General features: G+C 69.7%; 56 protein-coding genes and 1 pseudogene (1 of these 57 cut by a window edge). 39 read left to right on the top strand and 18 right to left on the bottom strand.

From position 1 onward, the window contains the following. The 20 genes from rho to P2Q00_RS48730 all read left to right on the top strand — a co-directional run. A protein-coding gene (gene rho, locus P2Q00_RS48825; protein ID WP_275781462.1) for a transcription termination factor Rho crosses the window boundary here: on the top strand, positions 1-1,672 show its 3' portion. The gene continues 326 nt to the left of window position 1, outside the view; 1,672 of the gene's 1,998 nt are visible here — the last part of the coding sequence; the start codon falls outside the window, past its left edge; it ends in the stop codon at positions 1,670-1,672. A 182-nt stretch (positions 1,673-1,854) separates the two neighbouring features. Next, positions 1,855-3,690 carry a trypsin-like serine protease gene (locus P2Q00_RS48820; RefSeq protein ID WP_275781461.1) on the top strand — a complete coding sequence of 612 codons (1,836 nt, stop codon included), beginning with the start codon at positions 1,855-1,857 and terminating at the stop codon, positions 3,688-3,690. 208 nt (positions 3,691-3,898) lie between these two features. Then, positions 3,899-5,038, top strand: coding sequence for an LCP family protein (locus tag P2Q00_RS48815; RefSeq protein WP_275781460.1), 1,140 nt, complete (start codon positions 3,899-3,901; stop codon positions 5,036-5,038). A gap of 174 nt (positions 5,039-5,212) precedes the next feature. Next, complete coding sequence (gene rpmE, locus P2Q00_RS48810) at positions 5,213-5,437, top strand: 50S ribosomal protein L31 (RefSeq protein WP_019753312.1); 225 nt, start codon at positions 5,213-5,215, stop codon at positions 5,435-5,437. A 107-nt stretch (positions 5,438-5,544) separates the two neighbouring features. After that, positions 5,545-6,621 (top strand): peptide chain release factor 1, encoded by a 1,077-nt coding sequence (gene prfA, locus P2Q00_RS48805; RefSeq protein ID WP_275781458.1) that lies wholly within the window; start codon positions 5,545-5,547, stop codon positions 6,619-6,621. A 39-nt stretch (positions 6,622-6,660) separates the two neighbouring features. Then, a complete protein-coding gene (gene prmC, locus P2Q00_RS48800) occupies positions 6,661-7,506 on the top strand; it encodes a peptide chain release factor N(5)-glutamine methyltransferase (RefSeq protein ID WP_275781457.1) in 846 nt (281 codons plus the stop codon). Between the two features lie 61 nt (positions 7,507-7,567). Further along, entirely contained in the window at positions 7,568-8,215 is a 648-nt protein-coding gene (locus P2Q00_RS48795; RefSeq protein WP_275781456.1) for an L-threonylcarbamoyladenylate synthase, read from the top strand. Further along, a complete protein-coding gene (locus P2Q00_RS48790) occupies positions 8,212-8,880 on the top strand; it encodes an arsenate reductase/protein-tyrosine-phosphatase family protein (protein ID WP_275781455.1) in 669 nt (222 codons plus the stop codon). The genes P2Q00_RS48795 and P2Q00_RS48790 overlap by 4 nt, the downstream gene beginning before the upstream one ends. Positions 8,881-9,050: 170 nt before the next feature. Next, on the top strand, positions 9,051-10,289 hold the full coding sequence (gene glyA, locus P2Q00_RS48785; protein ID WP_275781453.1) for a serine hydroxymethyltransferase: 1,239 nt from the start codon (positions 9,051-9,053) through the stop codon (positions 10,287-10,289). A gap of 150 nt (positions 10,290-10,439) precedes the next feature. Beyond that, positions 10,440-11,765: an MraY family glycosyltransferase gene (locus P2Q00_RS48780; protein WP_275781452.1), complete on the top strand. Its 1,326-nt coding sequence runs from the start codon at positions 10,440-10,442 to the stop codon at positions 11,763-11,765. A 301-nt stretch (positions 11,766-12,066) separates the two neighbouring features. Then, positions 12,067-12,504 carry a Cg1360 family ATP-synthase-associated protein gene (locus tag P2Q00_RS48775; RefSeq protein WP_275781450.1) on the top strand — a complete coding sequence of 146 codons (438 nt, stop codon included), beginning with the start codon at positions 12,067-12,069 and terminating at the stop codon, positions 12,502-12,504. Between the two features lie 225 nt (positions 12,505-12,729). Next, entirely contained in the window at positions 12,730-13,548 is an 819-nt protein-coding gene (gene atpB, locus P2Q00_RS48770) for a F0F1 ATP synthase subunit A (protein WP_275781449.1), read from the top strand. A 74-nt stretch (positions 13,549-13,622) separates the two neighbouring features. Further along, a complete protein-coding gene (atpE, locus tag P2Q00_RS48765) occupies positions 13,623-13,862 on the top strand; it encodes an ATP synthase F0 subunit C (protein ID WP_266521606.1) in 240 nt (79 codons plus the stop codon). 51 nt (positions 13,863-13,913) lie between these two features. Continuing rightward, positions 13,914-14,462, top strand: a complete 549-nt coding sequence (locus P2Q00_RS48760) for a F0F1 ATP synthase subunit B (RefSeq protein WP_275781470.1) — start codon at positions 13,914-13,916, stop codon at positions 14,460-14,462. Beyond that, on the top strand, positions 14,459-15,274 hold the full coding sequence (locus tag P2Q00_RS48755) for a F0F1 ATP synthase subunit delta (protein ID WP_275781448.1): 816 nt from the start codon (positions 14,459-14,461) through the stop codon (positions 15,272-15,274). The genes P2Q00_RS48760 and P2Q00_RS48755 overlap by 4 nt, the downstream gene beginning before the upstream one ends. Before the next feature lie 138 nt (positions 15,275-15,412). Next, a complete protein-coding gene (atpA, locus tag P2Q00_RS48750) occupies positions 15,413-17,005 on the top strand; it encodes a F0F1 ATP synthase subunit alpha (protein ID WP_275781447.1) in 1,593 nt (530 codons plus the stop codon). 20 nt (positions 17,006-17,025) lie between these two features. After that, entirely contained in the window at positions 17,026-17,943 is a 918-nt protein-coding gene (locus tag P2Q00_RS48745; protein WP_275781446.1) for a F0F1 ATP synthase subunit gamma, read from the top strand. Further along, the gene (gene atpD, locus P2Q00_RS48740; protein ID WP_275781445.1) at positions 17,943-19,379 is read left to right on the top strand and encodes a F0F1 ATP synthase subunit beta; all 1,437 of its coding nucleotides are present in this window, start codon (positions 17,943-17,945) and stop codon (positions 19,377-19,379) included. The genes P2Q00_RS48745 and atpD overlap by 1 nt, the downstream gene beginning before the upstream one ends. A 111-nt stretch (positions 19,380-19,490) precedes the next feature. Further along, positions 19,491-19,868: a F0F1 ATP synthase subunit epsilon gene (locus P2Q00_RS48735; protein WP_275781444.1), complete on the top strand. Its 378-nt coding sequence runs from the start codon at positions 19,491-19,493 to the stop codon at positions 19,866-19,868. A gap of 143 nt (positions 19,869-20,011) precedes the next feature. Then, a complete protein-coding gene (locus tag P2Q00_RS48730; protein WP_275781443.1) occupies positions 20,012-20,458 on the top strand; it encodes a DUF2550 domain-containing protein in 447 nt (148 codons plus the stop codon). On the opposite strand, the gene P2Q00_RS48725 is transcribed toward P2Q00_RS48730, so the two are convergent. Together P2Q00_RS48725 and P2Q00_RS48720 are read right to left on the bottom strand one after the other, a co-directional pair. Continuing rightward, on the bottom strand, positions 20,437-20,562 hold the full coding sequence (locus P2Q00_RS48725; protein ID WP_275781442.1) for a hypothetical protein: 126 nt from the start codon (positions 20,560-20,562) through the stop codon (positions 20,437-20,439). The two genes, P2Q00_RS48730 and P2Q00_RS48725, sit on opposite strands and share 22 nt — an antisense overlap. Before the next feature lie 268 nt (positions 20,563-20,830). Then, positions 20,831-22,654, bottom strand: coding sequence for a glycoside hydrolase family 18 chitinase (locus P2Q00_RS48720; protein WP_275781440.1), 1,824 nt, complete (start codon positions 22,652-22,654; stop codon positions 20,831-20,833). A gap of 214 nt (positions 22,655-22,868) precedes the next feature. Between P2Q00_RS48720 and P2Q00_RS48715 the strand changes: the two genes are divergently transcribed. From P2Q00_RS48715 to P2Q00_RS48700, 4 genes are read left to right on the top strand one after another with little or no spacing between them, the layout of a single operon-like run. Next, positions 22,869-23,561 carry a response regulator transcription factor gene (locus tag P2Q00_RS48715; protein WP_275781439.1) on the top strand — a complete coding sequence of 231 codons (693 nt, stop codon included), beginning with the start codon at positions 22,869-22,871 and terminating at the stop codon, positions 23,559-23,561. Continuing rightward, positions 23,558-25,021 (top strand): sensor histidine kinase, encoded by a 1,464-nt coding sequence (locus tag P2Q00_RS48710; RefSeq protein WP_275781438.1) that lies wholly within the window; start codon positions 23,558-23,560, stop codon positions 25,019-25,021. Before P2Q00_RS48715 ends, P2Q00_RS48710 begins: the two co-directional genes overlap by 4 nt. Before the next feature lie 54 nt (positions 25,022-25,075). Then, positions 25,076-25,483: a hypothetical protein gene (locus P2Q00_RS48705; RefSeq protein ID WP_275781436.1), complete on the top strand. Its 408-nt coding sequence runs from the start codon at positions 25,076-25,078 to the stop codon at positions 25,481-25,483. Further along, the gene (locus P2Q00_RS48700; protein WP_275781435.1) at positions 25,483-25,668 is read left to right on the top strand and encodes a hypothetical protein; all 186 of its coding nucleotides are present in this window, start codon (positions 25,483-25,485) and stop codon (positions 25,666-25,668) included. The genes P2Q00_RS48705 and P2Q00_RS48700 overlap by 1 nt, the downstream gene beginning before the upstream one ends. Before the next feature lie 122 nt (positions 25,669-25,790). Here P2Q00_RS48700 and P2Q00_RS48695 read toward each other — a convergent pair whose 3' ends face one another. From P2Q00_RS48695 to P2Q00_RS48685, 3 genes are read right to left on the bottom strand one after another with little or no spacing between them, the layout of a single operon-like run. Beyond that, positions 25,791-26,363 (bottom strand): cob(I)yrinic acid a,c-diamide adenosyltransferase, encoded by a 573-nt coding sequence (locus tag P2Q00_RS48695; RefSeq protein WP_275781433.1) that lies wholly within the window; start codon positions 26,361-26,363, stop codon positions 25,791-25,793. Between the two features lie 13 nt (positions 26,364-26,376). Beyond that, positions 26,377-27,126, bottom strand: coding sequence for an ABC transporter permease (locus tag P2Q00_RS48690; RefSeq protein WP_275781432.1), 750 nt, complete (start codon positions 27,124-27,126; stop codon positions 26,377-26,379). 25 nt (positions 27,127-27,151) lie between these two features. After that, positions 27,152-27,937, bottom strand: a complete 786-nt coding sequence (locus P2Q00_RS48685) for an ABC transporter ATP-binding protein (RefSeq protein ID WP_275781430.1) — start codon at positions 27,935-27,937, stop codon at positions 27,152-27,154. A gap of 80 nt (positions 27,938-28,017) precedes the next feature. On the opposite strand from P2Q00_RS48685, the gene P2Q00_RS48680 reads away from it, so the two are divergent. The 4 genes from P2Q00_RS48680 (at position 28,018) to P2Q00_RS48665 (ending at position 32,933) form a co-directional block, all read left to right on the top strand. After that, positions 28,018-28,659: a TetR/AcrR family transcriptional regulator gene (locus tag P2Q00_RS48680; protein ID WP_275781429.1), complete on the top strand. Its 642-nt coding sequence runs from the start codon at positions 28,018-28,020 to the stop codon at positions 28,657-28,659. Between the two features lie 137 nt (positions 28,660-28,796). Next, complete coding sequence (locus P2Q00_RS48675; protein ID WP_275781427.1) at positions 28,797-29,645, top strand: 3-hydroxyacyl-CoA dehydrogenase family protein; 849 nt, start codon at positions 28,797-28,799, stop codon at positions 29,643-29,645. A 169-nt stretch (positions 29,646-29,814) separates the two neighbouring features. Then, the gene (locus P2Q00_RS48670) at positions 29,815-30,138 is read left to right on the top strand and encodes an STAS domain-containing protein (RefSeq protein ID WP_016438220.1); all 324 of its coding nucleotides are present in this window, start codon (positions 29,815-29,817) and stop codon (positions 30,136-30,138) included. Positions 30,139-30,404: 266 nt separating this feature from the next. Further along, positions 30,405-32,933: an ATP-binding protein gene (locus P2Q00_RS48665; protein WP_275781426.1), complete on the top strand. Its 2,529-nt coding sequence runs from the start codon at positions 30,405-30,407 to the stop codon at positions 32,931-32,933. 75 nt (positions 32,934-33,008) lie between these two features. On the opposite strand, the gene nucS is transcribed toward P2Q00_RS48665, so the two are convergent. Beyond that, positions 33,009-33,680, bottom strand: coding sequence for an endonuclease NucS (gene nucS, locus P2Q00_RS48660; protein WP_275781425.1), 672 nt, complete (start codon positions 33,678-33,680; stop codon positions 33,009-33,011). 256 nt (positions 33,681-33,936) lie between these two features. Between nucS and P2Q00_RS48655 the strand changes: the two genes are divergently transcribed. Next, positions 33,937-34,329: an SCO5389 family protein gene (locus tag P2Q00_RS48655; RefSeq protein WP_097269047.1), complete on the top strand. Its 393-nt coding sequence runs from the start codon at positions 33,937-33,939 to the stop codon at positions 34,327-34,329. Between the two features lie 90 nt (positions 34,330-34,419). Here the strand turns inward: P2Q00_RS48655 and P2Q00_RS48650 are convergent, their stop codons facing one another. Continuing rightward, positions 34,420-35,448, bottom strand: coding sequence for an LLM class flavin-dependent oxidoreductase (locus P2Q00_RS48650; protein ID WP_275781423.1), 1,029 nt, complete (start codon positions 35,446-35,448; stop codon positions 34,420-34,422). Positions 35,449-35,669: 221 nt separating this feature from the next. On the opposite strand from P2Q00_RS48650, the gene P2Q00_RS48645 reads away from it, so the two are divergent. Beyond that, the gene (locus P2Q00_RS48645) at positions 35,670-36,011 is read left to right on the top strand and encodes an Rv1322 family protein (protein WP_275781422.1); all 342 of its coding nucleotides are present in this window, start codon (positions 35,670-35,672) and stop codon (positions 36,009-36,011) included. Between the two features lie 7 nt (positions 36,012-36,018). Here the strand turns inward: P2Q00_RS48645 and P2Q00_RS48640 are convergent, their stop codons facing one another. The 7 genes from P2Q00_RS48640 to mce form a co-directional block, all read right to left on the bottom strand. Beyond that, positions 36,019-36,894 carry an ABC-2 transporter permease family protein gene (locus tag P2Q00_RS48640; protein WP_275781420.1) on the bottom strand — a complete coding sequence of 292 codons (876 nt, stop codon included), beginning with the start codon at positions 36,892-36,894 and terminating at the stop codon, positions 36,019-36,021. Beyond that, positions 36,891-38,105: an ABC transporter ATP-binding protein gene (locus tag P2Q00_RS48635; RefSeq protein WP_275781418.1), complete on the bottom strand. Its 1,215-nt coding sequence runs from the start codon at positions 38,103-38,105 to the stop codon at positions 36,891-36,893. Before P2Q00_RS48635 ends, P2Q00_RS48640 begins: the two co-directional genes overlap by 4 nt. A gap of 113 nt (positions 38,106-38,218) precedes the next feature. Further along, a complete protein-coding gene (locus P2Q00_RS48630) occupies positions 38,219-38,989 on the bottom strand; it encodes an ABC transporter permease (RefSeq protein WP_275781417.1) in 771 nt (256 codons plus the stop codon). 2 nt (positions 38,990-38,991) lie between these two features. Continuing rightward, entirely contained in the window at positions 38,992-39,969 is a 978-nt protein-coding gene (locus P2Q00_RS48625) for an ABC transporter ATP-binding protein (protein WP_275781416.1), read from the bottom strand. Positions 39,970-40,082: 113 nt separating this feature from the next. Continuing rightward, the gene (locus P2Q00_RS48620; RefSeq protein WP_275781415.1) at positions 40,083-41,018 is read right to left on the bottom strand and encodes a coiled-coil domain-containing protein; all 936 of its coding nucleotides are present in this window, start codon (positions 41,016-41,018) and stop codon (positions 40,083-40,085) included. Positions 41,019-41,213: 195 nt separating this feature from the next. Then, positions 41,214-45,092 (bottom strand): polarized growth protein Scy, encoded by a 3,879-nt coding sequence (gene scy / locus P2Q00_RS48615; protein ID WP_275781414.1) that lies wholly within the window; start codon positions 45,090-45,092, stop codon positions 41,214-41,216. Between the two features lie 210 nt (positions 45,093-45,302). Further along, the gene (mce, locus tag P2Q00_RS48610; protein WP_275781413.1) at positions 45,303-45,743 is read right to left on the bottom strand and encodes a methylmalonyl-CoA epimerase; all 441 of its coding nucleotides are present in this window, start codon (positions 45,741-45,743) and stop codon (positions 45,303-45,305) included. 148 nt (positions 45,744-45,891) lie between these two features. Here mce and P2Q00_RS48605 point away from each other — a divergent pair, with 148 nt between their 5' ends. The 4 genes and pseudogenes from P2Q00_RS48605 to P2Q00_RS48590 form a co-directional block, all read left to right on the top strand. Next, positions 45,892-47,094 (top strand): acetyl-CoA C-acetyltransferase, encoded by a 1,203-nt coding sequence (locus P2Q00_RS48605; RefSeq protein WP_275781412.1) that lies wholly within the window; start codon positions 45,892-45,894, stop codon positions 47,092-47,094. A gap of 39 nt (positions 47,095-47,133) precedes the next feature. Further along, positions 47,134-48,090, top strand: coding sequence for a methylmalonyl Co-A mutase-associated GTPase MeaB (gene meaB / locus P2Q00_RS48600; protein ID WP_275781411.1), 957 nt, complete (start codon positions 47,134-47,136; stop codon positions 48,088-48,090). A gap of 186 nt (positions 48,091-48,276) precedes the next feature. Then, positions 48,277-49,557 carry an MFS transporter gene (locus P2Q00_RS48595; RefSeq protein ID WP_275781410.1) on the top strand — a complete coding sequence of 427 codons (1,281 nt, stop codon included), beginning with the start codon at positions 48,277-48,279 and terminating at the stop codon, positions 49,555-49,557. Between the two features lie 202 nt (positions 49,558-49,759). Continuing rightward, positions 49,760-50,053 (top strand): annotated as a pseudogene (locus P2Q00_RS48590) (ATP-binding protein); the annotation flags it as partial. A gap of 17 nt (positions 50,054-50,070) precedes the next feature. On the opposite strand, the gene P2Q00_RS48585 reads toward P2Q00_RS48590, so the two are convergent. The 4 genes from P2Q00_RS48585 to P2Q00_RS48570 form a co-directional block, all read right to left on the bottom strand. Beyond that, positions 50,071-50,547 (bottom strand): MarR family winged helix-turn-helix transcriptional regulator, encoded by a 477-nt coding sequence (locus tag P2Q00_RS48585; protein WP_275781409.1) that lies wholly within the window; start codon positions 50,545-50,547, stop codon positions 50,071-50,073. Between the two features lie 95 nt (positions 50,548-50,642). Continuing rightward, positions 50,643-51,443 carry an AIM24 family protein gene (locus P2Q00_RS48580; RefSeq protein ID WP_275781407.1) on the bottom strand — a complete coding sequence of 267 codons (801 nt, stop codon included), beginning with the start codon at positions 51,441-51,443 and terminating at the stop codon, positions 50,643-50,645. Then, the gene (locus P2Q00_RS48575; protein WP_275781406.1) at positions 51,440-52,090 is read right to left on the bottom strand and encodes an AIM24 family protein; all 651 of its coding nucleotides are present in this window, start codon (positions 52,088-52,090) and stop codon (positions 51,440-51,442) included. Before P2Q00_RS48575 ends, P2Q00_RS48580 begins: the two co-directional genes overlap by 4 nt. Position 52,091: 1 nt before the next feature. Beyond that, entirely contained in the window at positions 52,092-52,724 is a 633-nt protein-coding gene (locus P2Q00_RS48570; RefSeq protein ID WP_275781469.1) for an AIM24 family protein, read from the bottom strand. A gap of 159 nt (positions 52,725-52,883) precedes the next feature. Here P2Q00_RS48570 and P2Q00_RS48565 point away from each other — a divergent pair, with 159 nt between their 5' ends. The 5 genes from P2Q00_RS48565 to P2Q00_RS48545 all read left to right on the top strand — a co-directional run bounded on the left by P2Q00_RS48565 (position 52,884) and on the right by P2Q00_RS48545 (position 55,762). Next, positions 52,884-53,228 (top strand): DUF3817 domain-containing protein, encoded by a 345-nt coding sequence (locus tag P2Q00_RS48565; RefSeq protein WP_275781405.1) that lies wholly within the window; start codon positions 52,884-52,886, stop codon positions 53,226-53,228. Continuing rightward, entirely contained in the window at positions 53,225-53,518 is a 294-nt protein-coding gene (locus tag P2Q00_RS48560; protein ID WP_275781404.1) for an MTH1187 family thiamine-binding protein, read from the top strand. The genes P2Q00_RS48565 and P2Q00_RS48560 overlap by 4 nt, the downstream gene beginning before the upstream one ends. A 143-nt stretch (positions 53,519-53,661) precedes the next feature. After that, entirely contained in the window at positions 53,662-54,423 is a 762-nt protein-coding gene (locus tag P2Q00_RS48555; RefSeq protein WP_275781403.1) for a hypothetical protein, read from the top strand. Next, a complete protein-coding gene (locus P2Q00_RS48550; protein ID WP_275781402.1) occupies positions 54,420-55,115 on the top strand; it encodes a DUF4166 domain-containing protein in 696 nt (231 codons plus the stop codon). Before P2Q00_RS48555 ends, P2Q00_RS48550 begins: the two co-directional genes overlap by 4 nt. After that, positions 55,112-55,762: a TetR/AcrR family transcriptional regulator gene (locus P2Q00_RS48545; protein WP_275781401.1), complete on the top strand. Its 651-nt coding sequence runs from the start codon at positions 55,112-55,114 to the stop codon at positions 55,760-55,762. Before P2Q00_RS48550 ends, P2Q00_RS48545 begins: the two co-directional genes overlap by 4 nt. The last annotated feature ends 105 nt before the right edge of the window (positions 55,763-55,867 follow it).

Raw genomic sequence — 55,867 nt, 5'->3', positions numbered from 1 at the left:
TCCCGCCGCCGAGAAGAAGGCGGCCGCCCCGGCCGAGAAGGCCGTGGCCCAGCAGCAGATCGAGATCCCCGGCCAGCCGGCCAGCGAGGACGCTCCCGCCGAGCGTCGGCGCCGTCGCGCCACTGCCGAGGCGGGCAGCCCCGAGACGGTTGCCGCCGAGGCGAAGAGCGAGCCGAAGGCCGAGACGCCCGCCCCGCAGGCGCAGGGCGACGCCGGTGACGGTGAGGGCCGCCAGGGCCGCCAGGGCCGCCGGGACCGCGACCGCGGAGGCCGTGACCGCGACCGCCGTGGCAACAAGGGCGACGAGCAGCAGGGCGGCCAGGGCGGTGGCCAGCAGCGCCAGGACCGTCAGGACCGGCAGCAGGGCGGCGCCCGCCAGGACCGCCAGGACCGGCAGCAGCGCGACAACGGCCCGCAGGACGACGACGACTTCGACGGTGGCCGCCGCGGCCGCCGGGGCCGTTACCGGGACCGTCGTGGCCGTCGTGGCCGTGACGAGATGGGCGGCGCCGAGCCGCAGTTCGCCGAGGACGACGTCCTGATCCCCGTCGCGGGCATCCTGGACATCCTCGACAACTACGCCTTCATCCGTACGTCGGGCTACCTGCCGGGTCCCAACGACGTGTACGTCTCCCTCGCCCAGGTCCGCAAGAACGGCCTGCGCAAGGGCGACCACGTCACCGGTGCGGTCCGGCAGCCGAAGGAGGGCGAGCGCCGCGAGAAGTTCAACGCGCTGGTCCGCCTCGACTCGGCGAACGGGATGGCGGCCGAATCCGGGCGCGGACGGCCGGAGTTCAACAAGCTGACGCCGCTCTACCCGCAGGACCGGCTCCGTCTGGAGACCGACCCGGGCGTGCTGACCACCCGCATCATCGACCTCGTCGCGCCGATCGGTAAGGGCCAGCGCGGTCTGATCGTGGCCCCGCCGAAGACCGGCAAGACCATGATCATGCAGGCGATCGCCAACGCGATCACGCACAACAACCCCGAGTGCCACCTGATGGTCGTCCTCGTCGACGAGCGTCCCGAAGAGGTCACCGACATGCAGCGGTCGGTCAAGGGCGAGGTCATCTCCTCGACCTTCGACCGTCCGGCCGAGGACCACACCACGGTCGCCGAGCTCGCCATCGAGCGTGCGAAGCGTCTGGTGGAGCTCGGGCATGACGTGGTGGTGCTTCTCGACTCCATCACGCGTCTGGGTCGTGCCTACAACCTGGCCGCGCCCGCCTCCGGCCGCATCCTGTCCGGTGGTGTCGACTCGACCGCGCTCTACCCGCCGAAGCGCTTCTTCGGTGCGGCGCGGAACATCGAGGACGGCGGCTCGCTCACCATCCTGGCGACTGCTCTGGTCGACACCGGGTCCCGTATGGACGAGGTGATCTTCGAGGAGTTCAAGGGCACGGGCAACGCCGAGCTGAAGCTCGACCGGAAGCTTGCGGACAAGCGGATCTTCCCGGCGGTGGACGTGGATGCGTCCGGTACGCGTAAGGAAGAGATTCTGCTCGGCAGTGACGAGCTGGCCATCGTGTGGAAGCTGCGGCGGGTGCTGCATGCGCTGGATCAGCAGCAGGCGATCGAGCTGCTGTTGGACAAGATGAAGCAGACGAAGTCGAATGCGGAGTTCTTGCTGCAGATTCAGAAGACGACGCCTATGCCGGGTAACGGTGACTAGTCGCCATTGAGGTGGGGCTTGTTCGTCGGCTGCAGGTTGTTTGTGGCTGATCGCGCAGTTCCCCGCGCCCCTTAAGAGCCTGCCCTCCGTCACTTGCGTGACGGAGGGCAGGCTTTTGGCGCTGATAGGTACGGGTGCACTCTTGCGCCTCTCCTATCACTTGTGTCCCGGGGGGAATCTCCTTGTCCACACCCCTGTCCGGCAGCGGTCGTCACAGACGCCGGATACGCCTTGCTCTGCCCGTCGCCGCCGCCGGGGTCGCCGCGGCCGTCGCCGCAGCGCTTCTGTCGTCGTCGGCCAATGCAGCCGGCTCCGTCCCGACGCCGACCACCAAGCCCGCCACCAGCTCCGTCTCGACGGCCGAGCTGAAGAAGCGGATCGCCGGTGCCCTCGCCACCGACGGCACCGCGGGGGAGACGCCTCAGAAGTCGTCCCTCAGTGCCAGCACCACCGGCACCGGCGCCACCGCGACCCCGTACGTCATCGGCGGCACCGACACCGCCATCGCCTCGGCGCCCTGGATGGCGCAGCTCTGGTACTACGACGACAAGGGCACCACCGACACGAGCGACGACATCGGCTTCTTCTGCGGTGGCACCGTCGTCTCGCCGACGAAGATCCTCACCGCCGCGCACTGCGTCAAGGACGAGAGCGGCAAGAGCTACAACTGGAAGGCGTACGGCGCCGTCCTGACCGGCACCTCGCAGACGCCGACCACCGACAGCTCGGGCAACACCGACCTGCACGGCGGCACCGTCTCGCTGCCGCTGCGGCAGTGGAACCACCCGTCGTACAGCCCGACGACGATCAACAACGACATCGCCGTCCTCACCCTGGCCACGCCGGTCACAGCGACGCCGATCCGCATGACGACGTCCGGCGACACCGCCTCGTACGCGGGCGGCACCAGCGCCAAGCTCTACGGCTGGGGGCGTACCAGCTCCACCAGCCAGGACATCTCCGACACGCTGAAGTCGGCCACGCTGACCATTCACACCGACAGCACCTGCTCCGGTGTGTACGGCTCCGAGTACATCGCGGGCCACATGGTCTGCGCCGGCACGCAGAGCGGCAGCGACAGCGGTACGAAGGCCGCCTGCAACGGTGACTCCGGCGGGCCGCTGATCGTCAACAACCGCATCGTGGGCGTCGTTTCGTGGGGTGTGGCGGATTGCGTGGAGAAGGGCTACTACAGCGTCTTCTCGAAGGTCAGCACGTACATCGGTGCCGCCTACGCGAACGTCGACGACACCAACCTCAGCTACACCGACGGCAAGGCCGACCTGTTCGTGCGCAACTCCTCCACCAAGGAGGCGTTCGAGCTGGACTCCAAGGGCACGTCGTTCGCCGCGCGCGTCTCCCTGGGGTCGTACGACGGCCTGAACGTCGTCCTGCAGACCGACCTGAACCGGGACGGCTACCAGGACCTCGTGGTGCGCAAGAGCTCCACCGGTGACGTGTACTGGCTGCACTACGTGCCGTCCAGCGGCTCCTGGTCCCAGACGAAGATCTTCAGCGGCTGGACGACCCGGACCCGCATCGTGGTCCCGGGCGATGTCACCGGCGACTACCTGCCCGACCTGCTGTCCGTCGACTCCGGCGGCACGCTGTGGATCTACCCGGGCAAGGGCAACGGCACCTTCGGCTCGCGGGTGAGCGTCGGCACCGGCTGGAACCAGTACAACATGCTGCGCGGACACGGCGACTTCAACGGCGACGGCAAGGCCGACCTGCTCGCCCGCAAGAGCAGCACCGGCGACCTGTACCTGTACAAGGGCACCGGAAAGTCGGGCACGGGCGCCTTCTCGACCCGTATCAAGGTCCGCAGCGCGTGGACCGGCTACAACGCCTTCGACGCCGTCGGGGACGTCAACGGCGACGGCAAGGCCGACTTCCTGGCCCGTACGTCCGGCGGCACCCTGTACCTGTACAAGGGCACCGGTAAGGCCACGACCGAGATCTTTGCCACAAGAATCTCGGTCGGTACCGGTTTCCAGCAGTACGACCTCTTCGGCTGAAACCGCAGGTGAGCGGGTTACGCCCGTAAAATTTCGTGACGCTCTGTGCCCAGCCTTCCACGGGTTGGGCACAGAGCGTCGTGCAACCCTTTCTCGAGTTTCGCCGTCTGACCCGACGGAGTGACGATGGTGCGGTACGACCCGTATCCGGCCCACAGGCCTGTCCCTGAACGCAGGGGGTAACCGACCGGACGAGAACGAGGAGCACATGTCCGCCGAGAGCACGCCGGAACCCGGCATACCCGGGGAGCCCGGCACCAACGGCTCGCGCCACAGCGCAAAGGGCCGTCGCCGCAAGCCCCGCAGCAAGCGCCGCAAAGGCCTGCTGATCACGGCCTGGACGGCCGCGGGCATCGTCGTGCTCGGCGGCACCGGAGCCGGATACCTGTACTTCAAGCTCAACGGCAACATCAAGAGCGTCGACATCGACTCGGCCCTCGGCACGAACCGGCCGACGAAGGTCGACAACGGCTCCGAGAACATCCTGGTCCTCGGCTCGGACAGCCGCTCCGGCAGCAACAAGAAGCTCGGCGGCGGCGCCGACGACGGCAGCGCCCGCTCCGACACCGCGATGATCGTGCACGTCTACAAGGGCCACAAGAAGGCCGGCGTGGTGTCCATGCCGCGCGACACCCTCATCGACCGCCCCGAGTGCACCGACACCGCCGGCAAGACGTATCCCGCCGCGTCGGGCGTCATGTTCAACACCGCGTACTCCACCGGCGGCGCGGCCTGCGCCGTGAAGACCGTGGAGTCGATCACCGGGCTGCGCATGGACCACTACCTCGAGGTCGACTTCAGCGGCTTCCAGAAGCTCATCGACGAGCTCGGCGGCGTCCAGGTCACCACGACCAAGAACATCAACGACTCCCAGAGCCATCTGAACCTCAAGGCCGGCACGCACAAGCTCGACGGCGAGCAGGCCCTCGGCCTGGTCCGCACCCGGCACGGCGTCGGCGACGGCTCCGACCTCGGCCGCATCCAGCTCCAGCAGGCCTTCATCAAGGCCCTGGTCAACCAGGTCAAGCACATCGGCGTCTTCACCAGCCCGAAGAGGCTCTACGACCTGGCCAACACCGCCACCAAGGCCGTGACGACCGACTCCGACCTCGGCTCGGTCAACTCACTCATGGGCTTCGCGAACGGCCTCAAGAGCATCAGCTCCAGCCAGATGCACATGGTCACGATGCCGGTCCAGTACGACCCGGCCAACCCCAACCGCGTGATCGTGGAGAAGACCAAGGCCCAGCAGGTCTGGACGGCCCTGAGGAACGACCAGCAGATCCCGAAGTCGGCAACAAAAGGCACGGCTACAGGCGAAGCCAAGGGCGTGGTCACCGCCGGTTGATAGGGGCGCGGGGAACTGCGCGACAAGCCCCCACCGGCCCGCATGGGAATAGACAACCTCAACCCCCGGTTTTGGGGGATGGCCCCAGTCCTGGCAGACTGGTACGTCGGCCCCGGTTCACGCTGAAGCAATCCGCCGCAGCGACCCGGAGCCCTCCCGAAACTAGGAGACACCTTGAAGCGCGACATCCACCCCGAGTACGTCGAGACGCAGGTCAGCTGCACCTGTGGCGCGTCGTTCACCACCCGTAGCACGATCTCCAGCGGCACCATCCGCGCCGAGGTCTGCTCCGAGTGCCACCCGTTCTACACGGGCAAGCAGAAGATCCTCGACACCGGTGGCCGTGTGGCCCGCTTCGAGGCCCGCTTCGGCAAGGCTGCTGCCGGCTCCAAGAAGTAGCGAGCTCCAATCCGCCGGTCCACGGCCGCGCCCTGAAACAGGCGCGCCGGGACCGGCGTTTTTGGTCGCCCGCCTTCCCCCTTTTCCCAGCCGTACAGGAGCCCAAGATGTTCGAGGCCGTCGAGGAACTCGTCGGTGAGCACGCCGACCTGGAGAAGAAGCTCGCGGACCCGTCGGTCCACGCCGACCAGGCCAACGCGCGCAAGCTGAACAAGCGCTACGCCGAGCTCACCCCGATCGTCGCCACGTACCGCTCCTGGAAGCAGACCGGCGACGACATCGACACCGCGCGCGAACTCTCCGCCGACGACCCGGACTTCGCCGCCGAGGTCAAGGAGCTGGAGAAGCAGCGCGAGGAGCTCACCGAGAAGCTGCGCCTGCTGCTCGTGCCCCGGGACCCGTCCGACGACAAGGACGTGATCCTCGAGATCAAGGCGGGCGCCGGCGGCGACGAGTCCGCGCTCTTCGCCGGGGACCTGCTGCGCATGTATCTCCGGTACGCCGAGCGCATCGGCTGGAAGACCGAGATCATCGACGCCACCGAGTCCGAGCTGGGCGGCTACAAGGACGTCCAGGTCGCCGTGAAGACCAAGGGCGGCCAGGGGGCCACGGAGCCCGGGCAGGGTGTCTGGGCGCGGCTGAAGTACGAGGGCGGTGTGCACCGCGTGCAGCGGGTGCCGGCGACCGAGTCCCAGGGCCGTATCCACACCTCCGCGGCCGGCGTTCTCGTGACTCCCGAGGCGGAGGAGGTCGACGTCGAGGTCAACCCGAACGACCTCCGCATCGACGTCTACCGCTCCTCCGGTCCCGGCGGCCAGTCCGTCAACACCACCGACTCCGCGGTGCGCATCACGCACATTCCCACCGGAGTCGTCGCCTCCTGCCAGAACGAGAAGAGCCAGCTGCAGAACAAGGAGCAGGCACTGCGTATCCTGCGCTCCAGGCTGCTCGCAGCGGCGCAGGAGGAGGCGGAGCGGGAAGCCGCCGACGCCCGCCGCAGCCAGGTCCGCACCGTCGACCGCTCCGAGAAGATCCGCACGTACAACTTCCCGGAGAATCGCCTCTCGGACCACCGTGTCGGCTTCAAGGCCTACAACCTGGACCAGGTCCTGGACGGCGACCTCGACGCGGTGATCCAGGCCTGCGTCGACGCGGACTCGGCGGCGAAGCTGGCGGCTGCATAAAGGCACATACGCACGACCCAGTACGACACGGAGGAATGCGTGAACCTGCTGCTCGCAGAGGTGGCACAGGCCACCCAGCGGCTGGCCGACGCCGGCGTGCCCTCGCCGCGCAACGACGCGGAGGAGCTCGCCGCGTTCGTGCACGGCGTGAAGAGGGGCGCGCTGCACTCCGTGAAGGACCCGGACTTCGACGCTCGGTACTGGGAGGTCATCGCCCGGCGCGAGCAGCGCGAGCCGCTGCAGCACATCACCGGGCGGGCCTACTTCCGCTACCTCGAACTCCAGGTGGGGCCGGGCGTGTTCGTGCCGCGCCCGGAGACCGAGTCCGTGGTCGGGTGGGCCATAGACGCCGTGCGCGCCATGGATGTCGTGGAACCCTGCATCGTCGACCTGTGCACCGGCTCCGGCGCCATCGCGCTCGCCCTCGCCCAGGAGGTCCCGCGCTCACGCGTGCACGCCGTGGAGCTGTCCGAGGAAGCGCTGCAGTGGACCCGTAAGAACGTCGAGGGCTCCAGGGTCGATCTGCGGCAGGGCAACGCCCTGGACGCCTTTCCCGACCTCGACGGCCATGTCGACCTGGTCATCTCCAACCCGCCCTACATCCCGCTGACCGAATGGGAGTACGTCGCTCCCGAGGCGCGGGACTACGATCCCGAACTCGCCCTGTTCTCAGGGGAGGACGGCCTCGATCTCATCCGCGGTCTGGAACGGACCGCACACCGGCTCCTGCGCCCCGGCGGCGTCGTCGTCATCGAGCACGCCGACACCCAGGGCGGCCAGGTGCCGTGGATCTTCACCGAGGAGCGGGGCTGGGCCGACGCGGCCGACCACCCCGACCTCAACAACCGCCCCCGGTTCGCGACGGCCCGCAAGGCACTGCCGTGACCACCGCCCCGGCAGTCATTCCAGTAGTCCCGCATTACGTGTACGAGGAGGCCCGCTAGATATGGCACGGCGATACGACACCAACGACGCGACGGACCGCACGACCGGTCTGCGCGAAGCCGCGTCCGCCGTCCGCCGTGGCGAACTCGTGGTCCTTCCGACCGACACGGTGTACGGCATCGGCGCCGACGCGTTCTCCTCGGAGGCGGTCGCCGACCTGCTGGACGCCAAGGGCCGGGGCCGCAACATGCCCACGCCTGTGCTGATCGGCTCCCCGAACACGCTCCACGGTCTCGTCACCGACTTCTCGGAGCTGGCCTGGGAGCTCGTCGACGCGTTCTGGCCGGGCGCGCTCACGCTCGTCGCCAAGCACCAGCCGTCCCTGCAGTGGGACCTGGGGGACACCCGGGGCACGGTCGCCATCCGGATGCCGCTGCACCCGGTCGCCATCGAGCTGCTGACCGAGGTCGGCCCCATGGCGGTCTCCTCCGCCAACCTCACCGGCCACCCCGCCCCCGAGGACTGTGACGCCGCGCAGGAGATGCTCGGCGACTCCGTCTCCGTCTACCTGGACGGCGGCCCGACCCCCGGCAACGTCCCGTCGTCGATCGTCGACGTCACCGGCCGGGTGCCGGTCCTGCTGCGCGAGGGAGCGCTCTCGCCGGACGAGCTGCGGAAGGTCGTACCCGACCTCGAGGTGGCGAATTGACGGCCCCTGACGCGGGGCGTGGCATAGGCAACGGGGAAGAGACGGGGACCTTCGGGCTTCCCATGACCAACTTCCGCATCCTCCACGTCAGCACCGGCAACGTGTGCCGCTCGCCGATCACCGAGCGGCTGACCCGCCATGCCCTGGCGGACCGGCTCGGCGACCCCTCCTGGGGCGGGCTGATCGTGGAGAGCGCGGGCACCTGGGGCCACGAGGGTGCGCCCATGGAGGCCAATGCGGAGGCGGTCCTCGCCGACTTCGGGGCGGACGCCTCCGGCTTCATGGGCCGGGAGCTGCTCGACGAGCACGTCATCATGGCCGACCTCGTCCTGACGGCGACCCGCGACCACCGCTCCCAGGTCATCTCCATGGGCCACTCGGCGGGCCTGCGCACCTTCACCCTGAAGGAGTTCACCCGCCTGGTGCTGGCGATCGACCCGGCGACCCTGCCCCCGCTGGAGGACGGCGTGGTCGCCCGCGCCCGCGCCCTGGTCCGCGCGGCCGCGGCGCTACGCGGGTGGCTGCTGGCCCCGACCGCCGAGGCGGACGAGGTGTACGACCCGTACGGCGCCCCCCTGACCTTCTTCCGGTCCATCGGGGACGAGATACACCAGGCGCTGGATCCGGTGGTGACGGCGCTGACGGGAGTGCCTGCGCGCGCTTGATGCGGCGCCGCCGGCCGTCGGCGGCCTGCTGCGGAGCGACACGCCGGGGGACGGGCTCCGCTCGTCACAGCGGCCGCCAGGTGTACCTGCGAGGGCGTAACAACCGAGCACCCCACCGGTCCCGGGCCTACATTGGTCGTACGTCACCGTCGACGCCCCCGGAGCCCATCATGCCGGTCACCCACACCCTCGAGGCCGATGTCCTGCGCCGGCAGGACCCCGAGCTGGCCGAGATCCTGCTCGGTGAGCTCGACCGGCAGTCGACGACGCTGCAGCTCATCGCCGCCGAGAACTTCACCTCGCCGGCCGTGCTGTCCGCGCTCGGCTCACCCCTGGCCAACAAGTACGCCGAGGGGTACCCGGGCGCCCGCCACCACGGCGGCTGCGAGATCGTCGATGTCGCCGAACGCCTCGCCGTGGACCGCGCGAAGGCCCTGTTCGGCGCCGAGCACGCCAATGTGCAGTCGCACTCCGGGTCCTCCGCCGTCCTCGCCGCGTACGCGGCACTGCTGCGCCCCGGCGACACCGTCCTCGCCCTCGGCCTCCCGTACGGCGGCCACCTCACGCACGGCTCGCCCGCCAACTTCTCCGGCCGCTGGTTCGACTTCGTCGGGTACGGGGTCGACGCCGAGACCGGGCTCATCGACTACGACCAGGTGCGGACCCTGGCCCGTACCCACCGCCCCAAGGCCATCGTGTGCGGGTCGATCGCCTATCCCCGGCACATCGACTACGCCCTCTTCCGCGAGGTCGCCGACGAGGTCGGTGCCTATCTCATCGCCGACGCCGCCCATCCCATCGGGCTCGTAGCCGGGGGAGCGGCGCCCAGCCCGGTGCCGTACGCCGATGTCGTCTGCGCGACCACGCACAAGGTGCTGCGCGGGCCGCGCGGCGGGATGATCCTGTGCGGCGCCGAGCTCGCCGAGCGGGTCGACCGGGCCGTCTTCCCCTTCACCCAGGGCGGCGCGCAGATGAACACCATCGCCGCCAAGGCCGTCGCATTCGGCGAGGCGGCAACACCGGCCTTCACCTCATACGCCCATCAGGTGGTAGCAAACGCGAGGGTGCTCGCGGCCGGGCTGGCCGCGGAAGGGCTGGTCGTCACGACCGGCGGTACGGACACCCATCTGATCACCGCCGACCCGGCACCCCTCGGCGTCGACGGACGCACCGCGCGCGGCCGCCTCGCCGCGGCCGGAATGGTGCTGGACTGCTGCGCGCTGCCGCACGGGGACGCCCGTGGCCTGCGGCTCGGCACGGCGGCCGTCACCACACAGGGGATGGGAGAGGAGGAAATGGCGGGAATCGCCGCGCTGCTCGCGGGCGTGCTGCGGGGCGAGACGGAGAGCCAGAAGGCGCGTGATCAGGTGCGTGAGCTCACCGGTAGATTTCAGCCGTACACCGGCTGAGCGGGGGTAGTCGCACCTGCGTACCACTGGGTGCAGCCTGCGTGCACAGGCACGCGTGCAACCATCGTCGCTACCCGGCAGTCCCCATTCATATGCGTGCGTCGCTAGGGTGTGGGGCTGAGATGGCCAGCGAGACCTGTGGGGAAGCCTGTGCGTGAATACCTGCTGACGCTCTGCATCACGGCCGCGGTGACGTATCTGCTGACAGGGCCGGTACGGAAGTTCGCGATCGTGGCCGGAGCCATGCCGGAGATCAGGGCCCGTGACGTGCACCGGGAGCCCACTCCGCGCCTCGGCGGGATCGCCATGTTCTTCGGCCTGTGCGCGGGCCTGCTGGTCGCGGACCATCTGACCAACCTCAGCGAGGTCTTCACCAAGTCGAACGAGCCGCGGGCACTGCTCTCCGGAGCGGCGCTGATCTGGCTGATCGGTGTCCTGGACGACAAGTTCGAGATCGACGCGCTGATCAAGCTGGGCGGCCAGATGATCGCCGCGGGCGTCATGGTCATGCAGGGCCTGACCATCCTGTGGCTGCCGATCCCGAAGTTCGGCACGGTGGCGCTGACCCAGTGGCAGGGCACGCTGCTGACGGTGGCGCTGGTCGTGATCACGATCAACGCGGTGAACTTCGTGGACGGCCTCGACGGCCTCGCCTCCGGCATGGTGTGCATCGCTGCCGCGGCGTTCTTCATGTACGCCTACCGCATCTGGTACTCGTACGGCATCGAGGCCGCCGCCCCCGCCACGCTGTTCTCGGTCATCCTGATGGGCATGTGCCTGGGTTTCCTGCCGCACAACATGCATCCCGCGCGTATCTTCATGGGCGACTCGGGCTCGATGCTGATCGGGCTGGTGCTGGCCGCCGGCGCGATCTCCATCACGGGGCAGGTCGACCCGGACAGCCTGTTCGGCGGGTCCGAGCGCCAGACGGTGCATCAGATGGTGCCGGTCTACATCCCGCTGCTGCTGCCGCTGACGATCATCGCGATCCCCGCCGCCGACCTGGTCCTCGCGATCGTGCGCCGCACCTGGCGCGGCCAGTCGCCGTTCGCCGCGGACCGTGGCCATCTGCACCACCGCCTGCTGGAGATCGGCCACTCGCACAGCCGGGCGGTGCTGATCATGTACTTCTGGTCGGCGCTGATCGCCTTCGGCGCCCTCGCCTACTCGGTCAACTCGGCGTCCATGTGGATCGTCCTGGGCATCGTGATCCTCAGCGCCATCGGCCTCCTGCTGCTCCTGCTGCCGCGCTTCACGCCGCGCGCCCCGCGCTGGGCCGAGCACTTCGTGCCGCCGCGCTACCGCCGCCGCAGGGCTGCCGTCGCCGAGTCCGCGTCGACCCCGGCGCAGCCGGCCGCAGTTGAAGAGGAGCAGCGCGCTCCGGCCGTCGCGGGTGTGGCGGGAGTCAACGGAGCGACCGCCCTGGGCGCCCGCTCGCGCTTCCTGGACCGCCGGAAGGCCGGTACCTCGCGCTGACCTCGGCAAGGTAAGAATCTGACTAGAGCATTGCCAACTCGTGGGGTAGCAAAGCATCCCAATACCAGACATGTCGGCCGGGTTTCTGCACAGACGCGCACTGTCACTCTCATGTGTGACAGCGAGCACACCGACTAGGTAAAGACCGCATCAAATAGTTTGTGATACGGTTCACGAGAACCCCGGAGAGAGCTGAAGGGCCGCAGTGCGACGGTCCATTGGCCGTGAGTTCCCCTCTCGATCCGGGACTACGCTCGTCCATGACGACACCCTGCCCCCCTGCGAAAGCGGAGTTGCCGCCATGCCGTCCAATGACGCCCGGAACCTTCTGCCGATTGCCGTGCCTACGGTGGCCGTCGGTGTGGTCGCCGTTGCTGTCAGTGCTGCGGTTGCGGGCGGCAAGGGAGCAGTCGGGGCGGCGGTCGGTGTGCTGCTGTCCATGCTCTTCATGGGTCTCGGTCTTTACGTCCTTCAGTGGACGGCAAAAACGCTCCCGCAGCTGTTCCAGGCCATGGCGATGATGCTCTACGTCGCCCAGCTCCTGCTGCTCATGATCTTCGTGGCCCTCTTCAGGGGCACCTCTCTCTTCAGTGCCAGGGCGTTCGCGATCTCGCTCGTCGTCGCGACCGTCGTGTGGATGGCCGCACAGGCCCGCGCGCACATGAAGTCCAAGATCTTCTATGTCGATCCGGACTCCGAGAAGAGCGAGAAGCCCGAGAAGACAGGGCACACGTCGTGAGAGCCAGGGGCGGGACAAGGACAGTCGGGATCTCCTGCTATCGTCCGGTGCCAACTGCGGCATCGCGGGCGCGGGCATTCGAGCTGACGCCTGCTCAATTGCGAGGCTCGAAGCCCCCCAGCCGCCCTCACATCCGTAACACCAGTCCGGTGCCGACCCGCGGCAGCATGCCGCGCCGACACAACGAGGTTGCCGTACCCATGCGTCACGCCGAAGGAGCCCGCGGTGAGTGCTGACCAGACCACGCTCGCCTTTGACTGGAGTTGCCGCGTCTTCGCTGACAACGGCTGCGGATTTCCGTCGCCGGGCCTCAACTCCTTCATCTTCAAGCCGATGTTCACGGTCGGTGGCATCGAGTTCGACAAGCCGATGCTTCTCGCCCTGGTGACCACTGTCGTGGTGATCGGCATCTTCTGGGCGGCGTTCGGCAAGGCCAAGGTGATCCCGGGCAAGCTCCAGATGGTCGGCGAGGCCGGCTACGACTTCGTACGCCGCGGCATTGTGTACGAGACGCTGGGCAAGCGCGAGGGCGAGAAGTACGTCCCGCTCATGGTCTCGCTGTTCTTCTTCATCTGGATCATGAACCTGTGGTCGATCATCCCGGTCGCCCAGTTCCCGGTGACGTCGATCATCGCCTACCCCGCCGCCATGGCCGGGATCGTCTATGTGACCTGGATGATCCTGACCTTCCGCAAGCACGGCTTCGTCGGTGGGTTCAAGAACCTGACCGGCTACGACAAGTCGCTCGGCGCGGTGCTCCCGCTTGTCGTGATCATCGAGTTCTTCTCGAACGTCCTGGTCCGGCCGTTCACCCACGCCGTCCGACTGTTCGCCAACATGTTCGCCGGTCACCTGCTGCTCGTGATGTTCACGGTCGCCAGCTGGTACCTGATGAACAGCTGGCTCGTCGCGGCCGGCGCGGTCTCGTTCGCCATGTCCATGGTCATGATCCTCTTCGAGCTCTTCGTCCAGGCCGTCCAGGCGTACGTCTTCGTCCTCCTGGCCTGCTCCTACGTTCAGGGCGCTCTCGCCGAGCACCACTGAGCCTCCGTACCGCCCCCTCACCAGACGTCCGGTGGCCAACCCCCACCGGTCCTTGAAAGAGAAGGAAAATCAGCATGGCTGCCACTGAGACCCTCGCCGCCGTCACCGGCTCCGTCGCCTCCGTCGGCTACGGCCTCGCCGCCATCGGCCCCGGCATCGGCATCGGCATCATCTTCGGCAACGGCACCCAGGCCCTCGCCCGCCAGCCCGAGGCGGCCGGCCTGATCCGCGCCAACCAGATCCTGGGCTTCGCCTTCTGTGAGGCGCTCGCCCTCATCGGCATCGTCATGCCGTTCGTGTTCGGCTACAAGTAAGCCGCTGGCGAGCGACTCCACCTTTAAGGGAAAGGCACTGATGACATGCAGCTGACACAACAGCTGGTGCAGCTGGCGGCGGAGGAGGAGCAGAATCCCCTCATCCCGCCGGGCCCCGAGCTGGTCATCGGCCTCATTACTTTCGCCATCGTCTTCTTCTTCCTCGCCAAGAAGCTGCTCCCGAACATCAACAACGTTCTGGAGCAGCGTCGCGAGGCGATCGAAGGCGGTATCGAGAAGGCCGAGGCGGCTCAGGTCGAGGCGCAGAGCGTTCTCGAGCAGTACAAGGCCCAGCTCGCCGAGGCCCGGCACGAGGCCGCGCGTCTGCGCCAGGAGGCGCAGGAGCAGGGCGCCGCGCTCATCACCGAGATGCGCGCCGAGGGCCAGCGGCAGCGTGAGGAGATCGTCGCCGCCGGTCACGCGCAGATCGAGGCCGACCGCAAGGCCGCCGCGCAGGCGCTTCGGCAGGACGTCGGTCACCTCGCCACGGAGCTGGCCGGCAAGCTCGTCGGTGAGTCCCTCGAGGACCACGCCCGGCAGAGCCGCGTCATCGACCGCTTCCTCGACGAGCTCGAGGAGAAGGCCGAGGCCACCCGATGAACGGAGCGAGCCGCGAGGCACTGGCCGCCGCACGCGAGCGTCTCGACGCGCTGACGGACTCCACGTCCGCCGACGCGGCGAAGCTCGCCGACGAGCTGGCCGCCGTCACCGCGCTGCTCGACCGCGAGGTGTCGCTGCGTCGGGTCCTCACCGACCCGGCGCAGGCCGGTGAGGCCAAGGCCGAGCTGGCCCAGCGTCTGCTCGGCTCGCAGGTCGGCGGGGCGACCGCCGACCTGGTGTCCGGCATGGTGCGCTCCCGTTGGTCGCAGTCCCGCGACCTGGTGGACGCGCTGGAGCAGCTGGCGGACACCGCCGAGCTGACGGCCGCGCAGAAGAGGGGTGCGCTCGACGACGTGGAGGACGAGCTGTTCCGCTTCGGGCGGATCGTCTCCTCGAACACCGAGCTGCGCGCCGCGCTGACCGACCGCGCCGCGTCCACCGCGGCCAAGATCGAGCTGCTGCACCGGCTGCTCGGCGGCCGGGCCGTCCCGTCGACCGAGCGTCTGGTGACGCGCCTTGTGACCGCGCCGCGGGGACGTAGCCTGGAGTCGGGACTGGAGTCCCTGTCCAAGCTCGCCGCCGAGCGCCGGGACCGGCTGGTCGCCGTCGTCACCTCGGCGGTGCCGCTGAGCGACTCGCAGAAGCAGCGCCTGGGTGCCGCTCTGGCGAAGCTCTACGGCCACAAGATGCACCTCAACATCGACGTGGACCCCGAGGTCCTCGGCGGGATCCGGGTGCAGGTCGGCGACGAGGTCATCAACGGCTCGATCGCGGACCGCATCGAGGACGCCGGCCGCCGCCTGGCGGGCTGAGCAGCAACTTCATAAGCAGAACAGCAGTACAGCAGTACGTACCTACGGCCCGGTTGGGTCGTGCAGAGGATTCCTGGGGGTCGCCCCCAGACCCCCAAGTTGAAACTTCGGGCCCAACAAGGAGAGCAGGGAACCCAGATGGCGGAGCTCACGATCCGGCCGGAGGAGATCCGGGACGCGCTGGAGAACTTCGTCCAGTCGTACAAGCCGGACGCGGCCTCGCGCGAGGAGGTCGGTACGGTCACCCTTGCCGGCGACGGCATCGCGAAGGTCGAGGGCCTGCCCTCGGCCATGGCCAACGAACTGCTGAAGTTCGAGGACGGCACCCTCGGCCTCGCGCTCAACCTGGAAGAGCGCGAGATCGGCGCCATCGTCCTCGGTGAGTTCAGCGGCATCGAGGAGGGGCAGCCGGTGCAGCGCACCGGTGAGGTCCTCTCCGTCGCGGTGGGCGAGGGCTATCTCGGCCGCGTCGTCGACCCGCTCGGCAACCCGATCGACGGCCTCGGCGAGATCGAGACCAGCGGTCGTCGCGCCCTTGAGCTGCAGGCTCCGGGCGTCATGGCCCGTAAGTCGGTGCACGAGCCGATGGAGACCGGCTACAAGGCCGTCGACGCGATGACCCCGATCGGCCGTGGCCAGCGTCAGCTGATCATCGGTGACCGTCAGACCGGCAAGACCGCCCTGGCCGTCGACACGATCATCAACCAGCGTGACAACTGGCGCTCCGGCGACCCGAAGAAGCAGGTCCGCTGCGTCTACGTCGCCATCGGCCAGAAGGGCTCGACCATCGCCTCCGTGCGTGGCGCCCTCGACGAGGCCGGCGCGCTGGAGTACACGACCATCGTCGCCGCCCCGGCGTCCGACCCGGCCGGCTTCAAGTACCTTGCGCCGTACACCGGTTCGGCCATCGGCCAGCAGTGGATGTACGAGGGCAAGCACGTCCTCATCATCTTCGACGACCTCTCGAAGCAGGCCGACGCCTACCGCGCCGTGTCCCTGCTGCTGCGCCGCCCGCCGGGCCGTGAGGCCTACCCGGGTGACGTCTTCTACCTGCACTCCCGTCTGCTGGAGCGCTGCGCGAAGCTCTCCGACGACCTGGGCGCCGGTTCGATGACGGGTCTGCCGATCGTCGAGACCAAGGCGAACGACGTGTCGGCGTTCATCCCGACCAACGTCATCTCCATCACCGACGGCCAGTGCTTCCTGGAGTCGGACCTCTTCAACGCCGGTCAGCGCCCCGCGCTGAACGTCGGTATCTCCGTCTCCCGAGTCGGTGGTTCCGCGCAGCACAAGGCGATGAAGCAGGTTTCGGGTCGTCTCCGTCTCGACCTCGCCCAGTACCGCGAGCTGGAGGCGTTCGCCGCCTTCGGTTCCGACCTGGACGCCGCGTCGAAGGCGCAGCTGGAGCGCGGTCAGCGCCTGGTCGAGCTGCTGAAGCAGGCTCAGTACCAGCCGATGCCGACCGAGGACCAGGTCGTCTCCGTGTGGGCCGGTACCACCGGCAAGATGGACGACGTCCCGGTCTCCGACATCCGCCGCTTCGAGAAGGAGCTGCTGGAGTACCTGCACCGCAAGGAGCAGGGCCTCATGACCTCCATCAAGGAGGGCGGCAAGATGTCGGACGACACCCTCACCGCCATCGCCGACGGCATCGCGGACTTCAAGAAGCAGTTCGAGACCTCGGACGGCAAGCTTCTCGGCGAAGACACGCCGGCCGCCGCGGCCAAGTGACGACGGAAGGGACCTGACTCATGGGAGCCCAGCTCCGGGTCTACAAGCGTCGCATCCGATCCGTCACCGCGACCAAGAAGATCACGAAGGCGATGGAGATGATCGCCGCCTCGCGTGTCGTCAAGGCGCAGCGCAAGGTGGTGGCCTCCACGCCGTACGCGACCGAGCTCACCCGCGCGGTCACGGCGGTCGGTACCGGCTCGAACACGAAGCACCCGCTGACCACGCAGGCCGAGACGGTCGTGCGGTCCGCGGTGCTGCTCCTGACGAGCGACCGTGGTCTGGCCGGCGCCTTCAACTCCAACGCCATCAAGGTCGCGGAGCAGCTGACCGAGCGTCTTGAGGCCGAGGGCAAGGAGGTCGACACGTACATCGTCGGCCGCCGCGGTCTGGCCCACTACAACTTCCGCGAGCGCAAGGTCGTGGAGTCGTGGTCGGGCTTCACCGACGAGCCCACCTACGCGGACGCGAAGAAGGTCGCGGGTCCGCTGATCGAGGCCATCGAGAAGGACACGGCCGAGGGCGGCGTGGATGAACTCCACATCGTCTTCACCGAGTTCGTCTCGATGATGACGCAGACGGCGCTCGACGACCGTCTGCTGCCGCTCAGCCTCGAAGAGGTGGCGAAGGAAGCCACGCCCAAGGGCGAGATCCTTCCGCTCTACGACTTCGAGCCCTCGGCGGAGGACGTCCTCGACGCCCTGCTGCCGCGCTACGTGGAGAGCCGTATCTACAACGCGCTTCTCCAGTCGGCCGCCTCCAAGCACGCCGCCACGCGGCGCGCGATGAAGTCGGCCACCGACAACGCGGGAGAGCTCATCACCACGCTCTCCCGACTTGCCAACGCGGCCCGCCAGGCCGAAATCACCCAGGAAATCAGCGAGATCGTCGGTGGCTCCGCAGCCCTGGCCGACGCGACCGCGGGGAGTGACAGGTAATGACGACGACAGTTGAGACGGCCGTTGCCACGGGCCGCGTCGCCCGGGTCATCGGCCCGGTCGTCGACGTGGAGTTCCCCGTCGACGCGATGCCGGAGATCTACAACGCTCTGCACGTCGAGGTGGCCGACCCGGCCCTCGACGGTGCGAAGAAGACGCTGACCCTGGAGGTCGCCCAGCACCTGGGTGACGGCCTGGTCCGCACCATCTCCATGCAGCCCACCGACGGTCTGGTCCGCCAGGCCGCGGTCACCGACACCGGTGCCTCCATCACGGTGCCGGTCGGCGACTTCACCAAGGGCAAGGTGTTCAACACCCTAGGTGAGGTGCTGAACGTCGACGAGAAGTACGACGGCGAGCGCTGGGGCATCCACCGCAAGGCCCCGAACTTCGACGAGCTCGAGTCGAAGACCGAGATGTTCGAGACCGGCGTCAAGGTCATCGACCTCCTCACCCCGTACGTCAAGGGTGGAAAGATCGGTCTGTTCGGCGGTGCCGGCGTCGGCAAGACGGTGCTCATCCAGGAGATGATCTACCGCGTCGCCAACAACCACGACGGTGTCTCCGTGTTCGCCGGTGTCGGCGAGCGCACCCGTGAGGGCAACGACCTCATCGAGGAGATGGCGGACTCGGGCGTCATCGACAAGACCGCGCTGGTCTTCGGTCAGATGGACGAGCCCCCGGGCACCCGTCTGCGCGTGGCCCTTGCCGGTCTGACCATGGCGGAGTACTTCCGCGATGTGCAGAAGCAGGACGTGCTGTTCTTCATCGACAACATCTTCCGCTTCACACAGGCCGGTTCCGAGGTCTCGACCCTGCTCGGCCGTATGCCCTCCGCGGTGGGCTACCAGCCGAACCTGGCCGACGAGATGGGTCTCCTCCAGGAGCGCATCACCTCGACCCGTGGTCACTCGATCACCTCGATGCAGGCGATCTACGTCCCCGCGGACGACCTGACCGACCCGGCCCCGGCCACCACCTTCGCCCACCTCGACGCGACGACGGTGCTCTCCCGTCCGATCTCCGAGAAGGGCATCTACCCGGCCGTGGACCCGCTGGACTCCACGTCCCGCATCCTGGACCCGCGCTACATCGCGGCGGACCACTACAACACGGCCATGCGTGTCAAGACGGTCCTGCAGAAGTACAAGGACCTCCAGGACATCATCGCGATCCTCGGTATCGACGAGCTGGGCGAAGAGGACAAGCTCGTCGTCCACCGTGCCCGTCGCGTGGAGCGCTTCCTGTCCCAGAACACCCACGTCGCCAAGCAGTTCACCGGCGTCGACGGGTCGGACGTCCCGCTGGACGAGTCGATCGCGGCCTTCAACGCGATCTGCGACGGCGAGTACGACCACTTCCCGGAGCAGGCGTTCTTCCTGTGCGGTGGCATTGAGGACCTCAAGGCCAACGCCAAGGAGCTCGGCGTCTCCTGAACTCCCTGAGTTCGACTGAGGGGGCGGGTGCGTCCCGCCCCCTCTTTCACGCCCACTAGACTTGTAACCAACACCCGGCCGAACCGCCGGGTGGTGACCCGAGGAGCCACCTTGGCTGCTGAGCTGCACGTCGCGCTGGTCGCGGCCGACCGAGAGGTCTGGTCCGGCGAGGCCACCCTGGTCGTCGCGCGCACCACGTCCGGCGACATCGGCGTCATGCCCGGTCACCAGCCGCTGCTCGGTGTGCTGGAGTCGGGCCCGGTGACCATCCGTACGAGTGATGGTGCAACGGTCGTCGCCGCGGTGCACGGCGGTTTCATCTCGTTCGCGGACAACAAGCTGTCACTGCTGGCCGAGATCGCCGAGCTGTCGGACGAGATCGATGTCCAGCGTGCGGAGCGCGAGCTGGAGCGCGCGCAGGCGGAGGGCGATGCCTCTGCCGAGCGTCGCGCGGACGTACGACTGCGTGCTGCGACGGCGACCCGCTGAAGCCAGCACACCATGTGAAGACGTCACTCAGCCGCGGCCGGCACCGGAGCAATCCGGAGCCGACCGCGGCTGAGGCAGATATAGGTGTTTTTTCCGTTCCGTTACCTGTTTACGGTACCTAGGAGACGAGGAGGTCGGTGTCGATGGTCCTCGCTCTGACTGTGTGCGGAATCGTGGTCGCCCTTGTGGTGCTGGGGTTGTTCGTCTTCGGCCTGCGCCGCAGACTGATCCAGCGCTCGGGCGGCACCTTCGACTGCAGCCTGCGCTGGGACGTCCCGGAGAAAACCGACACCAGCGGAAAAGGCTGGAGCTACGGCGTCGCCCGTTACAACGGCGACCGCATCGAGTGGTACCGCGTCTTCTCCTACGCCTATCGCCCGCGCCGCATCCTGGAGCGCGCCGCGATCGAGGTCGCCGGCCGGCGCCTCCCCGAGGGCGAGGAGGAGCTGGCGCTGCTGTCCGACGCCGTCATCCTGACGTGTCTGCACCGGGGCACCCGTCTGGAACTCGCCATGAGTGAGGACGCGCTGACCGGTTTCCTCGCGTGGCTGGAGGCGGCTCCCCCCGGTCAGCGTGTCAACGTGGCCTGACAGACCGGGTGTTGGGCGTCGGCCTGACCGACGACCACGGTGTCCGGCTCGGGGCTGAGCGACACCGTGACGTTGATCGGCCAGGTGGACAGGAGAGCGGCCACCGTCGTCCCCGTGAACACCCCGACGGCAGCTGCCCTGGGCCTGCGCGGCCGTATGGATTTGTTGAGCCTTCGCTTCAATGCGTCCCCCCGAATCATTCTGTTCCCCCCTGAATAAGCCATTCCGCTTGCTGGTTGAGATATCGATTGTTCCCGGTCGGGGGCCGTCTCTCACCGGCCGACCGGCCTGTCGGGAGGGCCGAACGGCCCCATGCCGCGCACGCCGAGGGCGCGCGGCATGCGCCGCGCGCCCTCAGTTTGTGTCAAGCCGTCAGCCGAGCCCGCTGCTGATGGCGCTCACCAGCTCGCCATTGCCGGTGTCACCGCTGAACTCCCAGAAGAACGCGCCGCCGAGGCCCTGGGACTTGGCCCAGCTCATCTTCCCGGCGATGGTCGACGGGGTGTCGTACGACCACCAGTTGCTGCCGCAGTGCGCGTACGCCGTGCCCGCGACCGTGCCCGTGACCGGGCAGGACGTCTTGAGGACCTTGTAGTCCTCGATGCCCTGCTCGTACGTTCCCGCAGCCGCGCCCGTGGCGGTGCCGCCCGGGGCGTCCTGCGTCACGCCCGTCCAGCCGCGGCCGTAGAAGCCGATGCCGATCAGCAGCTTGCTCGCGGGGACGCCGGCCGCCTTGTACTTGGCCATCGCGTCGGCCGTGGTGAACCCGGCCTTGGGGATGCCGCTGTAGGAGGTCAGCGGGGAGTGCGGGGCGGTCGGGCCCTGGGCGTCCCAGGCGCCGAAGAAGTCGTACGTCATCACGTTGTACCAGTTGACGTACTGGGCGGCGCCCGCGTAGTCGGCGGCCTCGATCTTGCCGCCGGCGGAGCCGTCCGCGGTGACGGCGGCCGTGACCAGGGCGCCGGCACCGAACTTGGCGCGCAGCGCGGACATCACGTTCTTGAAGGCCGCGGCCCCGCTGGTGTCGCAGGAGAGCCCGCAGGCGTTCGGGTACTCCCAGTCGATGTCGATGCCGTCGAAGACATCGGCCCAGCGCGAGTCCTTCACCAGGTTGTAGCAGGAGTCCGCGAAGGCGGTCGGGTTGGCCGCGGCCTGGGCGAAGCCGCCGGACCAGGTCCAGCCGCCGAAGGACCACAGCACCTTGATGTTCGGGTACTTGGCCTTGAGCTCACGGAGCTGGTTGAAGTTGCCCCGCAGCGGCTGGTCCCAGGTGTCGGCGACGCCGCTGACCGACTGGTCGGCGGTGAAGGCCTTGTCGTAGTCGGCGTAGGAGTCGCCGATCGCGCACTGGCCGTTGGTGACGTTGCCGAAGGCATAGTTGATGTGCGTGATCTTGGACGCCGAACCCGATGTCACCAGGTTCTTGACGTTGTAGTTTCGGCCGTAGATGCCCCACTCGGTGAAGTAGCCGAGCTTGACCGTCGAGCCGGAGGTCGGGGGAGTGGTCGTGCCGCCGGTGGTGTGCACGGCGACCGCGCCGCTGACCGGGCCGGTCTGGTCGGCGGTGTCACGGGCCTGGACGGTGTAGGAGTAGTCGGTGCCGGCGGTGAGGCCGCTGTCCGTGTACGAGGTCGTGGTGACCGTCGAGACGACCTTGCCGTCGCGCAGGACGTCGTAGTTCTTGATGCCCTTGTCGTCGGTGGCCGCGCTCCAAGCGAGCTTCACCGAGGTGTCGGTGACGGAGGAGGCGGTGGGGGTGCCCGGCGCGGAAGGTGCCGCGTCGCCGGGGACCGTGGTCCCGTCGCAACTGTCGCCGTTCAGCTTGCAGTTGGAGGGGGAGCCGGAGCCCGCGCCGTTGAAGCCGAAGGAGACGGAGGCGCCCGGGGCTATGGAGCCGTTGTAGGACTTGTTCTTGGCGGTCCAGTGGGTGCCGGAGGACGTGACGTCCGCGTCCCAGGCCGAGGTGACGGACGTACCGGAGGGGAAGTCCCACTCGATCGTCCAGGAGCTGATGGCCGTGGTGCCGGTGTTCTTCACCGTCCACTTGCCTTCGAAGCCGCTGCCCCAGTCCTGGGTCTTGGCGTAGGTGGCCGTCGCGGTGGTCGCGGCCTGGGCGGGGCTCGCGAGGCCGACCAGACCGGCCAGCGGGAGCAGCAGCGTGGCGAACCCTGCCGCGGCTCTGTGTCTGAAGCGCATGTTGCGCCTCCTTAGCGGGAGTTGGGGGCGCGACTGAGCCTTCACGCCCACGGTGCCGCGAGAATAGAAAGGTCTGGACCATCGGTCAATAGGTCTGGACCACTCTGTATACGAGGTTTCCGGGCGCCCCACTCCTGTGTTCTTCACCGTCACCTGACGCTGCCGTCCGAGCCGGGGAGGCCCGTACCCTGACCAGACGCTGAGGGGAGGGCACATGAGCGAGACGGGCAGTCCCGGAGCCGTGCTGGTCGTCGATGACGACGCGGCCATCCGGCGTTCGCTGGAGCGCGGGCTGCGGCTGAGCGGCTTCCGGGTGCGGACGGCGGAGGGGGGCCGTGAGGCGCTCGCGGTGATTCAGGAGACGCCGCCGGACGTGCTAGTCCTCGATGTGTCGATGCCCGGCATGAGCGGTATCGAGGTGTGCGAACGGCTTCGTGACGACGGCCGGGACCTTCCTGTCCTGATGCTCTCGGCACTCGACGAGACCGCCGACCGTATCGCCGGGCTCCAGGCGGGCGGCGACGACTACCTGGTCAAGCCGTTCGCCCTGCAGGAACTGGTGCTGCGGCTGCGGGCACTCCTACGGCGAAGGCCGCCCGCGGGCGAGGTGTTGCGGGTCGCGGGTCTGGTGATCGACCCGGCCGCCCGCACCGCCGAGCGCGACGGCAGACCGCTGGAGCTGACCCGGCGCGAGTTCGAACTCCTCGAAGTCCTCGCCCGCAACGCCGGGCTGGTCCTCACCCGGGACCAGCTCCTGGAGCGGGTGTGGGGCTACGACTTCGACGTGCGCACCGACGCCGTGGACACGTTCGTCAGCTATCTGCGGCGCAAGCTGGAGGCGGACGGGCGGTCCAGGCTCGTACACACCGTGCGCGGAGTCGGCTTCGTACTGAGGGAAGAGCCGTGAGACTGTCCACCCGGATCGGGCTCGCCGTCGGTGTCACCGTGCCGCTGCTGGTGCTGGCCTCCGGCTGGCTGCTGCTCCAGCTGGTCAACCGGGATCTGCACGGCGCCGAGGACGACCATCTGCGGGCCCGCGCCACCGCCGTCGCCCAGGACGCCCGTGCTCTCCTGAGGGCCAGCGCCAACAACCGGCCCAAGGCCGCCGACAATCGCGAGCGTCAGCTCTACAGCGCCGCCCTCGACGTCGGCGTACGCGTCATCGGGCCGCACACCACTTTCAGCGGCGGTCCGCAGCCGGACGCCTCGGTGCCGCTGCCGGCGCGGGCGACCACTCCGGTCACCGTGCGGGACGGCGGCACCAGCTGGCGTGCGCTGTCCGTGCCGATCACCACCGCCCGCGGCTCCGGCACCCTCTGGGTCTTCTCGCCCAACGCCGCCGACCAGGCCCAACTCCGGCTCGTACGGCGGCGCGTGGCGGTGACCTCCCTGCTCGCGGCACCCCTGGCCGGCCTGCTCGCGTGGGGTGTCGCCACCGGTGCGAGCGGTCCCCTGCGGCGCCTCGGCCGCCGTACCGCCGGACTCGACCCGCGCACCAGCACCGCCCGGCTGCCCGAGGAGCCGAGCGGCGTCACCGAGGTCGACGAACTGGCCGCCACCCTGCGCACGGTCCTCGCCCGCTACGACGAACAGGCAGCCCGCACCGCGGAAGCCCTGGACACCGCCCGCTCCTTCTCCGCGGCGGCCTCGCATGAACTGCGCACCCCGCTGATGAGCATGGGCACCAACCTCGACATCCTCGCCGCCCACCCCGACCTCCCCGAGCCCGACCGCACCGAGGTCCTCACCGACCTGCGCCATGAACACGCCCGGCTGCTCGGCCTGTTGGTGATGCTGCGCGAGCTGGGCCGCGGGGATCTGGTCGAGGCGGAGGCGCTGCGGGCGGTGGATCTCGCCGAGGTCGCCGACGCGGCGGTCGCCGAGGCCCGCCGCCGCGCGCCGGACGCCCGGATCATCCTGGACGCGGCACCCGGACTCACCGTGCACGGCTGGGAACCCGGCCTGCGGCTCCTCCTCGACAACCTGCTCGCCAACGCGCTGGCCCACGGCCGGGACCAGGACGGGCGGGCGAGCGTGGCGGTCGGGGTGCGGGGCGAGGGTGAACAGGTCGTCATCACCGTCGACGACCGCGGACCGGGAGTGCCTTTCGAGGAACGCGGGCGGATCTTCGAGCGGTTCGCCCGCGGGCCCGGCAGCTCGGGCTCCGGTCTCGGTCTGACCCTGGTCGCCCAGCAGACGGCGCTCCACCAGGGCGCCGTCACGGTCGCCGACGGCCCGGCCGGCGTCGGCACCCGCTTCGAGGTACGGCTGCCGAGGGCCGCCGGCACCCTGCCCGTCCACCGTGACTGGCTGATCGGCACAGCCGGGACAAACCGGTCACAGAGTTTCCCCAAAGAGGCCCCCTAGCCTCCACGGCGAGCGGACGGACGAAGGGGGCCGTCCGCGGAACGGAGGCTCAAGATGTACGTACGACGAAGGCGGCGCACCCTCCTCGTGGGGCTGGCCGCGGCGGCACTGCTGGCGACCGGCACGGGTGCGGCGACGGCCGACAGCACGACCACACCCGCACCCGCCGCCACGCCGACGGGCGACGGCGCGAAGGCCCTCTGCAAGCGGGCGCCGAAGATCGGCCACCGCATCGACCGCGCGCTGAAGCGCCTGAACGCGGGCGCGGACAAGCGCGGCTCGATCGCCCGGCTCCAGCAGCGCGTCGACAACGCCAAGTCGGCCGGCCACAGCGAGATCGCCACCTATCTCCAGGACCGGCTGACCTTCCGCAAGTCACTGGTGACGACATTGCAGCAACGCCAGAAGGACCTGGCCGACGTCCGGACCTGGTGCAAGGACAACAACGAGGGCGCGAGCTGATGCGTCTGAAGATCGCGGCCGCCTCGCTCGCCCTCCTCGCGGGACTCACCGCGGGCTGCACACACGCAGGCGGCACGACGTCGCAGAAGGCACCGGCCACCCCCTCCGGCTACCCGGAGATGCAGAAGAAGGTGGCCGCCGCCGAGTCCGCGGTCACCCGGGCCGACCAGGACGCGCAGCGCTGAGCAGGGTGCGCGAAGTCCGCTGCGGTTCGGCAGCGGCCTGAAGGGGCGCGGGGAACTGCGCGACCAGCCACGATGGCGCCGCAGACGATCGACGGCATATCGCGGCACATCCCGCGGAGCGCTCAGCGCTCCCCGCCCGGCACCCACAGCACATCGCCGACGTCCTTGTTGGCTGTGCGGGCCAGGATGAACAGGAGGTCAGACAGGCGGTTCAGGTAGGTCGCGGTGAGGGGATTCATCGCCTCACCGTGCACCTCCAGCGCCGCCCATGTCGACCGCTCGGCCCGCCGTACGACCGTGCAGGCCTGGTGCAGCAGGGCGGCACCCGGTGTCCCGCCCGGGAGGATGAAGGACCGCAATTTCTCCAGCTGCTCGTTGAAGCGGTCGCAGTCGGCCTCCAGCTTGTCGACGTAGAACTGCTCGACCCGGAGCGGCGGGAAGTCCGGCTTCTCGACCACCGGCGTCGAGAGGTCCGCGCCCACGTCGAACAGGTCGTTCTGCACTCGGGTGAGCACCTTGACGATCTCCTCGTCGAGCCCGCCCAGCGCGATCGCCGTGCCGATCACCGCGTTCGCCTCGTTGGCGTCCGCGTACGCGGAGATCCGCAGATCGGTCTTGGCGACCCGGCTCATGTCGCCGAGGGCGGTGGTGCCCTGGTCGCCGGTCCTGGTGTAGATACGCGTCAGATTGACCATGTGACCAGCGTAGTTACGCCCCGGCCGTCCGGAACACACGTGTGCCCACTGTCACGGCCAGTCCCGCGAAGGCGACGGCCACCAGGACGCCGTACAGCATGTGATCCGTCGCGTACGAGCCGACGTACGCGTCCCGCACCGCATCCACCAGATAGCGGAACGGCATGAAGTGCGAGAGCACGTCCAGCCAGGCCGGCGCCAGCGTCATCGGGAGCATCAGACCGGACAGCAGCATCGACGGCATGGTCATGGCATTGACCAGCGGCCCGAACTCCTGCGGCGTGTTGACCTTCATGGCCATCGCGTACGACAGCGAGCCGAGCGAGACCGTCAGCAGACCGACGAACGCAAAGCCGATCAGCACCCCGCCGAGCGGCGCCCGCAGGCCCATCGCCACCGCCGCCAGCACCAGCAGCACCGCCTGGAAGACGAACACCGTGGCATCGCGCAGCACACGGCCGAGGAGCAGGGCGAGACGGCTGACCGGGGTCACCCGCATTCGCTCCAGCACCCCCTGGCTCTTCTCGATGATGATCGCGAACCCCGCGAACGAGGCCCCGAACAGCCCGAGTTGGAGCAGCAGCCCCGGCACCAGCACCTGCCAGGAACTGCCCCGCCCGCCCATCGGCAGATGCGTCAGCAGCGGACCGAAGAAGAGGAGATAGAGGAGCGGCATGAGCAGGCCGAAGAGCAGCGCGAAGCGCGAGCGGAGGGACTGGCGCAGGTAGCGGCCGTAGATGAGTGCTGTGTCGTGAAGAAGCATCGGATTCCTGTACGGCTGTCGGGTTCTATACGGCTACGGGGGCGGCGTCGGCCGTCGCGGGACCGCGGCCGGTGATCGCGAGGAACGTGTCCTGGAGCGTCGCGTCGATCGATCCGCCGTGCTGCAGCTTGAGGGCGGTCGGTGTGCCCTCGGCCACGACCATGCCCTTGTCGACGATCACCAGGCGGTCGGAGAGGGCGTCGGCCTCGTCCAGGTAGTGGGTGGTCAGGAAGACCGTCGTGCCGTGCTCGTCGCGCAGGCCGCGGATCAGGTCCCACAGGTCGGCTCGGCTGCCGGGGTCGAGGCCGGTCGTCGGCTCGTCGAGGAACAGAACCTTCGGGCGGTGGGTGAGGGCCATCGCGATGTCGAGGCGGCGGCGCTGACCGCCGGACAGGGCGCCTGCCTTGCGGTCGAGGAGGTCGGCGAAGGCCAGGTCGCGGGCCAACTCCTCGGCGCGCGCGGCCGCTTGGTCCTTGGTCAGGCGGTACAGGCGGCCCTGGGTGACGAGTTCCTCCCGTACGGAGATCTGAGGATCGACGCCGCCCGACTGCGCCACGTACCCGCACGCCTGCCGCACCCCGGCCGGATCGGTGACGAGATCGCAGCCCGCGACCGTGGCCGTGCCGCCGGTCGGTGGGAGCAGGGTCGTGAGCATGCGCAGGGTGGTGGTCTTGCCGGCGCCGTTCGGGCCGAGGAAACCGAGGATCTCGCCCTCGCGGACGGTGAGGTCGATACCGCGGACGGCCTCGACCGGGCCGCGTTTGGTCTGGAACGTGCGGGCCAGTCCGGCCGCGCTGATGACTGGTGGCATGCGTCCAGAAAAACAGAGGCGCTGAAATTTTGCAATGACACCAAAATTTCAGGGAGCCCAGGAAGGGCTACGATTCGGTCATGGCAGAGGGGCTCAGGGAGCGGAAGAAGCGGCAGACCCGGCAGTACATCTCGGATGTCGCCACAGGCCTGTTCGTCGAGCGCGGCTTCGACGCGGTCACCGTCGCCGAGATCGCCGACGCCGCGAACGTCTCCGTCAACACCGTCTACAACTACTTCCCGGCGAAGGAGGACCTCTTCTTCGACCGCTCCGCCGGGCTCGTCGACCGGATGGCCCGCTGGGTGCGCGGCCGCCACAAGGGGGAGTCGGCCGCGGTCGCGATCCTGCGGGAGCTGCGCGAGGAGGTCGAGGCCGTCTCGCCGCGGGTCGGACTGATTCCCGGGTACGCCGCCTTCATGCGGGTCATCGAGGACGCACCCGCGCTGCGCTCCCGGCTGTGGGCGATCGCGCAGGAGGTTCAGGCCAACCTCGAAGAGGCTCTGCGCGAGGAGGTCGGAGCCGGCGCCGACGACCCGATGCCACACCTGATCGCCGGTCAGCTCGGCTGGGTGCACAGCACCGTCATGGGGGTCATCGGCCGTGAGATGGTCCAGGGGCGCAATCCGCGCGAAGTATCACGAGAGGCCCTGGTCCTCCTCGACGACATCGAGGACCTGTTGAGCCAGAAGGTGCTCAACTACGCCGTCCGAGGCATGGAATGACCCGAGCCGGTGTGATGTCCGTCAGATGAGACGTGACGCGCATTACTTACCGGTCACACAGCACCTCACGACCGCTAAGGTCCGCCGAAGAGGCATACGTAAACAGCGTGTAAGGCGTTTCAAAGGGGAGTCGCACAGTGGCACGGAAGCTTGCCGTCATCGGTGCCGGCCTGATGGGTTCCGGCATCGCCCAGGTCTCCGCGCAGGCGGGCTGGGACGTCGTCCTGCGTGACGTCACCGACGAGGCACTGAAGCGTGGCACCGACGGCATCAAGGCCTCGTACGACAAGTTCGTGAGCAAGGGGAGGATGGAGGCGCACGACGCCGACGCCGCCCTCGCGCGCATCACCGCGACCACCGACCTGGACGCCGCCGCGGACGCGGACGTCGTCGTCGAGGCCGTCTTCGAGAAGCTCGAGGTCAAGCACGAGATCTTCCAGGCGCTCGACAAGATCGTGCGCCCGGACACCGTGCTCGCCTCCAACACCTCCGCGATCCCGATCACCAAGATCGCGGCGGCCACCGAGCGCCCCGAGCGGGTCGTCGGCGTCCACTTCTTCTCGCCGGTGCCGATGATGCAGCTCGTCGAGCTGGTCCGCGGGTACAAGACGAGCGACGAAACCCTCGCCACCGCGCGGGAGTTCGCCGAGTCCGTCGGCAAGACTTGCATCGTCGTCAACCGGGACGTGGCGGGGTTCGTGACCACCCGTCTCATCTCCGCCCTCGTCGTCGAGGCCACAAAGCTCTACGAGTCGGGTGTCGCGACCGCCGAGGACATCGACCTCGCCTGCAAGCTGGGCTTCGGCCATGCGATGGGCCCGCTGGCCACGGCGGACCTGACCGGCGTCGACATCCTGCTGCACGCCACCAGCAACATCTACACCGAGTCGCAGGACGAGAAGTTCGCGCCGCCGGAACTGATGCGCCGGATGGTTGATGCCGGTGACATCGGGCGCAAGAGCGGGCAGGGCTTCTACTCGTACTGAGACATCAGTACGTGCAGCCACTGAAACCGCACAGGCCCCGCGGGTATCACCCGCGGGGGTGAATTCGGTATCGGTTCGCTTACAGACGGCAACCTCGTTGTCGCTGAAGCAGTCAGACGTTGCACAGCCACCGTCACGGAGTACGTCACCGCACTCTCGGGGAGCGCATATGTACATCAGGGGCGACCACGCCGAGCTGGTCGTCGGGGGCCGCCTCGACGTCCGCAGCGCGGCGGACGCCCGTACGGTCCTGCACTCGGCCGTCGACGACGGAGCCGGCGACCTGGTGCTGGACCTGTCCGAACTGGACTCCTGGGACGCCACCGGACTCGGGGTGATCATGGGTGTCCACCGGCGGGCCGGCCGCTGCGGCCGGCGCCTGGTGCTGCGCGACGTTCCGCCGCAGATGCAGCGCCTGCTGGTGGCCACCCGACTGCACCGGATCCTGGCGATCGAGGGCGGCATCGGGGTGGAGTCACTGCCCCGCGTGTGACCCCTCGAACGGATGTGAGCCGGGATACGGGGGAGGCCAGGGCACAGGTCCGCGAAACGCACGGCGCGCGCAATCCTCACGAGACTGTGACGTCTCGCACGGCGCGGTACCCCGGGCTGTCGTAGATACTGAGCAAAGGTTTAGGGTTCGGTCGCCCACTGCCTGACATCCCTGCTAGTGGGCCCGGACCAGAAGCGACAGCGCGGTGTGCAGCAAGGCCGGGAGGGGCTCAAGGCACACACGACGCTTTTGGGGGGCTTGAACCTATGGACCCGAACAACCGGGGACCCGAGGAGTACGGCCATGACGGCGACGGCAGCACGCCGCGCCAGCGCCCGCCCAGGGACTCCCTCGCAACGGACTTCGGGCAGCACACGCCCGCGCTCGCGCGCACGGTGCAGCTCGTCACGGGCGACTACCTGCTCACCGTCAACCCCGTCGACGGCAGCGAGATAGAGGCCTGCCCGCCGGGCGAGCGCCCGGGCCGGCCCGGGAAGCTCACGGCGGCCGAGCGCGCCGAGGTGAACCGCGCGGCCAAGCCGCCCGTCCCGCCGGGACCGGCCCAGCCGTCGCTGCATCTGCTGGAACGCCAGGAGGAGCGCGAGCGGCTGGTCCGGCTGCTGGCCCGCGGCCGCTCCGTCCGGTTGACCGGCCCCGCCGGCTCCGGCCGCACCGCCCTTCTCGACCTCGTCGCCGAGGACTGCGCGGACCTCGCCCCCGACGGCGTCGTCCGCCTCAGCGGCTTCCACCGCACGGCGAGCGACCTGCTGTACGACCTCTTCTACGCCGTCTACGACGCGCCCCTGCACCGCCCGGAACGGGACGAACTGCTCGAACTGGTCCGGGACATCGGCGCGGTCGTCGTCCTCGACGACGTCGAGTTCGGCGGCGCCGGGCTCGACGAACTGCTGGACGCGACGCCCGAGTGCGCCTTCGTGGTCGGCGCGACGCCCGAGGTGCCCGCGCCTGCCGCCGACTCCACCCTCGAAGAGGTCTTCCTCGGCGGTCTCGACCGTGCGGGCGGCGTGGAGCTCATCGAGCGCGCCGTCGGCCGTGTGCTGACGGAGGAAGAGTCCAACTGGGCCGGCGACCTCTGGTTCGAGTCCGAGGGCCTGCCGCTGCGCTTCGTCCAGGCCGGCGCCCTGCTGCGCCAGCGCGACCAGCAGCGCGCCGGGACCGGCGCCGTCGACGAGTTCGGCGTCTTCGAGGACGCCATCCCCGTGGACGCGCCCTTCGAACCGTCTCTCGACGCCGAGGGCGACGAGGTACCCCTGCCGTCGCTCGGCGAGGCCGCCGCGCCCGCGCCGCTGCTGGCCTCCCGGCTCAGCGCCTCTGCACGGGCCACCCTGCGGTTCGCCGTCGCGCTCGGCGGCGAGGTGCCGCACCAGGCCCATCTGCCCGCGCTGGTCGGCGACACCCACGCGGACGCCGCCCTCGGCGAACTGGCCTCCTGTGGGCTGGTCTCCGCGGTCGGCTCCCGCTACCGGCTCGCCGCCGGGGTCCTCGCCCAGCTGGAGGCCGCCGGATACGGCGACGAGGTCGAGGCGCAGGCCCTGACCGCCGCCCAGCACTACGCCTGGTGGGCCGGGCACCCGTCGGTCACCCCGGAGCGGGTGTGCGCCGAGGCCGACGCCCTGCTCGCCGCGCTCGGCATCCTCGTCCCCGGCACGACTCCGCCCGCCGAGGGCGAGGAGAGCGTCACCGTGCAGCTGGCCCGCACGGCGGCGCCCGCGTTCGCCGCGGGTCTGCACTGGAGCGCCTGGGAGCGGGCCCTGCGGTCCGGCTCCGAGGCCTCCCGGCTGGCCGGCGAGGTGTCCGAACAGGCCTACTTCCAGCACGAGTTGGGCATCCTCGCGATCTGCGGCGGACAGCTCGACCGGGCCCGCGCCGAGCTGGAGTCCTCCATCGGGCTGCGCGGCGCACTCGCCGACAAGCGCGGCACGGTGGCGGGGCGCCGCGCCCTCGCCCTGGTCGCCGACCGCTCCGGCACGACGCCGGGCCTCGGCTCCATGGCGGGCGAGGAGGTCCCGGACGCGCGCTACGAGGAGTCCCAGTCGCCGCCCGGAGGAGTGCCGGCCGCGTTCCTGGCGAGCCCGCCGCAGCCCTCGTCGGGTGACACCTCGACGCTGGTCGTCCACCGTGCCACGTCCGGCCAGGCTCCCAAGGACCACCGGGGCGGCATCCGCGGCCTGGCCCGGCGCAACCTCGTCGCGGCCGGCGCAGGTGCGCTGCTCGCGGCGGTGCTCGGCACGGTCGTGACACTCGGCGCGACGTCCAACAACGACGCCAACAACCCGTCCGACAAGGTCGGCGTCAACCCGTCCGCCAGCCAGGGCACCGACGACGGCAGCCTCGGCGCCGACAAGCCGAAGAGCGACACCGGCACGGCGACGAGCCGCCCGACGGACCCGGGCCCCGACGGCACATACGGCACCTCGGACGACCCGACGCCGCCGTCAGACACGACGCAGCCGTCGGACAACCCGAGTGGGACGAAGGGGTCGGGGGGCGGTTCGACGAGCTCGCCGTCCAAGCCGTCTACGACGAAGCCGCCGACGAGCCCGTCGACGACCAAGCCGCCGACGACATCTCCGCCGACGACCTCGCAGCCGCCCACCTCGTCCGCGCCGCCGACGACGACGGCGCCGCCTACGTCGACCCCGCCGTCGTCCCCGACCACCTCCAACTCGGCCAGCGGCCCGGCGTCCAGCGCCCCCGCGACCTCCAGCGCCCCGGCCACGACAAGCAGTTCGGCCAGCACCCCGGCGAGCAGCAGCTCGGGTGCGGTGATCTGAGGTTCCGCGCAGACAGTGAGGGCCGGGTCCGTCGAACGGACCCGGCCCTCTTCGTCGTAGCAATGCAGCCGAAGGCTAGAACAACCGCAGCTTGTCGTCCTCGATGCCCCTGAGGGCGTCGTAGTCCAGCACCGCGCAGCCGATCCCGCGGTCCGTGGCGAGGACGCGCGCCTGCGGTTTGATCTCCTGGGCCGCGAAGATGCCGCGGACCGGGGCGAGATGGGGATCGCGGTTCAGCAGCTCGAGGTAGCGGGTGAGCTGCTCCACGCCGTCGATCTCGCCGCGCCGCTTGATCTCGACCGCGACGGTCTGTCCCTCGGCGTCCCGGCACAGGATGTCGACCGGACCGATGGCCGTCATGTACTCGCGGCGGATCAGCGTGTAGCCGTCGCCGAGCGTCTCGATGCGGTCGGCGAGGAGCTCCTGAAGGTGTGCTTCCACGCCGTCCTTGATCAGGCCGGGATCCACGCCCAGTTCGTGCGAGGAGTCGTGGAGGATCTCCTCCATCGTGATGATCAGCTTCTCGCCCGCCTTGTTGATGACGGTCCAGACGCCTTCCTCGCCGTCGGCACCCTCCTTCAGCGTGCAGGGCGGGGACATCCAGTTCAGGGGCTTGTAGGCGCGGTCGTCAGCGTGGATCGAGACGCTGCCGTCCGCCTTCACCAGGATGAGGCGGGGTGCCGAAGGGAGATGGGCGGTGAGCCGGCCCGCGTAGTCGACGGAGCATCGGGCAATGACGAGACGCATGGTCGGCAACGCTACTCGACGGGTGAGGGTCGACGCGATTCGCCCCGGAAAACCCCAGACAACCCATGTTCATTTATGGCTGATTGTGTGCCCAAAGAGGGCTCTCCATGTACGCATTTTCCTGGTGCCGTCACCGTCCGTTGCTTACCGTAGTAAACGGGAGGTCGCGAGACGGGTACTGAGCGTGTTCGGTATCGCGAACTCCCCATTCTGTCCGGCAACCCCTGTCGACCACGGGGGTGCGAGAGGAGAACCCATGTCGCTCGACGTCTCACCGGCCCTACTCGAAAAGGCCGAGCGAGGCGAGGTCGACGAAGCTGAATTCGTCGACTGCGTCCGGACCTCCCTGCCCTACGCATGGGAGATGATCAGCTCCCTGGTGGCCCAGCTGAAGGTGGACGGCGGAAGCTTCGCCGACAACCAGACGCCCCCGCCGGACGAGCAGGCACGCGGACAGCTGCTGCGTGCGCTCGCGAGTGACGCGATACGCGGCGCGCTGCAAAGGCACTTCGGTGTGCGGCTGGCCTTCCAGAACTGCCACCGGGTGGCGGTGTTCCCGCTGGACGCCTCGGTCGACGAGACGCTGGCCCGCTTCACCTCGGTCCGCAGTCAGCTGCTCAACCAGTCCCCGGAGTTCCGGGACTGCTGAGGAGCAAGCCGCTTGCTTGCCGCTCCGTACGCGGGAGGTGTTTCAGTACTGGGGCGGCAAGCTCCTTGCAGACCAGGCCCGTTCGCCCGTTCAACCGAGGTGCGGGAGCACCTCGGCGCCCAGCCGCCGTACGTTCTCCTCGGTGGCCGCCAGGTCTCCCGAGCCCTCCACCAGCAGGGCGAAGCGGGAGATGCCGGTCCGCTCGCTGGTCGCGGCGAGGCGGTCGGCGCACAGGCGCGGGGTGCCCACCGGATGCAGGCCGCAGAGCAGTTCGGTGTACGCCAGCGGGTCGCGCATCTGCCGGGTCCGGCCGTCCACCGTGACATGCGCATCCAGCCCCTGCTTCAGCCAGCCGGGCATCGCCTTCGTCAGCGCCTCGACCGCGTCCGTACGCCGGTCCGCGATTTGGCAGACGCCGGCCGAGACATGGGCCGCGCCGAGGACCACCTCCGCGGGTTGTCCGGCCGCGCGGGCGAGCTGCCGCCACAGGGCGACCATCTCGGCCTTCTCCTCGTCCCCCACATGCATCCCGAGCAGCATCGGCAGCCCGCGCTCGGCGGCCTGCCGCACACTCGACGGCGAGGTGCACGCGACGACGACCTCGGGGCCCGCCATGTCCGACAGGGACTCCGACGGCCTTGGTACGACGGGGACTTCACGGAAACCGAAGCGCTCTCCCGTGGCCTCGACCGACGGCTCGCGCAGCCAGCGCACCAGCAGATCGAGTGATTCCGGGAACCCCTCCTCGTACGCCTTGAGGCCCGAGCCGAACACCTCCAGGTCGACCCACGGCCCGCCGCGCCCCACGCCCAGCGAGAAGCGCCCGCCGGACGTGATGTGCAGCAGCGCGGCCTGCTCGCCGACGGCCACCGGGTGGGCGGTGGGCAGTACGGTGACCGCCGTGCCGACCCGGATGCGGCGGGTGCGGCCGAGCAGTAATGCCGCCAGCGTGATCGCCGACGGGCATGTGCCGTACGGCACGAAGTGGTGCTCGGCCAGCCAGACCGAGTCAAGACCCGCTTCCTCGGCGACCTCGGCCGAGCGGACCGCGCGGTGCAGCGCCTCCCCCTGGCCCTGCCCCGGGAACTGGGCCGCCAACACGAAACTTCCTACACGCATTGCTTTTCCTGCTTCCTTGGCTCCGACGCGGAGCTCCCCCACCCGCATAACCGTCTGACACGTGCCGAGGACACGGCCTGGCGAAGAGATTTGCGGATTGTCTGGAGAATGCGTGGTCGCGGCGGGGGACCGGCGCCGGTCGGTGGTCTACGCGTACCCCCGTCCGCGCCCCGTAGGCTGGACACGGCCCCTGCTCCCTGTATAGCCCCGTGAGGTGTCCCGTGTCCCCGCGTCGCAACCGACCCAAGGGAGCCGACCCGTCGGGCTCGTCCGGCCGGAGCGCCGAGGACGACCCGCCGGGCCGCTACGGCGGCTGGCAGTCCACCGAGAGCTGGCAGGGCGAGGAGTGGACCGTGCGGCACGTGGCGGGCGCGAGCGCACAGGGCAAGACGTACCGCTGCCCCGGCTGCGACCAGATGATCCCCTCCGGTGTCCCGCACGTGGTGGCCTGGCCGGAGCACTCGGGCGTCGACGACCGCCGCCACTGGCACAAGGCGTGCTGGAACGCGAAGGACCGCCGCACCACGAGGGTGCAGCGGTCCCGTAACGCGCCGAAGTTCTGAGCGTGAGCTAGACGTCGCGCTTCTGCAGCAGCGCCACCGCGCCGGCGAAGGCGACCGCCGTCACGCCCAGGGCGATCCATACCGGGTCCCAGCCGGTCGGGCCGGTGTCGCTGAGGGAGTTGGAGTAGAAGGCCCCGAGCTGGTTCGGGATCGAGTAGTCGAACAGGGCCTGGCGCACCTTCTCCAGGGCCGACGAGAACATGAACAGCGCGATCACCAGCGGCGCCAGCACGAGGCCGATCATGATGGTGACGGCGCCCGCCGAGTGCCGGATGATCGAGCCGACGACGAGCGAGAGCAGCCCGAGCAGCGCGATGTAGAACGAGATGCCGAACGTGCCCTTCAGCCAGTCGCCGCCGGACGGGTCCTTGGCGCCCTTCAGCATGGCGACGTCCGCGAGGGCGACAAGGAGCACCGACGCGAACGTGACGGTGAACGCCACCGCGAAGAACACGATCGCCTTCGCCGTCAGCACGCGCGCGCGTGACGGGCATGCGGTCATCGTGGTCCGGATCATGCCGGTGCCGTACTCCGAGGCGGTGGTCAGCACGCCGAGCGTGATGATGCACATGCTGCCGAGGAGCAGCCCGAACACGCCGAAGGACAACGGGTTCTGGCCCGTCAGGCTGTCCTCCGCCTGGTTGGCGGCGACCAGCGCGGCGGTCGCCAGCCCGATGCCGACGACGAGCAGCACGAACACGCCGAGCGTCCACATCGTGGAGCGCACCGATCTGATCTTCGTCCACTCCGAGGAGATGGCGTGCCCGAGGTGGGTGCGCACGACCGGGATCGGCGAGGTGTAGGTGGGATACGGCGAACCGGGCGCCGCCGCCTGCCAGTCGGGTGCGGCGGTCTGCGGCATCGGGGGCTGGGGCGTGCTCATCGGGCGTCCTCGGGCTTGGTCAGGTCGGCGGAGGCGGCGGAGACGGGCGGCTGGGGCGGCGCTGCCGGCGTCTGGGGCGCCGCGGGCGCCGGCTGCGCGTAAGGGTTGGGCTGACCCGCGCCGGGTGCGCCCGGAGCGCCGTACGGACCCGGCTGCCCCTGCGGCATGGCGAACGGCTGCCCGCCCTGCTGGGGCGGCGGCGGGGCGTACCAGTCGGGCTGGCCCTGCCCCGGCACCGGCATCGGCGGCTGCGCGCCGGGCGGCAGCGGCTGCATGAGCCCCGACTTCTGGTCGACGGTCGAGCGGTAGTCGACGGCCCCCTGGGTCATCCGCATGTACGCCTCCTCCAGCGAGGCCTGGTGCGGCGACAGCTCCCACAGGCGTACGTCGGCGTCGTGGGCGATGTCGCTGATGCGGGGGAGCGGCAGTCCCGTGATCCGGAGGGCGCCGTCCTGCTCGGGCAGCACATGTCCGCCGGCCTCGGTGAGCGCGGACGTCAGCTTCTCGCGCAGCTGCGGCTCGGTGTCCGGCGTGCGCACGCGCGCGAAGTCGGCGGAGTTCGCCGAGATGAAGTCCTTGACGCTCATGTCGGCCAGCAGCTGTCCGCGCCCGATCACGATGAGGTGATCCGCGGTCAGCGCCATCTCGCTCATCAGGTGGGAGGAGACGAAGACCGTACGACCCTCCGCCGCGAGCGCCTTCATGAGGTTGCGCACCCAGAGGATGCCCTCGGGGTCGAGGCCGTTGACCGGCTCGTCGAACAGCAGCACCTGGGGGTCGCCGAGCAGCGCGGCGGCGATGCCGAGGCGCTGCCCCATGCCGAGGGAGAAGCCCTTGGAGCGCTTCCTGGCCACTTCCTGGAGCCCGACCACGCCCAGCACCTCGTCGACGCGGCGCGCCGGGATGCCGGACAGCTGGGCCAGGCAGAGCAGGTGGCTGCGGGCCGACCGGCCGCCGTGCACGGCCTTGGCGTCGAGCAGGGCGCCCACCTGACGGGGGGCGTTGGGCAGCTTGGGGTACGGGTAGCCGCCGATCGTCACCTGCCCCGCGGTGGGGTTGTCCAGACCGAGGATCATCCGCATCGTCGTCGACTTGCCGGAGCCGTTGGGTCCGAGGAAGCCGGTGACGGCGCCCGGCCGCACCTGGAAGGAAAGGTTGTACACGGCGGTCTTGTCGCCGTAGCGCTTGGTAAGGCCTACAGCCTCGATCATGCTCCGCACCCATCGGAAGGTCAGGACAGCAGGGCACACGCCCCCGTAAGGGTTAGGAGGATATCGAGCGGCTGACGGTTCCGCTCAAGAGCAAGTAAAAAGGCGAGCCCCGCTCAGGCATCCCGTCTCTTCAGCAACACATACCCGCCGAGCAGCGCCGCAAGCGCCCACAGCACCATGATGCCGAGGCCGCCGTACGGGCCGTACGGGGTGTCGTCGTCGATCCGCGGCACCACCTGCATGATCTTGCTGCCGGCCTGGTCGGGCAGGAACCGGCCGATCTTCTTCGTCGCGTCGACATTGCCCAGGATGTTGGAGATCAGGAAGAAGAACGGCATCAGGATGCCCAGCGACAGCATCGGCGAGCGCAGCATGGCGGCGACGCCCATCGAGAACACCGCGATCAGGGTCATGTAGATGCCGCCGCCGATCACGGCGCGCAGCACATGCGGGTCGCCGATCGACGCCCGGTGCGAGCCGAGCATCGCCTGCCCGAGGAAGAAGGCGACGAAGCCGGTCGCCATGCCGACGGCGAGCGCGAGGCCGGTCGCCACGGCGATCTTGCTGAACAGGAAGGTGCCGCGCTGCGGTACGGCGGCCAGCGAGGTGCGGATCATGCCGGTGCTGTACTCGTTCGAGACGACCAGCACCCCGAACACGATCATCGCGAGCTGGCCGAGGCTCATGCCCGCGAAACTGATGAAGGTCGGGTCGAAGGAGAGCCGGTCCTTGATGCTCATCTTGTCGAACTCGTGCCTGGACAGCGCCGAGATCAGCATGCCGAGCGCCACGGTGACGACGACGGCGAGGGAGAGCGTCCACACCGTGGACGCCACCGACCGGATCTTGGTCCACTCGGACCGCACGACCTGGATCGCCGCCATGCTCAGCTCCTGTTCCAGCCGTCGCCCCAGTGCTGCCGAGCGGGCGACGGCTCCTGGGGCGGCTCGTGGGGTGTGTCGGCGTGCGCGTGGTACTCCACCGACTCCGCGGTCAGCTGCATGAACGCCTCCTCCAGGGAGGCCTGCTGGGGGCTCAGTTCGTGCAGCACGATCTGGTGCTGCGCGGCCAGTTCGCCGATCTGCTCGGGCTTGCCGCCGTCCACCTCCAGCGCCCCGCTGCCGGACTCGACGACGGTGACCCCGGCCTCGTGCAGCACATCGAGCAGCCGCTCGCGCTGCGGGGAGCGGATCCTGATGTACGAGCGCGAGTTCCGTTCGATGAAGTCGGACATGGAGGTGTCGGCGAGCAGTCGCCCCTGCCCGATGACGACGAGGTGGTCGGCGGTCAGCGCCATCTCGCTCATCAGATGGGAGGAGACGAAGACGGTCCGCCCCTGGGCCGCCAGGGACTTCATCAGATTGCGGATCCAGTGGATGCCCTCGGGGTCGAGGCCGTTGACCGGCTCGTCGAACATCAGGATCCGGGGATCGCCGAGCAGCGCACCCGCGATCCCGAGCCGCTGCCCCATGCCCAGCGAGAACCCCTTGGCCTTCTTCTTCGCCACCGCCGTGAGGCCCACCGTGTCGAGCACCTCGGCCACCCGCCGCTTCGGGATGCCGTTGCTCTGCGCGAGACACAGCAGATGGTTGAAGGCGCTGCGGCCGCCGTGCATGGCCTTGGCGTCCAGGAGGGCGCCGATGTACGTCAGAGGGTCCTTGAGGTGGTCGTAGTGCTTGCCGTCGATACGGACATCGCCCGCGGTGGGCCGGTCGAGCCCCAGCATCATCCGCATCGTCGTCGACTTGCCGGCCCCGTTCGGCCCGAGGAACCCGGTCACCATGCCGGGTCTCACGGTGCAGGTGAGGTTGTTGACCGCCAGCTTCTCGCCGTAGCGCTTGGTCAGGCCCTCGAGTTCGATCATGCGGCCACGCTAAGACCGGGGGTCGGGGGCTGCCACTTGAGCCGATCACCGTACGCCAAAGGCCCGCACCATTCGGGGGAGTCGGTGCGGGCCTCTGCTGCCGTCAGGCGGTGTTACCGGGTCTGCTGCGCCGGAACCCCACGGGAGATCGGCTCGTCCTCGGCCGGCGAACCGGCCGCGGCCACCGCGGCGCCCGTGAGCGTCGCGAGCATCTCGCGGACGTTCGTCAGCTGGGCGTTGATGCTGTCGCGGCGGTTGGTGAGGGCGGCCAGCTCGCGCTCGGATTCCGAACGGATCCGGTCGGCCTTGGCGTTGGCGTCGGCCACGATGTCCTCGGCCTGGCGCTGAGCCGTCTCCACCGTCTGGCGGGCGCGGCGCTCGGCGTCGGTGCGCAGCTTCTCGGCCTCCAGGCGGAGCTGCTCCGCGCGGTGCTCGATCTCCGCGAGGCGCTTCTCCGCCTTCTGCTGACGGGACGCCAGGTCGCGCTCGGACTGCTCGCGGCGCTTGGCGAGGTTCGTCTCGAAGTCGGCGGCGGCCTGCGCGGCCTTGGCGCGGGTCTCCTCGAAGAGGGCGTCGGCCTCCTCGCGCTTCGACTGAGCGTCCTTCTGCGCCTCGGTACGCAGCTGGGAGGCGTCGCTCTTGGCCTTCTCGACGATCCGGACGCCTTCGTCCTCGGCCTTGGCCTTGCGCTCCGCAGCGAACGATTCTGCGTCGTTGCGGACCTGCTGGGCCGCCGACTCCGCGAGTTCGCGATGCTGCTCGGCCGCGCGACGGGCCTCCTCGCGCAGATCCTTGGCCTCTTCCTCGGCGAGGCGGAGGATCTTCTCGACACGCGCGCCGAGACCGGCGTACGACGGCTCCGCGTCGGTTACCTGTGCCTGGGCGTTCTGCGTCTCGAGGTGGAGCTCCTCGATGCGCTTTTCCAGAGCGGTGATGCGGGCGAGAGCGCTGTCACGGTCGGAGACGAGCTTGGAGATTCGTTCGTCCACCTGAGCGCGGTCGTACCCACGCCGCACAAGCTCGAAGCCGTAGGGGGAAGTGTCGCTCATGGGGTTCCTGTCAAATGAGACCGGTGAGGTGATAGGGGGAATCCTAGGGGCCGAAGCGGTGTGTCATCGAGCGGATACGTGTTTGATCTGCAGAATGAGACCCCTTTTGAGTGGCTAACCTGCGGACGGCTTGCCAAAAAATCGGTCAAAGGCCCCAGATGGCACCGGATTTGGACCTGTCGATCAGCTGTCCGACTAGCCGTCCGACGGCTTACCCGAACGAGGGGCGCCGACCGTGGCGCCCGCCTTGACGCCATTGTCCTTGCCCGCACCCGGGGCCTCAAAGGACTCCAACGCCTCCAGGACGTCCTGGACACGGGAGATCTCGGCGTTGATGTCCTCGCGCCGGCGCACCAGGATCTCCAGCTCGCGCTTGCCTTCCTCGACCGTGCGCCTGGCCTCGCGGATCGCCTCGGCCTTGAGCTCCTCGGCCTCCCGCACGAGCGCCGACTTCTTCTGCTCGGCCTCCTTCAGGAGCCCCTCGGCCTTCTTCACGGCGGCGATCCGGACCTTGCCCGCCTCGGAGTTGGCCTCCGAGACCAGCTCCTTGGACTTCGCCTGCGCCTTGGCCAGCTGCTCCTCGGCGGCCTTGATGAGCGCGTCGCAGCGGTCGCCCGCCGACTTCATCGTCTCGGCGGACTCCCGGCGGGCCCGCTCGTGCAGCGACTCGATCTCGCCGGTGATGCGGTCGCGCAGTTCCTCGGCGCGCTCGCGGATGGAGGTGGCGTCGCGGCGGGCGCCGACGAGCAGCTCGTCCGCGTCCGTACGGGCCTTCTCCACGCGGGAGTTGCCCTCGACCGTCGCCTCCGACACCAGACGGTCGGCCTCCGTGCGGGCCGCGCCCACCATGGTGTCGGCCTGCGACTCCGCCTCGGCGGTGGTCTTGTGGGCCTGCTGCTGGGCCTCGGAGAGCAGCTTGTCGGCCTCGGCCGTGGTCTCGGTGATGAGCGTGTCGACCTGCTCGGCCACGTCCTGGCGCCGCTTGCCCGCGTCCTTGCGGGCCTCGTCGAGGGTGCGCTCGGCCTCCTCGCGCGCGGCGTTGACCAGCCGCTCGGCCTGCGCCGCCGCCTGGGCCTTGACGCGCTCGGACTCGCTGCGGATCCGCTCGGCGTGCTGCTGGGCGGAGCCGACCGTGTCGGCGGCCTCGGCGCGCAGCCGCTCCGCGTCCCCGGTGGCGTCCGCGATGAGCTTCTCGGCCTTGGCGACCGCCTCGGCCCGCACCCGCTCGGCCTCCGCGACCGTCTCGGTGCGCAGCCGGTCGGTGTCCGTGAGCGTCTCCGTGGTGAGCCGCTCGGCCTCGCTCCGCGCCTCGGTGATGAGGGTGTCCGCCTGCGTCGCCGCGTCCGACCGCATGCGGTTGGCGTCCTCGCGGGCGTCCGCCCGGGTGCGCGCCGCCGCCTGGTCGGCCTCCGCGATCGCGTCCGACGCCTCCGTACGCACCCGCTGGGCGTACTCGGCCGCGTCCGAACGCAACCGCTCCGACTCCGCGATCGCCTCCGAGACCGTGCGCTCGGCAAGCGACTTGGCGGCGTCCGTCTCCTCGGCCGCCTCCCGCCGGATGCGGCCCGCGTCCTCGCTGGCCCGCTCCCGCTCGGCATAGGCGTCGGAGCGGACCCGGTCCGCCTCCTCCTGTGCCTCGCGCCGGGTGCGGTCCGCCGCGTGCTCGGCGGCGCTGCGCAGCCCGGTGATCTCCTCCTGGGCCTGCTCGTGCAGCCCGGACACCGAGTCCCGGACCTGCTGGGCGTGCAGCTCGGCGGCCGACACCATCTCGTTCGCGCGCCGGTCGGCCTCCTCGACCAGCCGGACCGCCTCGGTCCCCGCCTCCTCGACGCGGTTGCGCGCCGAGGCCAGCAGCTCCTCGCTCTGCTCGCGGGCCCGCTCGCGCTCCTGGTCGGCCTCCTGCCGTGCCGAACCGAGGAGTTCCTCGGCCTCGCGACGGCGCCGGTTGGCCTCCTCCTGGGCGGCGGCCAGCGTCTCGGACGCCTCGGTGCCGAGCCGCTCGGCGGCGGCCAGCGCCTCCGCCCGCACCCGGTCTGCGGTCTCCTGCGCCTCCGACTTCAGCCGCTCGGCCTCCGCGGCGGCCTCGGACCGCAGCCGTACGGCGACGGCCTCGCCCTCGGCACGGGAGGTGGACGCGTCCGCCGCGGCCTCGTTGCGCAGCCGTTCGGCCTCCGCCTCGGCCTGCTGCTGCAGCGTGCGGATCCGGTCGCCCGCCTCGGCGCGCAGCCGCTCGGCCTCCTCGGCGGCCTCGCGGCGGATCCGCGCGGCCTGCTCGCGGGCGTCGGTCAGTGCCTGCTCGGCGGCGGCGAGACGGTCCTCGGCCTCCGTGTGCAGTCGCGTCAGCTCCTCGGCGGCCTCCGCGCGGCGCGCCTCTATGGCCCGCTCGGTCTCCTCGTGCAGCTCGCGCGCGGCCCGCTCGGCGTCGGCCTTGATGCCCTCGGACTGCTCGACGACCTCCTCGCGGTGCCGCTCGGCCTCCTGGCGAGTGCGCTGGAGCGTCTCCTCGGCCTGCCGGCGCAGCGTGGTGGCGCGCTCGATGGCCTCCGTACGGACCTTCTCGCTGTCCGTGGTGGCCTTCTGGCGCAGCTCGTCCGCGTCCTGCCGGGACTTCGCCAGCAGCTCCTCGGCGGTCTTGGCCGCCTCCTCGATCTGCTGTACGGCCTCCTTGCGGGCCTCCGCGCGGATCTTCTCGCCCTCGGCGACCGCCTCGGAGCGCAGCTGCTCGGCCTCGCCGCGCAGCCGGCGCGCCTCCTCCTGCAGCTCGACCGTCTTGGCGCGGTACTCCTTGGTGTCGTCCTTCGCCGAGCCCTTGAGCTGCTCGGCGATGTCGTGCGCCTCGCCGCGCAGCCGGTCGGCCTCGGCCTCCGCCTCGCGACGGATCCGCTCGGCCTCCTCGGCGGCCGCCTTGGTGGTGTTCTGCGCGTCCTCCTGCGCCTTGTTGAGGACGTCCTCGGCGGTCTTGGCCGCCTTCGACAGCTGGGTCGCGCTCTCCTCGGCGGTGATCGTGCGGGCCTTCTCGGAGGCCTCGGCGACGATCCGCTCGGCCTCGGAGCGGGCATCCGCGACGACCTGCTCGGCGTCCGACTTGGTGGTCTCGGCCTCCTTCGTGGCCTCCTCGACCAGCCGGGCGACCTGCTCCTTCGCCGTACGCGTGCGCTGCTCGTTCGTCGACTCGGCGCTGGCCAGGGCCTTCTCGGCCGCCGCCGTGGCCTCGGTGACAAGCTTGTCGGCCTCGGCCTGCGCCTTGCGCAGCGCCTCCTCGGCCTCCGTCATGCGCTGCTCGGCGGCCCGGCTCAGCTCGCCGGCCTGGCGGCGGGCGGAGTCGGATTCCGTGGCCGTGGAGTTGCGCAGCTGCTCCGCGTGGTCGGTGGCCTCCTGGGCCTGGGTGGAGGCGGCGTTCAGCAGCCGCTCGGCGTCCGTACGGGCCCGGAGCAGAAGCTGCTCGGCCTCCGCGCGGGCCGTCTCGGCCTCGCTCTGCAGCCGTTGCCGGGCCTCGGAAGCGACCCGCTCGGCCTCGGTACGCGCCGTGGCCATGGCCTGCTCGGCCTCGGTCCGGGACTCGTCGAGCAGCCGGCGCGCCTGGGACTCGGAACGGGCGCGCAGCTGCTCCGCCCACGCCACGTTCTCGTTGACGTGCGACTCGACGGTCTGCCGGCGCTCCGCGAGCTCCTGGTCCAGCTGCTGGCGGCGGGTGACGGCCTCCTGGTGCAGCTCGGCCTGCAGCCGGGCGGCCTGCTCCGCGTGCTCCTGGAGGATGCGCTGGGTCTGCGCCCGCGCCTGGCTCAGCTCGCGCTCGGCGTCCTGCCGCAGCTGGTCGGCCTGGACCTGCGCGTTCCGCAGCAGCTGCTCGGCCTGATAGCCGATGTCACCGCCGTCGAAGGAGGGCCGGGACATGATGGTGCGGCGCGCCTCGTGCAGCTTGGCGCGCAGCACCTCGACCTGGTAGCCGAGGTCCTCGGCGTGCTGGATCGCCTTTTCCCGCTCGGTCTTCAGCCGCTCCATCTCGGCCTCGAACCGAGAGAGGTGGTCGACGTCAGCCGCCGGCTCTCGCTCCTGGCGTTCGTAGCCCCGCACTGCGCGGTCCCATCCGTCCCCTGGTCGCAAGTCTGGCCAAACGAGCTCCGTCCATCCGCCGAACGGGGCCCCCGGGGAATGGTGTCAGATCAACGGCGGAGCATGGGCTGCTGCCCCGACGCTCGCCCCCCGAAACCCGGACCCCGGCGTGCGGTCACCCCCCAAACAGCGGCGACCGCCCCCAACCCTACCGGCCCATATGTACGGGGGTCAGTGCTCAGGTGACTCAACAGGCGCCGAAGTGACCAGTTCTGTCAGTACGCCGTGGCAGTCCTTGGGGTGCAGGAACGTGATTCGTGACCCCATGGAGCCGCGTCGGGGCTCTTCGTACAGAACGCGTACGCCCTTTTCCTTGATGTCGGCCGCCTCGCCGTCCACATCCGCCGTACCGAAAGCGATGTGGTGGACACCCTCGCCGTTCTTGTCGAGCCACTTCGCGACCGTCGAGTCCGGTCGCGTCGGCTCAAGAAGCTGCAGGTAGGAGGCGCCGCCGTCGGACGTGTCGTTGATTTTGAGCATGGCCTCGCGGACGCCCTGCTCCTCGTTGACCTCGGAGTGGAACACCTCGAAGCCGTATGTCGCCCGGTAGAACTCGACAGTCTTGTCGAGGTCGAAACAGGCGATCCCGATGTGGTCGATTCGCGTCAGCATGTTTGTCAGTGCAGCGCTCTTCCGATGGTTACGCAACGTGCCAGCGATCACACCGACCGCCGGGTGACGGCACGGAGTGCCACTCAGTACATTCGAAGTAAACCCTCGTTCACTCCTCGGCAGTGCAGCCGGAAGGGGATCGCAGCTCATGTCTGGATCGAACAGCACGACCTCGGTGATCGTCGCGGGGGCGCGTACGCCCATGGGACGGTTGCTGGGCTCCCTCAAGTCCTTCTCCGGAGCCGACCTCGGCGGCTTCGCGATCAAGGCCGCCCTCGACCGTGCGGGGATCGGTGGCGACCAGGTGCAGTACGTGATCATGGGCCAGGTGCTGCAGGCCGGGGCGGGGCAGATCCCGGCCCGCCAGGCCGCCGTCAAGGCCGGTATCCCGATGAACGTCCCGGCGCTCACCGTCAACAAGGTGTGTCTGTCCGGCCTCGACGCCATCGCCCTCGCCGACCAGCTGATCCGCGCCGGCGAGTTCGACGTGATCGTCGCGGGCGGCCAGGAGTCCATGACCAACGCCCCCCACCTGCTGCCGAAGTCCCGCGAGGGCTTCAAGTACGGCGCGATCGAGATGCTCGACGCCATGGCGTACGACGGCCTGACCGACGCCTTCGAGAACATCGCCATGGGCGAGTCCACGGAGAAGCACAACACGCGCCTCGGCATCCAGCGCCCCGAGCAGGACGAGATCGCCGCCCTGTCCCACCAGCGCGCGGCCGCCGCCCAGAAGAACGGCATCTTCGAGGCCGAGATCACCCCGGTCGAGATCCCGCAGCGCAAGGGCGACCCGGTCCTCTTCAGTAAGGACGAGGGCATCCGCGGCGACACGACCGCGGAGTCCCTGGGCAAGCTGCGCCCGGCGTTCGCCAAGGACGGCACGATCACCGCCGGCACCTCCTCGCAGATCTCGGACGGTGCGGCGGCCGTGGTCGTGATGAGCAAGGCCAAGGCGCAGGAGCTGGGCCTGGACTGGATCGCCGAGATCGGCGCCCACGGCAATGTGGCGGGCCCGGACAACTCCCTGCAGTCCCAGCCGTCCAACGCGATCCTGCACGCCCTGAAGAAGGAGGGCCTGGAGGTCGAGGACCTGGACCTCGTCGAGATCAACGAGGCCTTCGCCGCTGTGGCCGTGCAGTCAATGAAGGACCTTGGAATTTCCACCGAAAAGGTGAATGTCAACGGCGGTGCCATCGCCCTGGGCCACCCCATCGGCATGTCCGGCGCCCGTGTTGTCCTGCACCTGGCGCTGGAGCTGAAGCGCCGGGGCGGCGGCGTGGGTGCGGCCGCGCTGTGCGGTGGCGGCGGTCAGGGTGACGCGCTGATCGTGCGGGTACCCAAGGCCTGAGCCCTCTTCGTCGTACGTACCTCTCTGAACGGAGCTGTGATGCAGGACGTCTCCACACTCGTCGCCCAGGCGAGGGAAGGCCGGCCGCGGGCCGTGGCCCGGCTGATCTCCCTGGTGGAGGGGGCGTCCCCGCAGCTCAGGGAGGTCATGGAGACGCTCGCGCCGCTGACGGGCAACGCGTATGTGGTCGGCCTCACGGGCTCGCCGGGCGTCGGCAAGTCGACTTCCACGTCCGCGCTCGTCACGGCGTACCGCAAGCAGGGCAAGCGGGTCGGCGTCCTGGCCGTCGACCCGTCGTCACCGTTCTCCGGCGGTGCGCTCCTCGGTGACCGCGTGCGGATGTCGGAGCACGCGTCCGATCCGGGCGTCTACATCCGCTCGATGGCCACGCGGGGGCATCTCGGAGGACTGGCCTGGTCCGCCCCGCAGGCGATCCGTGTCCTGGACGCGGCGGGCTGCGACGTGATCCTGGTCGAGACGGTCGGCGTCGGCCAGTCGGAGGTCGAGATCGCCTCCCAGGCGGACACGAGCGTGGTCCTGCTGGCTCCGGGGATGGGCGACGGTATCCAGGCGGCGAAGGCCGGAATCCTGGAGATCGGTGATGTCTACGTCGTCAACAAGGCCGACCGGGACGGCGCGGACGCCACGGCCCGCGAGCTGAACCACATGCTGGGCCTGGGCGAGTCCCGCGGCCCCGGCGACTGGCGACCGCCGATCGTCAAGACGGTCGCCGCGCGCGCCGAGGGCATCGACGAGGTGGTGGAGGCCCTGGAGAAGCACCGGGCCTGGATGGAGGAGCGGGGCGTCCTGGCGGAACGCCGGCTGGCCCGCGCCTCCCGCGAGGTCGAGACGATCGCCGTCACAGCCCTGCGCGAACGCATCGGCGACCTGCACGGCGACCGCCGCCTGAGCGCACTGGCGGAACGGATCGTGGGCGGGGAGCTGGACCCGTACCGCGCGGCGGACGAGCTGGTGGCGGGGCTGACGCAGGGCTGAGGCGCCTGGTCGGATCGAGGCGCGTTATTGCGTGGTCAACTCCCGGGCCGCGCTGATACGTTGATTGGCATGTACCTCCTCTTGGCATAGGGCACGCCCAGGCCCGCGCACGGCAGCGGTGATCGACCGCAGCCGACGCGCGGCGATCAGGCGTCCCCTTTCCATGCCTCGAGTTGAGGAACTGCCGTGTCTTCCACATCAGTTGCACGGCGGCCGTCGTATGCCGCCGTGCTCCGTATCCCGCATGCCCGTCGCACCTTCGCAGCCGCCCTGCTGGGCAGGCTGTCGTACGGAATCGTCCCGCTGTCCGCGATGCTCGCCGTGATCCGTGCCTCGGGGTCGTACGCGGTGGCGGGCACCGTCATGGCGCTGTTCGGCGCCACCAGCGTCTTCCTGTCGCCCGCCCGGGCGGCACTGATCGACCGGTACGGTCCGCGCCGTGCGCTCGTCCCGATGGTCACGGCCTACGCGGCGCTGCTGGGGTTGCTCACGGTGCTCGTCCGGCGCCCGGGCGCCGTCTCACCGCTCGTCCTGGGCGCCGTGACCGCCGCGGCGGGGGCCTGCACCCCTCCGCTGGGCCCGACCATGCGCGCCGTGTGGGGCAGGCTCGCCCCGGACCGTGCACTGCTGCAGCGCGCCTACAGCCTCGACGGAGTCGCCGAGGAACTGCTCTTCGTCTCGGGACCGCTGCTGGTCGGCGTTCTCGTCGGGTTCGCTCCGCCGACGGCCGCCATCGTCTTCGGGACGGTGCTGATCGTGGTGGGAACGGCCTGGTTCGTCACGTCGCCTGCTGTGGGGGCGGTGCGTCCCGTCGAAGCCGATACGGGGCAGGAGGTCCGTCCGTCACGGGAGGCCGGGCGGAGCGTGCTGCGCGGCATTCTTCGGCCCGTCGTCGCTGCCGCAGGCGTCGGGCTCACGCTGGGTGTGGTCGATCTGGTGGTGGTGGCCTTTGCCGAGCAGCGGCACTACGGCGATGACGCCGTGGCCTGGACGCTGGCCGCGCTGTCGGCCGGCAGTGCCGTCGGCGGTCTGGTCAACGGGGCCGTCGACTGGCGCATCCCGGCCGGAGTGCGACTGCCCCTGACGGCGGCGGGCCTGGGAGTGGCGCTGCTCGGTGCCGGGCTCGCCCCCGGATTCGGCACGCTCGCCGTCGCGCTGGGGGCCGCGGGGTTCTTCGTCTCGCCGGCCCTGACCACCGCCTATCTGATCGCCGACGACGCGGCGGCCCCTCAGGCGCGGGTCCGGGCCGGTGCCTGGGTCAACACGGGTGTGAACGCGGGCAGTACGGCGGGCGCGGCCGGAGCAGGGCTGCTGGTGAGCGGGATGCCGACGGCGCTGTGCTTCGCGGCGGCCGGGGCGGCGGCCCTGCTGACGGCCCTGGCCACCGCGAGGGGCACCCGTGAGCCGAGCGCCGCCCCTCGCACCGTGCGCGAACGGGAAGGCGAGGAGGCCGTACCCGCCGCATAGCGGCACGTCAGTCGTCGTGGCTGCCCTGGCTCGTCATGGTCGGCGTCGCTGTGGTCCTGCGTGACCTTGCCCCTGTGCGCGTCGACCTTCCACTCGCCCGGTGAGGTTGCCGGTGGGCGGGGGACCTGGACCGTGTACTCGGTGCCGTCGCCCTTGACGACGTCCACCTCCCAGGCGCCCGCGCCGTCGTCGTCCCGGTCGCCGGGAAGGAGTCGGTGTGGCGGAATCGGAGGTCATGGAAGTGGCGGGATCGCGGGGGCAGTTGGGGCGATTGCCGGCCAATCCGCCCGACAACGCCCAGCGGGGCGGAGTGCCCGAGGGCGACCGTGAGCGGGTCTTCGAGCGGCTCGTACGGCTCGACGACGCCCGCAGCTGTGAGGACGGCGGGGCGGGGCTCGGGCTTGCCATCGCCCGCGACGTCGCCGTACGGCACGGCGGAACGCTCACCGTGCGGGACGCACCGGCGGGCGGGGCCCTGTTCGAGCTCCGCCTGCCGTTTGCGCCGGCAATGCGTCAGGGGCGTCCCCGCTGCCCGCGCAGGTGTTCCGCGATGGGCTTCAGGGCCTTGTCGACTTCCGCCATGGCCTCGGGGGACAGCAGGTCGATGAAGTGCCTGCGCACGGACGCCACATGATGCGGTGCGACCTTCTTCATCGTCTCCATGCCGTGCTCCGTGAGGACCGCGTAGAGCCCGCGGCGGTCGGACTCGCAGTTCTCACGGCGGACCAGGTTCGCGTTCTCCATCCGGGTGATCTGGTGGGAGAGGCGGCTCTTGGACTGGAGGGTGGCGGACGCGAGGTCGCTCATCCGCATCCGAACGTCCTCCGACTCGGAGAGGTTCACCAGGATCTCGTAGTCGTTCATAGTCAGGCCGAACGGCTGCAGGTCCCTCTCGAGCTGGTACGTCAACAGCCTGTTGACCTCCAGGTGGGTGCGCCAGGCGCACTGCTCCGCATCGGTCAGCCAGTGTGTGGCCGTCTCGGTCTCCATGAATGAAGTCTACCTAAAATGTTGAAAGGCGAACTAGTGAGGGTGGTGTGACGTTGGTGCGCACATGTTCGACGTCACACTCCGCAGACTACCGCTCACAGCCCGAAGCGACGCTGGAGGTCCCCCAGCTGTCCGGGAAGGCGCGGTGCGCCGGCTTGCTGTGAAGGGCCTGTGTGTGCCCCGCCGCCACCGGGCACGCCGGGCTCCGGTGGAACCGCCCCCGTGGCCTGCTCGGCCATGAGGGTCTCCGAGGACTGGAGCAGGACCGTGCCGGCTCCTACGAACTCGAACTGGTGCTCCTCCCCGGAGGCCCCGCCGAGGCCCGTCATTGCACGTAGACCGCCCATTACGCCGGTCAGATAGCCGTGGTCGTAGTGATGGCACGGCGACGGGCAGTCGGCCCAGCCGACAAGCGCCTGCGGGTCCACCCGGATCGGCGGCTCCATGAACACCACCGGACCGTTAGATGCAGCCACGAACTTTCCGGTTCCGATCAGGGTCAGAAAACCCGGCACGATCGATTGCTTCAGCGCGAGACTTGGCTGAAAAGCGAGCAGATTGCCCGAGCGAATGGTCAGGTTGCCGTCTTCGAGGTCGTACGAATTCACATCGAAGGCCCGGTCGGCGAGGAGCATCTTGCCCGAGCCCTCCGCCACGACCCAGTCGCTCGCGTGCAGTGGCGAATGAAAGGACGTACGGACAAGTCGGTCGAGCCGGCCGTGTCCGATGCCGTTGAACTCCATCGAGCCGTAGTAGGCGATCATCTTCCCCTTCTGCAGGAACCACTGGCTCCCTTTGAGTTCCACGCAGAAGGTGTACTTGTTGACGTTGTCGTCGACCGGCAGTGTCATCGGGTCGAAGACCGTCGGTCCGCCCGGGACCCCGTACCCGCTCACAGCTTCTCCTCCGAGGCCTGGACGTACACCGCGCCGTTGCCGCTGAGCTCCAGTTGGAAGGCCTCGCCGGAGCCGCGGCCCACCATGTCCCGCCAGCCCAGCGCCGTGGACAGCTTGTTGCGTACGTCTCCGTGGTGGGCGACGTACGCCTGCGGGTCGACGTGGACCGGGTGCTGCGGGGTGATCGGGATCTCGAAGACGCCGCCGTGGGCCATCACGGCCACCGAGCCGTGTCCCTTGAGGGTGGTCGTGAACAGGCCCTGGCCGGTGACCTGGCCGCGCACCATGCCCATCACGCCGCCCTGCGAGCCCATGAACATCGTGCCCTGCTGGAGCGTGCCCTCGAAGGCGAGCAGGCGGTCCGCCTCCACGTAGAGGGTGTCGCCGGTGAGGTTGATGACCTGGACGTGGTGGCCGCCGTGCCCGAACAGGACCGTGCCGCTGCCCTCCACGCTCATCAAGGGTGTGGCCTCATTGGCGATACGGCGGCCGAGCATCGACATGACCCCGCCCTGGCCGCCCTGGATGTTGGGGGTGAAGGACACCTCGCCCTTGTAGGCGAGCATCGCGCCGCGCTGGCTGAACAGCCGCTGGCCGGGCAGCACGGTCGCCTCGACCATCTTGGAGTTGATCTCGCGGAAGGGCATGTCACACGTCCCCCGCGATCGTGTTCCGCTCGCTCGGCTGTATGTACACCAGCCCGTCCCCCTCGAACCGGATCTGGAAGGCCTCGCCGCCGCCCTCGCCGAAGAACGTGCGGAACGTCACACCGGACTGGAAGGACTGCCGCAGATTCCCCTGGTGAGCGATGTACGCCCCGGGATCGACCGTCAGCGGGTACTGCGCGCTCACCCGCAGCACCACCGCCGGGCCGTCCGACATGATCGCCGCCTGGCCGTGGCCCTCGACTGTCGTCGTGAACAGCCCGTTGCCCTGCGAGGCCCCGCGCAGGCCCGTGAAGGTCGTTCCGGTCCGCAGTCCTGCGTCGGTCGCGAGCAGATTGCTCGACTCCACAAACAGCTTGTCCCCCTGGAGACCCACGAGGTTGATCTCGGAGGCGCGGTCCGCGAACCAGCACGTCCCGTGCCCCTTCACCTCCATCACGGTCATCTGTTCACCGGTGAGCCGCCGGGTCACCATGCCCCGCAGGCCCTCACCGCCGCCGCTGAGCTTCTTGAACGCCATCTGCCCGTCGTACGCGACCATCGAGCCGTTCTTCGCCTTCACGGCGTCCCCGGTCATGTCGACGGCCAGCACCTTGCTGCCTTGAAGTCGGAACATCGCCACGCTGCGAAGGTAGCCGCCGGGCGGGCGCGCCGCACAGGGCCCGTGGGGGGAGATGCACCCTGACCGCACCCCTAGGGGGACGGTTTGTCAGAATGGGCGGACGCTTGTGCTTCCGTTCACAAAGAGCGACCTGTCTCCCACCGAAGGTGACCCGTGGACCTCAAGACCGCCACCGCCCTCCGCCGGCTCCGACTCGTCTCGGCCCCCGAGGCCGTGTCCTTCCTGCTCCTGCTGATCTGCTCCGTGCTGAAGCGGACGACGGACTTCAATGCGGTGCCGGTGATGGGCATGGTCCACGGCGTCCTGTTCATCCTGTACGTGATCTTCTGGGCCGACGCCTGGAACCGCACCAAGTGGAGCCTGGGCACCGCGGCGTTCTACTTCGTCCTCTCCGTCCTGCCGACCGGCGGCTTCTTCGCCGAGCGCAAGCTCAAGCGCGCCGCCGAGGACGCCGTCATCGCCTCCCGCGCGCGCCAGGAAGGGGTCGTGAACGCATGATCGTCGCCTTCTCCGTGACCCCGCTGGGGGTCGGCGACGAGGTGGGGGAGTACGTCGCCGACGCCGTCCGTGTCGTCCGCGAGTCGGGCCTGCCCAACCGCACCGATGCGATGTTCACCAGCATCGAGGGCGAGTGGGACGAGGTCATGGACGTGGTCAGGCGCGCCGTCGCCGCGGTCGAGGAGCGGGCGCCGAGGGTGTCCCTGGTCCTCAAGGCGGACATCCGGCCCGGAGTGACCGACGGTCTCACCGCCAAGGTGGAGACGGTGGAGCGGTATCTCGCCGAGTGACACCCTGCGCATGGAAGACCCCGGCCCGCATGGGCCGGGGCTTTCTTGTCCCCTCTGTTTGAGCGATCGCTCAAAGAGGTGTACGTTCACGGTCAAGTGGTTTGAGCAGTCGCTCAAATGACGGACTGACCTGGGGGATTCACATGGGGCACTCGGGGCTCTACATAGAGGCGCGGATCCGTGCCGACCTCGACGAACTGTGGTCACTTACGCAGGAACCCGCCCAGCACCAGCGCTGGGACCTCCGTTTCACCGAGATCGAGTACCTCCCGAGCGCGGAGGGCGAGCCGCAGCGCTTCCGGTACGCCACACGGGTGCTGCCCTTCCTCACGGTCGCCGGCACCGGAGTCTCGGCGGGCGAACGGGAACGCCCGGACGGGACCCGTACCTCCGCGCTCCGGTTCTCCTCGACGCATCCGCTCTCGCTGCTGGCCGAGGGCAGCGGGTACTGGCGTTACCTCCCCGACGGGGACGGAGTCCGCTTCCTCACCGGCTACGACTACCGGCCCCGCTGGGGCGGCTTCGGCACACTCGCCGACCGGCTGGTGTTCCGCCCGCTCATGGGCTGGGCGACGGCCTGGTCCTTCGACCGGCTCCGGCTGTGGCTGGAGCGCGGGATCACGCCGGAACGGGCGCTGGCGAACTGGCTGGCCGAGCTGCTGGGCCGGGCCCTGGTGATCGTCCTCGCCGGCACGGGCTTCGGCTACGGCAGGCTGCTGCGGCTGACCGGCCCGTTCGCCCCGCTCTTCTGCTTCGCCACACCGCTGCTCGCGGTGGTCGCCCTGTCGCTGGCCCTCCTCGCGCCGCCGCTGTCCGCCACCCCGGCCGCCCGCCGCTGCCTGCGCACGCCGCCCACGCGCGCGCGTGCACCCCGACTTCTGCGCACCCTGGAGAACCACCGATGACGGCGAAGTCCACGAACTCGATCTTCCGTACGGTCATGGGCGCGGACTTCGAGCGCCTCCACCCTCAGCTGCAACGCCGGTTCTCGGTCGGACTGGCGAGCGGGGAGGCGTGCACGGGCCGGGGCGTGATGGACCGTATCTGGCACGGCGGATCCTTAGTGAAGCCCTTTCTCGCACTCGGCACCACTCGCAACATCCTGGTGCCCAGACAGGGGCGCCACGTGCCCTTCACCATCGAGAACGTTCCGTACACCGACAGCTTCGGGCGTGAGACGGTGACCTTCGTGCGCACCTTCGACCTGCCCGGACGCTCCCGGTGCTTCGACGCCCAGATGGTGCTGAGCCCCGCAGGGGACCGCATCCTGGACTACCTCGGGACCCACCAGCACCTCGCCAGCGACCTGTACTTCCGTGCCGAGCCAGATGGGTCGCTGCTCATCCGCTCCGGCGAACACCGGTTCCGGGAGGGGGCGGTGGATGTGCGGGTGCCGGAGCTGATCGGGGCGAGCGCCGAGGTGCGGGAGTCGTTCGACGAGGCGGCCGGGCGATTCCGTATCCGGGTCCGGGTGGTGAACAAGTACTTCGGGCCACTCTTCGGCTACGACGGGTCCTTCTCGGTGACGTACACGGACGTCCGTGCCTGTGGGGTGCGGCCCGGTCTGCGGCCCGTGCGCGAGGAGCGGCGCGCGTGAGTCCCGAGACGGCCAAGTCCCAGGAGACCAAGGCCAAACTCCTCGACGGGGCGCTCAGGACGCTCACCGAACACGGGATCGCGAAGGTGTCGGCCCGTACGATCGCGACGGCCGCCGGGGTGAACCAGGCGCTGGTCTTCTACCACTTCGGCTCGGTGGACGAACTGCTCGCGGCGGCCTGCCGGTACGGCGCGGAGCAGTCGGTGGCGCGCTATCGGCCACGGTTCTCCGCGGTGACCTCGCTGTCCGAACTGCTCGCCGTGGGGCGGGAGATACACGAGGCCGAGCGTGCCGGGGGGCATGTCGCGCTGCTCGGGCAGCTGTTGGCGGGGGCGCAGACGCACGCGACGCTGGGGCCGGCGACCGCGGCGGGGCTCGATCTGTGGATCGTGGAGATCGAGAAGGTGCTGGCGAGAGTGCTGGCGGATACGCCGCTGGGGGAGTTTGCGGATCCCTCCGGGTTGGCGCGGGCCGTGGCGGTCGCCTTTGTGGGGGTCGAGTTGTACGAGGGGGTGGATGCGGTGGGGGCGTCGGCGGCGTTGGATGCGCTGGAGCAACTGGGGGTTGTTGTGGCGGCGTTGGAGGAGCTCGGGCCGGTGGCTCAGCGGGCTGTGCGGCATCGGTTGCGGCGGAGGGGGCGGCGCTGAGGGCTGGGGGTAGCGGGGGGGGTCTCGCCCCCGCCGCCCTTACCCGTTCCCGTCCCCAGGGGCTCCGCCCCTTCGGCCCCGCCAGGGGGCGGAGCCCCCTGGACC

Source organism: Streptomyces coacervatus (assembly GCF_029223485.1).
GTDB lineage: Bacteria > Actinomycetota > Actinomycetes > Streptomycetales > Streptomycetaceae > Streptomyces > Streptomyces coacervatus.
This window is presented reverse-complemented; position numbering and strand designations above follow the sequence as displayed.

Excerpts from the sequence above, each read along its gene's own strand:
- mce (WP_275781413.1), bottom strand. The coding sequence starts at position 45,743 with ATGCTGACGCGAATCGACCACATCGGGATCGCCTGTTTCGACCTCGAC.
- P2Q00_RS48605 (WP_275781412.1), top strand. The coding sequence starts at position 45,892 with ATGTCTGGATCGAACAGCACGACCTCGGTGATCGTCGCGGGGGCGCGT.
- nucS (WP_275781425.1), bottom strand. The coding sequence starts at position 33,680 with ATGCGTCTCGTCATTGCCCGATGCTCCGTCGACTACGCGGGCCGGCTC.
- atpE (WP_266521606.1), top strand. The coding sequence starts at position 13,623 with ATGGCTGCCACTGAGACCCTCGCCGCCGTCACCGGCTCCGTCGCCTCC.
- P2Q00_RS48640 (WP_275781420.1), bottom strand. The coding sequence starts at position 36,894 with ATGAGCACGCCCCAGCCCCCGATGCCGCAGACCGCCGCACCCGACTGG.
- P2Q00_RS48670 (WP_016438220.1), top strand. The coding sequence starts at position 29,815 with ATGTACATCAGGGGCGACCACGCCGAGCTGGTCGTCGGGGGCCGCCTC.
- P2Q00_RS48700 (WP_275781435.1), top strand. The coding sequence starts at position 25,483 with ATGCGTCTGAAGATCGCGGCCGCCTCGCTCGCCCTCCTCGCGGGACTC.
- P2Q00_RS48555 (WP_275781403.1), top strand. The coding sequence starts at position 53,662 with ATGGGGCACTCGGGGCTCTACATAGAGGCGCGGATCCGTGCCGACCTC.
- glyA (WP_275781453.1), top strand. The coding sequence starts at position 9,051 with ATGCCGGTCACCCACACCCTCGAGGCCGATGTCCTGCGCCGGCAGGAC.
- P2Q00_RS48795 (WP_275781456.1), top strand. The coding sequence starts at position 7,568 with ATGGCACGGCGATACGACACCAACGACGCGACGGACCGCACGACCGGT.
- P2Q00_RS48730 (WP_275781443.1), top strand. The coding sequence starts at position 20,012 with ATGGTCCTCGCTCTGACTGTGTGCGGAATCGTGGTCGCCCTTGTGGTG.
- atpA (WP_275781447.1), top strand. The coding sequence starts at position 15,413 with ATGGCGGAGCTCACGATCCGGCCGGAGGAGATCCGGGACGCGCTGGAG.
- P2Q00_RS48680 (WP_275781429.1), top strand. The coding sequence starts at position 28,018 with ATGGCAGAGGGGCTCAGGGAGCGGAAGAAGCGGCAGACCCGGCAGTAC.
- P2Q00_RS48685 (WP_275781430.1), bottom strand. The coding sequence starts at position 27,937 with ATGCCACCAGTCATCAGCGCGGCCGGACTGGCCCGCACGTTCCAGACC.
- P2Q00_RS48745 (WP_275781446.1), top strand. The coding sequence starts at position 17,026 with ATGGGAGCCCAGCTCCGGGTCTACAAGCGTCGCATCCGATCCGTCACC.
- P2Q00_RS48620 (WP_275781415.1), bottom strand. The coding sequence starts at position 41,018 with ATGAGCGACACTTCCCCCTACGGCTTCGAGCTTGTGCGGCGTGGGTAC.
- P2Q00_RS48560 (WP_275781404.1), top strand. The coding sequence starts at position 53,225 with ATGATCGTCGCCTTCTCCGTGACCCCGCTGGGGGTCGGCGACGAGGTG.
- P2Q00_RS48695 (WP_275781433.1), bottom strand. The coding sequence starts at position 26,363 with ATGGTCAATCTGACGCGTATCTACACCAGGACCGGCGACCAGGGCACC.
- P2Q00_RS48570 (WP_275781469.1), bottom strand. The coding sequence starts at position 52,724 with ATGTTCCGACTTCAAGGCAGCAAGGTGCTGGCCGTCGACATGACCGGG.
- P2Q00_RS48705 (WP_275781436.1), top strand. The coding sequence starts at position 25,076 with ATGTACGTACGACGAAGGCGGCGCACCCTCCTCGTGGGGCTGGCCGCG.
- P2Q00_RS48585 (WP_275781409.1), bottom strand. The coding sequence starts at position 50,547 with ATGGAGACCGAGACGGCCACACACTGGCTGACCGATGCGGAGCAGTGC.
- P2Q00_RS48625 (WP_275781416.1), bottom strand. The coding sequence starts at position 39,969 with ATGATCGAACTCGAGGGCCTGACCAAGCGCTACGGCGAGAAGCTGGCG.
- P2Q00_RS48755 (WP_275781448.1), top strand. The coding sequence starts at position 14,459 with ATGAACGGAGCGAGCCGCGAGGCACTGGCCGCCGCACGCGAGCGTCTC.
- P2Q00_RS48650 (WP_275781423.1), bottom strand. The coding sequence starts at position 35,448 with ATGCGTGTAGGAAGTTTCGTGTTGGCGGCCCAGTTCCCGGGGCAGGGC.
- P2Q00_RS48665 (WP_275781426.1), top strand. The coding sequence starts at position 30,405 with ATGGACCCGAACAACCGGGGACCCGAGGAGTACGGCCATGACGGCGAC.
- P2Q00_RS48575 (WP_275781406.1), bottom strand. The coding sequence starts at position 52,090 with ATGCCCTTCCGCGAGATCAACTCCAAGATGGTCGAGGCGACCGTGCTG.
- P2Q00_RS48655 (WP_097269047.1), top strand. The coding sequence starts at position 33,937 with ATGTCGCTCGACGTCTCACCGGCCCTACTCGAAAAGGCCGAGCGAGGC.
- prfA (WP_275781458.1), top strand. The coding sequence starts at position 5,545 with ATGTTCGAGGCCGTCGAGGAACTCGTCGGTGAGCACGCCGACCTGGAG.
- P2Q00_RS48635 (WP_275781418.1), bottom strand. The coding sequence starts at position 38,105 with ATGATCGAGGCTGTAGGCCTTACCAAGCGCTACGGCGACAAGACCGCC.
- P2Q00_RS48715 (WP_275781439.1), top strand. The coding sequence starts at position 22,869 with ATGAGCGAGACGGGCAGTCCCGGAGCCGTGCTGGTCGTCGATGACGAC.
- P2Q00_RS48815 (WP_275781460.1), top strand. The coding sequence starts at position 3,899 with ATGTCCGCCGAGAGCACGCCGGAACCCGGCATACCCGGGGAGCCCGGC.
- atpD (WP_275781445.1), top strand. The coding sequence starts at position 17,943 with ATGACGACGACAGTTGAGACGGCCGTTGCCACGGGCCGCGTCGCCCGG.
- P2Q00_RS48550 (WP_275781402.1), top strand. The coding sequence starts at position 54,420 with ATGACGGCGAAGTCCACGAACTCGATCTTCCGTACGGTCATGGGCGCG.
- meaB (WP_275781411.1), top strand. The coding sequence starts at position 47,134 with ATGCAGGACGTCTCCACACTCGTCGCCCAGGCGAGGGAAGGCCGGCCG.
- P2Q00_RS48720 (WP_275781440.1), bottom strand. The coding sequence starts at position 22,654 with ATGCGCTTCAGACACAGAGCCGCGGCAGGGTTCGCCACGCTGCTGCTC.
- P2Q00_RS48630 (WP_275781417.1), bottom strand. The coding sequence starts at position 38,989 with ATGGCGGCGATCCAGGTCGTGCGGTCCGAGTGGACCAAGATCCGGTCG.
- P2Q00_RS48690 (WP_275781432.1), bottom strand. The coding sequence starts at position 27,126 with ATGCTTCTTCACGACACAGCACTCATCTACGGCCGCTACCTGCGCCAG.
- P2Q00_RS48775 (WP_275781450.1), top strand. The coding sequence starts at position 12,067 with ATGCCGTCCAATGACGCCCGGAACCTTCTGCCGATTGCCGTGCCTACG.